Below are 56,012 nucleotides of genomic sequence, written 5' to 3' on the forward strand. Positions count from 1 at the left end.
AGGATCGCCTCCGCGCGAGCGGGGTTGTCCAGCGCCGGGCCGACCGGGGCGCCGACGGTGGTGAACATCGTCTGGGCGGAATCCTCGTCGAGCGTGGTGACGGCGACTCCCAGGGTGCGCCGCCAGTGCGCGGCAAGCACCGTGCGGGCGGTCGCGACCAGGTACGCCCGTACCTCACCGACGCTAGCCGACACCCGCAGGGGACGCAGCGCCGCCATGAACACCTCGGCCGTCAGGTCCTCGGCGTCCGGACGGTTCCCCACCTTCGCAAACATGATCCTGTACACCCGCTCCACGTTGTCGCGATAGATCTCCTCCCAGCCCGGATAGACGTCATCGGACACCACCCGCAACCGCGGCGGGTCAGGACGCGACAACACGCCGACGCCAGCGCCGCCGCCCCGGCCGGTTCCGACGCCGGCTCCGGCTCGGCCACCCTCGCCACCCAGGTCACCGCCGTCACAGCCGTCACAGCCGTCGCCCGACGCGCCGCCGCCGGTGCCGCCGACCGCCTCCTCTCCCGCCAGGGTGCGTCGTCGGATCCACGCCCGACCACCCGCCACCGGTCGCCACCGCCTCACCCGTACAGATAGACGGCAGGGTTACACCCCGGCACGACCACTGCGGATGGGCGGTTCGGCGGCGCGCACGAGCCCGAACCTCGGCCCGTGCATCCCGGCGCGGGCAGGCGCTNCCCCTCCAGGTAGGCGAGGACGGCGAGCACCCGCCGGTTGTCGTCCTCGGACGGCTGCAGTCCGAGCTTGGTGAAGATGCTGGCCGTGTGCTTGCCGACCGCCTTCTCGGTGATCACCAGGCTGGCCGCGATCGCCGCGTTCGAGCGGCCCTGGGCCATGTGGGCGAGCACCTCGCGCTCCCGCGGGCTGAGCCGGTCCAGCGGCCGGCGGCGGCTGTCGAGCAGCTTCGCCACGACGCTCGGGTCGAGCGCCGTGCCGCCGGCGGCGACGCGCCGCACCGCCGCGATGAACTGCCCGACATCCGAGACCCGGTCCTTGAGCAGGTAGCCGATGCCGCCGAGCCCGTCGGCCAGCAGCTCCCGGGCGTAGAGCTGCTCGACGTACTGGGACAGCACGAGCACCGGCAGGCCGGGAAGCTGCTGGCGGGCGGCGAGCGCCGCCCGCAGGCCCTCGTCGGTGTGACCGGGTGGCAGGCGGACGTCGACCACCGCGACGTCCGGGCGCAGCGCGACGAGATCCCGGACGAGCTGCGGACCGTTGTCGACCGCCGCGACGACCTCGAAGTCGTGCGCCTGGAACAGCCGGATGAGCCCGTCGCGCAGCAGGGTCAGATCCTCGGCGAGCACGATGCGCAGCCGGCTCACTGCAGGCGGCCCGGACCGTGGGGCACGGTGATCGTGATGACGGTGGGCCCGCCCGGCGGGCTGTCGAGGTCGAGACGGCCGTCGAACGTCTCGAGCCGACGCCTGACGCCGCGTAGCCCCAGCCCCGCCGCGGGGTCGGCGCCGCCGATCCCGTCGTCGGTGACGACGATCCGCAGAACGGCCCCGTCATGCCGCAGGCTGATCCCGCCGGCCGTGGCCTGGCTGTGCTTGACGGCGTTGGCGAGACACTCGGCGGTGGCGAAGTAGGCGGCCGACTGCACCGCCGCGGGCAACTGCGCCGGGGCGTCGCCGTCGACGGTCACCGGCAGCGCGAGGTCCAGGGCGAGGGCCCGAAGCGCGCCGGCAAGGCCGCGGTCGGCGAGCACCGCGGGGTGGATGCTGTGCATGACGGTACGCAGGTCGTCCAGGGCGCTGACCGCGGTGGACCGCGCCTCTCGCAGCAGCCGCGCGGTCGCCTCGGGGTCCGCGCGGACCAGGTCCTCCGCCATGCCGAGGCTGAGCGCGAGGGAGACCATGCGTGCCTGGGCACCGTCATGCAGATCCCGTTCGACCCTTGCGAGTTCGGCGGCCTGCCCGTCCAGCACCGCGCGCCTGGTGTGCGCCAGGACGGCGACCCTGGTGGTGAGCTCCTGCTCCCGCCTGTCCGGCAGGCGGCTGACCACCCAGACATACCCGCCGAAGAGGATCGACCACGCGGTGATGCTCCACAGCGGCCAGAAGTACCCACCCCCGGACAGCGCCCACACCGTCACGTCGACCGGCACGATGAGCGCCAACACTGCTCGCCCGGCCGCGAGTCGGCGCCGCCGGCCCGGCGGGTGGCGCCGTGTCCAACCCAGGAGGAACGCGGCGGCAGCGGTGGTGGCGACCCCGAACCAGACCCATCGAGGCCAGAAGTAGCCGCCGCCGGCCACCGCCCACGCGATCGCGACCGCCGCGCACACCACCGCGGCGACCACGGCGACAACGGCGACCACGGACACCGCGGCCACCGCCGGGGCGGTCGGGACCCGCGGGTCGGCCGTCGACCGCCTTGCCGTCCCGCTCACCTCACACCGCCCGGTGCGCGGGACGGGCGGGGCGCGCGCGGACGCCATAGGCGATGCGGCGCAGCACCGTCTCGGCCGGCCCCCGGCGGCCGCGCCGATCCATCGCCCAGGCCCACCCCACCGACCCGGTCCAGACGAGCAGGCCGGCGAGGGTGGCGACGTAGGTGGAACCGCCGAGGTCGAGCGCCCACCGGGAGAACAGTGCCAGCCACACCACCGACTGGGCCAGGTAGGACGTCAGCGACTGCCGTCCCAGGGCCGCCACGGCGTCCACGCAGCGCACGGCCCGATCCGAGCGTGGGTGCCGCGGCCGGGCCAGTCGTGCCGCCGCGAGGCCGAACAGGGCCACGTAACCGGGGCCGGCATACTCGCCCGTGACCGCGTGGAGCCACGACATGCGGTGCACTGTACCCGCGTCGACATGCGCGATACCGGCCGAAACGAAGGCGTACGGCAGCGCGCCGACGATGGCGACACCCAGGCCGGCGCAGGCGACCCGACGCAGGAGCGGCCGGTGCGCGGCCGGGTCTTCGAGGATGCGCCGCCGCGCCGCCCAGATGCCCAGCCAGACGATGACGATGAAGGGAATCACGGTCGCGGTGTGGACGGGCCACTCGGCGAGCCGGTCGAGGACCGAGCGCCCGTAGGACGACGCCGCCAGCGACGGGTCGGCCGCGTTGGTCAGCGTCGCAGGTCCCCGTCGCCACCGCAGGACGACCGCCACCGCGACGGCCGCCGCCTCCAGCGTCTGGAGCCCCCAGAGCCAGAGCACGAGCCGGTGGAAGCGGTCGCCTCGCGGGAGCAGGACGAGTGTCGCGACGATGCCGACGATGCCGTAGGCACCGAGGAAGTCGCCGAAGTAGAGCAGCGTCGCGTGCACGAAGCCGAATCCGATGAGGCAGGCGTTGCGGCGCAGCAGGACACCGCGCCCGCCGTCGGGGTCGGTTGCCCGGCGGCGGGCCAGTTGGACGAGGCTGTAGCCGAACATGACCGCGAACACCGGGTACGCCCGGCTGTTCACCAGCGTGATCATCAGGAAGTCCACGACCCGCTCCGCGCCGTGCGGCGTGCTGTCGATGCCGGGCTGGCCGGCGAAGGCGCAGTTCCCGGCGTTGGCGAGCGCGATGAACAGCAGCATCGCGCCGCGGGCCAGGTCGGGGGCCAGCGCGCGCTGCGGGGAGTGCCGGGGTCCGGGCGGGGCGGCCGTCGCGGGAGGCGTCTGCGTCATGACCCTCAGACTCATGGCGCCCGGCCACCGCCACGAGGGGCCTGGACACCCTCTTCGGCGGGGGGCCTGAACCCCCTGCGCACTCGGACAGGTCCATCCGTGATGCGCGCATCCGGCGTGACATCCGGTGCCAGGACGCTCATGATGACCTTTCGCGATGAAGCGGGGAGGTCGGGTTGTCTGCATCCGGCGACGGGCACGGCGAGTGGATAACCGGCTGGTTGGAACGTGAGGTGGGCGGGAAGGTCGTGCGCGTCGAGCGGCAGGCGCGGTGGCGCCCGGCCTGGTGGGTCGATGTCGAACCGGTGCCGGCGAGGATCCCGGCGCGGTGGGTCTGCGGCACTTCGAGGAGTCCGCCTACCGGAAGTTGAAGAAGCGTCCCGACCCCTTCCAGGAGTTCGTGCTGGGGTGGCTGTCGCGGCANCGTCCCGACTCGCGCGGCCGCGAGTCGGCCATCGTCTGGGACGCCGGGCAGCTNCTGCANTCCGGCGGNCGCATCACCGCGCTGCTCGATCTGGAGTTCGGGCACGTCGGCGACCCCCTGCAGGATCTCGGGGGAATGTGGGTCCGCAGCCCGTTCGTCGCCCTGGGCGACCTCGCCCCTCTCATGCGCCGCTATGAGGAACGCAGCGGCACCGCGGTGGACCTCCAGGCCGTNCATTACCACTACATTCTGTGGGCCCTGTCGAACCAGCTCGAGTTCCACTCCGTGCTCGCCGATCCGGTGCCCGGCACGGACTACATGCTCAACCTGCACTGGTGCATCGAGACCAACCTGATGGCGCTCGANGGAATCGCCACCGNCGTCGGGGTCGAGCTGGNGGAGGTCGCGGAACCCGAGCCGGTCGGGTCGGCGTACGGGCCGGCNCACCNGCANCTGACCCGCTCCCTCGAGGGGCAGGACCTCGGCGCCGGCGCGCAGCGGTACCACAACCGCATGTCCGTGCGGCTCGCCCGACACCTGCAGCGGATCGACGAGATCGGGGCGGCGGTCGTCGCCGCGGACCTCGACGACACCGCCGCCCTGGTGGGACGACGCCCACGGTCGTGGGCGGACGGCGAGCNCGAGCTGGAGGACTTCGTCCTCGCCGACGATGGTCGCCACGACNCCGAGCTCGTCGCGCTGTTCCACCGTCGCCTTCACCGGGCCCGCATGCTCAACGGCCCGGCGGGCTCGTGGATCACCCAGCACCGCGACGTCCCGCAGCCCAGCCTGTAGGGACCGCCACGATCGTCAAGGCCGGGTCTCCCGGAGCCGGACTCGACGTGATCGATCCTCCGGGCCGGGGCTGTGATCGGGGCCGGGGCCGGGGCTGTGGTGGGGTCGGGGTCGGGATCGGAGGGTTGCGACGGTTCGTTAGGCGGCGCGGCGGGAGCTGGACAGAACTGCGCGGATCATCGGGATCTGCAGCGGCAGGCGAGCCCACATGGCGGCGGCCCGAGCGACGTCGCGGGGCCGGCCGCCGCTGCGGCGGGCCTTGGCCGTCGCGTCGAGCGCCGAGTGCAGGTTCCCTGGCCACACCCCGACGAGCAGGGCGGCGCTGGCCGGTCCCGCCCACCGGGCCTTCGTCAGCAACCCGGCCGCGCAGACCAGTTCGGCGACGCCGCTGACGTAGACGACCGCCCGGGGACCGGGCAGCGCCCGCGGGATCAGCGGCTCGAACACGGCGGGACGCACCAGGTGCGTCACCCCGCTGACCAGAAAGGCCCCGCTCATCAGCAACGGGCCGGGCGGGGTGAATTGTGAAGATGTCACGCGTCCCATCGAACCATCGCGGGGTCCCGCAGGTCGCCGGCCACGACGAGGACCCAGCCAGCAGCCGCGCCGCAGCCACGTGCCGATCCCGGCCCTACACTCCCCCGACCCACAGCACTTCCCCGCCCGCAGCACTCCTCCCGCACCCCGAAGCACTCGCCCCGCCCGCAGCACTCCCCGCCCGCAGCACTGCCCGCCCGCAGCACTGCCCGCCCGCAACCCCGGGCCCTCCCGCCAGTCCAGGCCGACGCCGACCGCCCCTCGGCAGTCTGACCCTCGGCCGCCCGACGGACCGGCCGCAGTGGGATCATTACCGGCGGTGCCAGCCACAGGGAGGATGACCGTGTCCAGTTCCCCGACCGACCCCGGCCCCGACCAGGCCCCCGACGCCGNCTGACCCGCTCCCTCGAGGGGCAGGACCTCGGCGCCGGCGCGCAGCGGTACCACAACCGCATGTCCGTGCGGCTCGCCCGACACCTGCAGCGGATCGACGAGATCGGGGCGGCGGTCGTCGCCGCGGACCTCGACGACACCGCCGCCCTGGTGGGACGACGCCCACGGTCGTGGGCGGACGGCGAGCGCGAGCTGGAGGACTTCGTCCTCGCCGACGATGGTCGCCACGACNCCGAGCTCGTCGCGCTGTTCCACCGTCGCCTTCACCGGGCCCGCATGCTCAACGGCCCGGCGGGCTCGTGGATCACCCAGCACCGCGACGTCCCGCAGCCCAGCCTGTAGGGACCGCCACGATCGTCAAGGCCGGGTCTCCCGGAGCCGGACTCGACGTGATCGATCCTCCGGGCCGGGGCTGTGATCGGGGCCGGGGCCGGGGCTGTGGTGGGGTCGGGGTCGGGATCGGAGGGTTGCGACGGTTCGTTAGGCGGCGCGGCGGGAGCTGGACAGAACTGCGCGGATCATCGGGATCTGCAGCGGCAGGCGAGCCCACATGGCGGCGGCCCGAGCGACGTCGCGGGGCCGGCCGCCGCTGCGGCGGGCCTTGGCCGTCGCGTCGAGCGCCGAGTGCAGGTTCCCTGGCCACACCCCGACGAGCAGGGCGGCGCTGGCCGGTCCCGCCCACCGGGCCTTCGTCAGCAACCCGGCCGCGCAGACCAGTTCGGCGACGCCGCTGACGTAGACGACCGCCCGGGGACCGGGCAGCGCCCGCGGGATCAGCGGCTCGAACACGGCGGGACGCACCAGGTGCGTCACCCCGCTGACCAGAAAGGCCCCGCTCATCAGCAACGGGCCGGGCGGGGTGAATTGTGAAGATGTCACGCGTCCCATCGAACCATCGCGGGGTCCCGCAGGTCGCCGGCCACGACGAGGACCCAGCCAGCAGCCGCGCCGCAGCCACGTGCCGATCCCGGCCCTACACTCCCCCGACCCACAGCACTTCCCCGCCCGCAGCACTCCTCCCGCACCCCGAAGCACTCGCCCCGCCCGCAGCACTCCCCGCCCGCAGCACTGCCCGCCCGCAGCACTGCCCGCCCGCAACCCCGGGCCCTCCCGCCAGTCCAGGCCGACGCCGACCGCCCCTCGGCAGTCTGACCCTCGGCCGCCCGACGGACCGGCCGCAGTGGGATCATTACCGGCGGTGCCAGCCACAGGGAGGATGACCGTGTCCAGTTCCCCGACCGACCCCGGCCCCGACCAGGCCCCCGACGCCGATCGGGACGCTGTCCCGTCCCCACCGGCCGACCATGGTGGCGCCGGCCCCGAGCCGGCCGAGCCACCGCGGGGCGGTTCCGCGGAACCGCCGGATGCGTCGTCCGCGGCCCGCCCGCCGCTGCGCCCGGTCGACTGGGACGGCTCGTTCACCCGCACCTGGCAGTCCCGCGACGACAACGAGCTTGCGAATCGTCTCGCCGACGAGCACGAGTTCGAGTCGGACCAGCAAGAGCTTGACCAGATGATGCGGGAGTTTCGGGACAAGGCGAACGCGGCGGCGGACGCGCGTGCACGGGAGGAGCGGGAGCGTGCCGCCGAGCAGTCGGGGCCTGCCGATGGCGCGAGGTCGCGTCTGTTCGACAAGCTGGAGAGGTTCGGCCGGCCGTCCGACGACGCGGACGCCTCCCCGCATGAAGATGGCGGCGGGTCCCCGGACACACGTTGACGGACCACCGCGATTGGCGGAAGACAGGCCAACTCGGTTACGGGCCGAGGCGGGAATATCCGGTTTCGGAGGTCGGTGGCCGTTCGGGTGAGGGCGGTTTGTCGGCGCCCTGGTGTTGGGTGGTGTCGGTGAGAGCGCGACGGGCGCGAATGGTGTCCGGGTGGTAGGGGCCGTGGTCGCGCATCGACTCGGTGAGGATGTCGCGGTAGAGGGGTGCGGCATCTGCGTGCCGGCCGGCCTGGCGGTAGGTGTCGGCGAGGGTGGTCCGGCTGGCGCGGGTGTCGGGATGGTCCTGGCCGAGGGTGTGGGTCCGGACGGCGTGGACGCGTTCGTTGAGGTCCACGACCTGGGGTAGCCGGCCGGTGTCGCGGCACACCTCGGCAAGGCTGGTGGCGGTACGCAGGGTGCGGTCGTCGGCGACGCCGTCGGTCCGGGCTCGGGCGACGAGCTGGCGTTCAAGGTGGTGGCGGGCCGCTTCGGGTTGGCCAGCGTCGCGGTAGTGGGCCGCGAGATCGTCGCGGACCTCTACGGCCCGTGGGTGCGCCCGGCCGAGGAGGCGTTCGTGACGGTCGAGGAGGCGTTCGAGGTGAGGCACGGCCTCACCTGGCCGGCCCGCCGCGATATGGGCGGCGGCAAGTCGTTCTCGGCTCAGGGTGGTCTTGGGATGATCGGGGCCGAGAATGCGTTCGCGGCCGGTCAGGGCCTGGTCGAACAGGGGCACAGCGGATTCAGGCCGTCCGGCCTTGAGGTGCGTGCGTGCGAGAGCGTGGGCGCTGTCGAGGGTACGAGGGTGGTTAGGACCGAGGACATGTTCACGGCTGGTAAGCGCTTGGTCAAGTTCCCGGGCGGCGTCGGCGAGGCGGCCGGCTTGACGGTAGGTGACGCCGAGTTGGTGGCGGCTGTCGAGAGTCTGGGGGTGGTCCGCGCCGAGGATGCGTTCGCGGTCGGTGAAGGTGGGTTCGGCGTGGGCGATGGCGTCGCTGGTGGCGCCGATTCGGCGGTAGGTGATGGCGAGTTGGTGGCGGGTGTTGAGGGTGTCGGGGTGGTCGGGGCCGAGGATGCGTTCGCGGTCGGTGAGGGTGGGTCGCAGGAGGCGGGTTGCCTCGTCGCCGCGGCCGGCGTCGTCGAGGGCGGCGCCGAGGCGGTGGCGGCTTTCCAGGGTGGCGGGATGGTCTTCGCCGAGGACGCGGTGGCGGTCGGCGAGGTTCTGCGCGAACAGGTCGGTGGCATGGTCGAGGTGGCCGGCCTGTTGGTAGGCGCGGGCGAGGGTTTCGCGGCTGGTGAGGGTGTCGGGATGGTCGGGGCCGAGGAGGCGCTCGCGGTCGGTGGCGTTGCGTTCGGCCAGCGGGCCGGCCACGGCGAGGTGGTCGGCGTTGAGGGCGGCGCGGATGTGGGTTTCGCGGGCGGTGAGGGTGTCGGGGTGGTCGGGGCCGTCGAGGCGTTCGTGGGCGGCGACCGCGCGGGCGGCCAGCGGTTCGGCCTGCTCGGGGTGGCCCTGTTCGGTGAGGTAGGCGGCGGCGTGTTCGGCCAGCCAGGNGGTGTGCGGGGTGTCGGTGGCGGGGTCGGTGGCCTCGAGGGTGGCCAGGGTGTGCGGGAGGAGGTCGCGCCAGGGCGGCCAGGCGTCCGGGGTGGCGGCGATCTGCTCGGGCAGGGCGGCGTGGAGCATCCGGCCGAGGGTGTCGACGTGCCGGTCGGCATCCTCGGGGCTGGTGGCGGTGCGGACGGCGGTGCGGACCAGGGGGTGCAGGGCCAGGGCGGCGCCGTCGCGGTGGGCGAGGCCGGCGCGTTCCAGGGTGGCGACCGTGTCGGCCAGCTCCAGCGGATCGCCGGCCACCGCGCGTAGCTCCGCGTCGCCGATCGCCTCCGGCGCGGCCGTGAGCAGCCGCAGCGGCAGNGGGGCGGAGGCGTCGCCGTGCGCGGCGAGGTGCAGGAGCTCGCCTGCGGCCGGCGCGTCCGCGTCGAGCCGGCGGATCGGCTCGGTCCACAGGTTCGCGGCGGTGATTCCGGGCCGTCCGGGCACCTCCCCCTGGCCGAGCACGACGGCGGGCCGGTCGATCAGCGCCGTCAGGTAGGTCTCGGCGGGGACTCGGGCGTGGCCGATGCGGTGCGCCGCCTGGTCGAGGGCCAGCGGATGATTCCCGAGCTGGTGGGCGATCCGCTCCGCGACCGTCCGGTCGACCGCCGGCAGCCGCTCGCTGAGCAACGCCACCGATTCCGCCCGCGTGAACGGGCCGACGGGCACCACCATGCCGGCGCCATCCCAGTCGTCCGAGCGGGAGGTCACCAGGATCCTGCCGGCACTGGTCGACGGCCGCAGCCAGCCGGGCAGTTCACCGAGGCCGGCCGCGTCGTCGAGGACGAGCAGCCACCGGCCGTCGGCGGCATCCAGGCGGGCGAGCACCGCGGCGGGCTCCGCGTGCGCCGGCAGACCCAGCGCCGGTGCGAGTGCCCGCACCCGCTCCCCGACCAGTTCCGGACGTCCCGCCGGCACCCACCACACCGCGTCGAGGTCCATCCGCTGCTGACGGACGTACTCGATGGCCAGGCTGGTCTTCCCGATGCCCGCCAGGCCCGTCACCGCGACCAGCCGGCCGGCGGACATCGCGTCGTCGAGCTGGCCGAGCGTCGCCGTCCGGCCGACGAACCGTGCCGAGGGCCGCGGCACGTTCCACACCGCCGGCAGCTCCCCCGGAAACACCGCCCCAGGGCCACCGGACACCGTCTCCGCCCGCCGGGCGGTCCCCACTCGCCCGGCCTCGGGCCGCCCCTCCCCAGCGTCCCCAGCCTCGGGACGCCCAGCCTCGGGACGCCCAGCCTCGGGACGCCCAGCCTCGGGATGCCCGGCCCCGGGATGCCCGGCCCCGACTCGCTCTGCCTCGCCGCGCACCGCCGCGAGCAGCATCGTCCGCGCGGCCAGCGGGCTGCGGCCGACCAGGTCGATCGGGACGAGCTGGCCGAGCAGGCCGGGGATCGGCCGGTCCGTCACCCGCGCGACCAGCAGCCGGCGTTTACCGTCCATGATCCGCGGGGACCAGGCCGCGCCCCACTCCGTCGGCGCCGTCGGCGAATCCAGGTAGCCGTCCGAGACCACCGCGATGGTGTGGCGTGCCTGCCGCGTCACCCCGTCCAGCCAGGAGGCCCGATGGGTCCCGGGCACCGCGTCCCAGGCGCCGAATGCGACGTGATGCCCGGCGTCCTCCAACGTTGTCGTGATCCACTCAGCCCAGCCGAGCCCGTCCGCGGCGCAGGACACGAAGATGTCGAGAGCGCGACCATCGCCCCCGCCCGTCACCCGAACAGCATGACACAGTCACCCAAACCACTCGATCCGCTGTGGTAGCGACAGCTCGGCGCTGCGGTCGTGCTGCTTCCACCTCGAGGGGATTCGCGTCGCGCGGTTAGCCTTGGGCGATGCGGGAGGTGTGCTTCGGGTCGGCTGATCGGCCGCGGTCGGGCATGATCGCGGGATCGGCCGTCGGGAGGCCGGGCGTCGGGAGGCCGGGCGTCGGGAGGCCAGTCGTCGGGAGGTCGGTCGTCGGGAGGTCGGTCGCCGCCGGTCGTGGTGGCGCCGAGGCGGTGTCGTGCCGGCGCAGGTGAACGGTCGGTTGCCGCGGGGGTCTCTCGACGCCGAGGTGATCCTGGTGGCGGCGGAGCGGCTGGCTGCCGAGGCGGGCCTGGCCGAGGTCACCATCCGCAAGGTGGCCGCGGCCCTCGGGGTGCAGCATCCCGCGGTGCACTACCACTTCCCACGACGGCACAATCTTGTCGACGCGCTGCTGGGGCGAGCGGTGCGGCGCTTCAACGAGGCCCTGCCGGTGATCGACTCCGACGACTGGGAGACGCACCTGCGCGGCTACTGGGAGGGCTTCCGGGCGGTGCTGCGGTCCGATCCGGCGCTGTTCGAGCTGGTGGTGGGTCAGTGGGCGATCATGGGTCGTTCCCAGCAGGCGCTCGATTCCAGTTACGGGCGGATCGACGCGCAGCTCGGGGTGCTGTTGCGGGCGGGCTTCACGCCCGAGCAGGCGGGGTACGCCTACCACCTGCTCTCGACCTACACGCGTGGCTGCCTGGTGAGCGAGCACCAGTTCGCGCGGTTCCTGGGTTCGGACCGGGGCGAGGCGCTGGCGGGGTCGACCGTGAACCTGCCCGGTGACCTCGACCCGTTCCCGAGCCTGCGGGACGTCACGGCGCACGGCTGGTCCTACACGTTCGCGACCGACGCCGACTTCGACAACGGCCTCACCGTGATCATCGCGGGGCTGCGGGCCTGGTTGCCGGCGTCGGACTGACGGGCCGGGCCGGGCCGGGCGGAGCCGAGCCGGCACGGCCGTTCCCTGGACATCCTGACCATTGGTCAGTAACGTCCGCCCCGAAGATTCTGACCATTGGTCAGTACTTGGGGTGTGACGGGTCGTCTGGAGGCCGCCGTGGGCACGTTCGAGTTCACCGACGATCACGAAGCCCTGCGGTCGACGGTGCGGGCGTTCGTCGAGGAGACCTTCCCCGAGGCGCAGGTGCGTCGGCTGATGGCGGCACCGTCGGCGCTGGAGCGTCCCGGCTGGGAGCGGATGGCCCGCGAGCTGGGGCTTCAGGGGCTGGTGGTGCCCGAGGAGCACGGCGGCGCGGGGGCCGGCCCGGTCGAGCTGGCGATCGTGCTGGAGGAGCTCGGACGCCGGCTGGTGCCGGTGCCGTTCCTGTCGACGGCGCTGGCCACGATCGCGCTGGTCGGCGGCGACCGGGCGGTGACCGCGGGCTACCTCGAGGCGGTCGCCGAGGGACGGGTGGTGGCCACGGTCGCCCTCGCCGAGGACGGCGGCGGCTGGGACGCGGCCGGGGTGCACTGCGCCGCGGTCAGCGGCGACGGGGACGGGGGCGGGTGGCGGCTGACCGGGACGAAGTCCTTCGTGCCCGACGGCTTGGACGCCGATCTTCTGGTGGTGGCGGCGCGCACCCCGGCGGGTGTCGGCCTGTTCGCCGTCGACGGTGCCGCGGACGGGGTGTCGCGCAGCGCGCTGGAGGTCTTCGACCTCACCCGGCGGCTGGCCCGGGTGCGACTGGACGGCGTGGCCGCGACCCCGCTTTCGGCCCCGGCGGATGCGGCCGTGTTCGACCGCTTCCTCGACGCCGCCCGGATCGCGGTGGCCGCGGAGCAGGCCGGCGGCGCCGATTTCGCGCTCGCGATGGCCGTCGGCTACGCCAAGGAGCGGGTGCAGTTCGGCCGGGCGATCGGCAGCTTCCAGGCGGTCAAGCACCTGTGCGCCGATGCCTTCGTCGACGTCGAGTCCGCCCGGTCGGCCGCCTACTACGGGGCGTGGGCCCTCGCGCAGGACAGCCCGGAGGTCGCCACGGTCGCGCCGTTGGCCAAGGCGTTCTGCTCGGAGGCGTTCTTCTCGACGGCCCGGACGAACATGCAGGTGCACGGGGGCATCTCGTTCACCTACGAGCACCCGGCCCACCTGTACTACCGGCGCGCCCGCTCCGGCGTGCAGCTCTGGGGCAGTCCCCGCGCGAACCGTGACCTGCTGGCCACCCGAATCGGTCTGTGATCGAAATGGTGATCGACACCGCGGGTGACGCGAACGAGGAGGAGAACCCGATGACCGCGACGACAGGGCCGGGCACGCCGCCGGAGGCGTCGAAGGAGGCGTCTGAGGAGGCGTCTGAGGAGGCGTCGGTGGAGCGGGTGCGCGCGCAGGTGGCGGCGTGGCTGGCCGAGAACTGGCAGCCCGGCGGCGGGGGCCCGCGGTGGCGGGAGCGGCTCGTCGACTCGGGGTGGGCGGCCCCGACCTGGCCGGTCGAGTGGTTCGGGCGCGGCCTGCACCGCGACCTGCGCCGGGTCGTCGCCGAGGAGTTCACCCGGGTGGGCGCGAAACCGGCCGCACTGGATGTGACGCAGTTGTTCGCCAACACGATCCTGGCGCACGGCACCGACGAACAGAAGAGGTCGTTCGTGCGACCGCTGGCCCTCGGTGAGCAGCAGGGCTGCCTGCTCTACAGCGAGCCCGGCGCCGGCTCCGACCTCGCGGCGCTGCAGACCCGGGCCGACCGCGACGGCGACACCTGGGTGGTCAACGGTCAGAAGGTGTGGACGTCGGGAGCACGCGAGGCCACCCACGGCTTCCTCGTCGCGCGCACCGACTGGGACGTGCCCAAGCACCGCGGTCTGACGTTCTTCTGGCTGCCGCTGGACCAGCCGGGAGTCGACATCCGGCCGATCCACCAGGTCACGGGCGGGTCGGAGTTCAACGAGGTGTTCCTCACCGACGCCGTCGTGGCGGACACCCACCGCCTCGGCGACGTCAACGACGGTTGGCGGGTGCTGCAGACCGCGCTCGGCTTCGAGCGGCTGATCATGGGAGCCGCCGCCGGCGGCAGCTCCCGCCAGCGCCGGCGGGCCGGCGGGGGCGAGACGACCCTGGCGGACCGGCAGTCGCCGTGGACCCGGCAGATCGGCGGCGCCGACTACGTCGAGCTGGCGAAGAAGGTCGGCAAGGCCGACGACCCCGTCACCCGCCAGGAGATCGCCCGGCTGTACACGCTGGAGAAGGTCAACGCCTGGAACGGCCTGCGGGCGCGGGCGGACGCCGGGCGCGGCGCGTCGTCACCGCTGGCGTCCATCGGCAAACTCGCCATGTCCCGCATCGTGCACACCGGCGTGGACGTGACCACGAACCTGCTCGGCGCCTCGTCGGTCCTCGACGGCGACACCGACCCAGTCGCCGCGGAGGTCAACCGCTCGTCGTTCGCCGCGTTCGTCACCTCCATCGGCGGCGGCACCGACCAGATCCAGCGGAACATCATCGGCGAACGGGTCCTGGGCCTGCCCCGGGAACCCGAGGTCGACAAGAACGTCCCGTTCCGCGAGGTCCGCAAGGCCCAGGCCACCAGGCGGTTCAGTTGACCACCGCCGAGCCCGCCGCGACCGGCGAACCGCTCGATCTGCCCCTGACCGGCGTGCGGGTCGTCGACCTGACCACCGGACCGCTGGCCGCGATCGGCCGTCACCTCGCCGAATGGGGCGCCGACGTCCTGCGCGTCGAGCCTCCCGGCGGTGCCGCCGACCGCCGCACCGGCCGCCGGGTCGCCGGGGTCTCGCTGGGCTTCGCCGCCGCGAACCTCGGCAAACGCGCCGTGACGCTCGACCTCACCCGGCCCGCCGACCGCACCAGGTTCACCGCCCTGCTGGCCGGCGCCGACATCCTGCTGGAGAGCACCCCGCCCACCGCGCCGGAGGCGGCGACGCTCGACGTCGAGGAGATCCGGNGGGAGCATCCGTCCCTGGTCGTCCTGTCCGCCACGCCGTTCGGCCGGACCGGTCCCCACGCCNGCTGGCAGGCCACCGGCCCGGTGTTCCACGCGTTGTCCGGGGAGCTGTCCCGCTCGGGTATCCCCGGCCGCGCGCCGCTGCTGCCTCCCGGCGACCTGCCCTACGACTGCGCCGCGGCGCAGGCGGTGTTCGTGGTGCTCCTCGCCTACCTCGAACGCCTGCGCACCGGTCTGGGCGACCACCTCGACTTCGCCGTCCTCGACGGCGCGGTCGCCGCACTCGACCCCGGCTACGGCATCGCCGGCAGCGCCACCGCGGGAGTACCCGCCAGCAAACTTCCCCGGGGCCGACCCGAGGCCCGCCACCAGTACCCGATCATCCCCTGCGCCGACGGCTTCGTCCGCCTGTGCATCCTCGCCCCGCGGCAGTGGCGCGCCATGTTCGCGTGGATGGGAAGCCCGGCGCAGTTCGCCGACCCCTCCTACGACAAGCTGACCACCCGCTTCGCCTCCACCACCCTCCTGCCCGCGATCGCACGGTTCTTCGCCGACAGGACACGAGCGGAACTCGAACAGGCCGGGCAGCGTCACGGCGTCCCCACCGCCGCCGTCCTCGACCTCGACGAAGCACTGGAATCCGAGCAGATCCGCGCCCGAGGCGCCTTCACCCCCGTCGAACTCGCCCCGGGGATAGCGGCCCCCTTCCCGAACGGCGTGCTCGAACTGGACGGACACCGCGCCGGAATCCGAGGCCCGGCGCCCGCCCTCCCCCCGGACTCCGCAGCGCCGCCGAGCTGGGCCACCCGACCGGCCCCGGCCCAGGCACCGACCCAGGCACCGACCCAGGACCAGGCCCCGCCCCAGGCACAGGCACAGGCCCCGGCATCGGGCCCGACCCCGGGCCCGACATCGGGCCCGACCCCGGGTTCGGGGGACGCCGCCGCCGATCCGGGCGGCCGGCCGCTCGCCGGGCTGCGCGTCCTCGACCTCGGTGTCATCGTCGTCGGCGCCGAACAGGGACGCCTGCTCGCCGACCAGGGCGCCGACGTCATCAAGGTCGAGAACGACGCCTTCCCCGACGGCAGCCGCCAGGCCCGCGACGGCAACGCCATCACGGTGACCTTCGCCGCCGGCCACCGCAACAAGCGCAGCCTCGGCCTCGACCTGCGTTCTCCACAGGGCAAGGACCTGTTCCTACGGCTGGTCGCCGACACCGACGTCGTGCTCACCAACTACCGTCCCGGCACCCTGGAATCCCTCGGACTCGGCTACGACGTTCTCCGGAACACCAACCCGGCCGTCATCGTCGTGGACAGCTCCGCGTTCGGTGCCACCGGCCCCTGGAGCCGTCGGCTCGGCTACGGACCGCTGGTCCGCGCCTGCGCGGGCCTGACCGCGCAGTGGCGCTACCCCGGCGAAGCGGACGGGTTCTCCGACGCGCTGACCGTCTACCCGGACCACGTCGCCGCCCGCATCGGCATCGCCGGCGTCCTCGCGCTGCTGATCCGCCGCAGCCGCACCGGCACCGGCGGCACCGTCAGCGTCAGCCAGACCGAGGTCATGCTCGGCCACGCGGCCGCGACAGCCGCCGACAAGGCCCTCGTCCGCGCCGGCGCCGCGGTCGACGGGCCCACCGGACCCGACGCGCCCTGGGGCGTGTTTCCCACCGCCGGTGACGACGACTGGTGCGTCGTCACCGTCCGCGGGGACGACGACTGGCAGGCGCTGTGCCGCGTCCTCGACCGCCCCGACCTCGCCACCGAACCTGCCCTCGCCACCGAACCTGCCCTCACCAGCGCGAACGGACGCGCCGCGGCCCGCGATCGGATCGACGCCGCCCTCACCGGCTGGCTCGCCCAGCACGGCGCCGTCGAGGCCATGACCCTGCTGCAGGCGGCCGGCGTACCCGCCGCAGCGATGCTGCGGGTCTCCGAGCTGCCCGCGTTCCCCTATTACACCGAGCGCGGCCTGTTCCGGCTGTCCGGACACCCACACATCAGGCAGAGCTTCTACCTGGAGAACGCACCCGTCCGGTCCGAACGGCTACCCGACCCGCCCGACAACCCCGCTCCCCTGCTCGGTGAACACACCGAACAAATCCTCCGGGCGGAACTCGGCCTCACCGCCGCCGAGGTAGCCGCGCTGCTGTCCGACAACGGCCGGATCGCCGGCGCTTCCCGCTGATCCCGGCGTCTACGACCGGTTGCGGGTGCCCTGATCGATCGGCAGCGTGATGCCGGTGACGTAGCGTCCCTCGTCGCTGACCAGCCAGAGCAGGGCGTTGGTCACGTCGATCGGCTCGATCCAGGGCCGGCCCAGCGGGGAGACCTTCTTCAGCGCCACCATGGTGTCCGCCAGGTTCGGGTTGTCGAGGTCGGGCCGGAAGACGCCGTACTGGGCGCGGTTCTGGGTGACCATCGGGGTGCCGACGGTCCCGGGACACAGGGCGTTGACCCGGATGTCATGGCGGGCCAGCTCGTTGGCCAGCGTCAGCGCGAGGCCGACGACACCGTGCTTGCTCGCGTTGTAGGCGCCGAGATGCGGGATCCCGGCGAGGCCCGCCCCCGAGCTGGTGAGCACGATCGCTCCCCCACGGCCACCGGCGATCATCGGGGGCACGACCGCGCGGATCGTGGTGAACACGCCGGTCAGGTTGACGGAGATCTGCTCGTCCCACTCGGCCGGCGTGATCTCCCAGAGCTTCGCGAGCCGAGGGGAGATGCCGGCGTTGGCGGAGACGATGTCCAACCTGCCGAGTTCGCCGACCCCGCGGTCCACGAGCGCCTGGAGCGCGTCGGCGTCGCGGACGTCGGCCTGGCCCCACACGACGCGGCGGTCCAGGGCCTCGACCGCCGCCACCGTCTCGGCGAGGTCGGCGTCGGTCCCGAGCCCGTACTCGAGCGTCGGCAGGTCCTTGAGCACGTCCACGAGGATCAGGTCCGCACCCTCCTCGGCCAGCCGCACCGCATGTGACCTTCCCTGCCCGCGGGCCGCACCTGTGACCAGCGCGACCTTGCCCTCAAGACGACTCATCAGCGGCCTCCTCCTCGGCGGTGCCCGGCCTCGCGGTCAGCTCGGGACGCTACCCACCCGCGCTGGCTTGGTCAACAGACGACAAGATCTGTTGATTGAAGTCCAAGAAAGTCCTTCTCTCGCGACAGATCACACTTGTTTTCCAGCCACAAAGACGACAAACTTCGAGAACTGTCGTGTGTAGATCCCGAGTGGACTGGTGCCGCCCGGACGGAGGCAGGTGATCGGCGTGAGCGGCGCGTCGCACCGGGTGCCGAGCCCGTGGTTCGATGTCGACTCGCCGTTCGGCGGCCACAAGCAGAGCGGACTCGGCCGTGAGGTCGGACGCGAGGGCCTGGAGGACCTCATGGAGATCAAGACAGTGAGCTTCCCCGTCTAGATGGCCCGAACCCGGCCGGCGCGGTGGGGCGACCACGCCCCGACCACCGAGGACGAGGCCCGCGAACGCATCCTGCTCGCGGCGATGCGCTGCTACCTGCGGCACGGGGTCGCCCGGACGACCGTGGAGGACATCGCCCGCGAGGCGCTGATCCACCGAACCACCGTGTACGCCTACTTCAGAAGCCGCGACGAGGTGCTCGCCGGGGTGGTGCTCCTCGAGGCCCGCGGGCTCATGGCCGCCTCCGACCGGATCATGAGCGGTGACGGCCGGTTCGAGGACAGGTTGGTCGACGCGTTCCTCGCCGCCCGGCGGGCGGTCGCGCAGTCGCCGTTCCTGTCCCTGCTGTTCGACCGCGACAACGCCGCCCAGACGGTCGGTGCCGCCTACGCCTCGGGCGTGATCCAGCAGCGGACCCTGCCCACGCTCACCGGCTACATCGCCACCGCTCAGGAGAACGGCGAGCTACGCGACGATGTCGGCGCCCCCGCGATGGCCCGCTGGCTGCTGCGCGTCCAGAACATGCTCATGACCGATCCACCCGAGGACAGCGACGCCGTCGAGGCGACCCTGCGGATGTTCGTCGTCGCCTCCATCGCGCCCCGGCCGCCGCACAGATCGGCGACCTGACAGAACGGCGACACGACAGAACGGCGAATCGACAGAACGGCGACCTGGCAGAACGGTGCCGAGCAGAGGACCGAGCGGACCGGCGGCCGCGGCTATTCACGCGCTTGCTGTGCGCGGCGGAGACCACCCTGGGCGGCAGCCAGATCCAGGGCGGTGATCATCCGCTTTTCCGGGGTCGGGTGACGCAGCGGCGCGCCGAGACGGTGCAGATGCCGCAGCGCCTCGCCGTAGGAGGCCAGCGCGCCGGTCTCCCGGTAGCCGACGCCGTGCGCCTGGCAGAACGCGCGGATCAGCGGCTGGGCCCGGCGCAGGCTCGGTCGCGGCATGCTCGGGAACAGGTGGTGTTCGATCTGGTAGTTCAACCCCCCGAACACGACGTCGGTGGCCCGACCGCCCCGGATGTTGCGCGCGGTCACCACCTGCCGGCGCAGGAAGTCGGGCTCGTCGCCGGGGAGAATCGTCATTCCCTTGTGGTTCGGAGCGAACGCGCATCCCATGTACAGGCCGAACAGCGCCTGATGGACCAGCACGAAGACCACCGCCTTGACCGGCGGGAGAACCAGGGCGACGGCGGTCAGGTAGCCGGCGAGGTGAACCACCAGCAAGACCACTTCGGCGGCCGCGGTCCGGTCCCGCCGCCCGGTCCGGTCCCGCCGCCCGGTCCGGTCCCGCCGCCCGGCCAGCTCCCGCACGCTGGCAACGTGCAGGTTCAGCCCCTCCAGCAGGAGGATCGGGAAGAACAGGTACGCCTGGTGGCTCGTCAGCCAGCGCGCCCACCCGCGGCGCCGCCCGGCCTCGGCGGCGGTGAACACGAACGCGCCGGGAGCGATGTCCGGGTCGCGGCCCACCTGGTTGGGATGGCGATGGTGACGGTTGTGCTTGGCCACCCACCAGCCGTAACTCAGCCCCACCAGCACATTTCCCGATAGCAGGCCCACGAGATCGTTGCCACGGCGGCCGCTGCAGATCTGGCGGTGGCCCGCGTCGTGCCCGATGAACGCCACCTGGGTGAACATCACCGCGAGAAACGCCGCCGTGGCCACCTGCCACCACGAGTCTCCCAGCACGACGAACGCCCACCAGCCGCCGGCCAGCAGGCTCAGGTTCACCGCGATCCGCCCGGAATACCAGCCGGCCCGACGATCCAGCAACGCCGCGCCCGTGACCCGGCGCCGCAGTTCGGCGTACTCGCTGCCACGGACCGCCGCAGCCGGTCCCATCACCGGCGTCGGGGTGAGTTCTGCTGCACTGAATCCGGCCACGGCGTCCACGCCCATGGTCATCCCTCTCAGCCGAGAATGCATCAGCGAGAGGGAACCCGGAACAGGCGTACGGACCAGACCAGGACGAGAACACTGCCACGCTGAAGTGACAACGATCAGACTACCCCAGCCCTCGGGTTCTCAACTCGGCTTGCTGCGCCGCGGTCGAGATGCCCTGGTGGCGGCGTGATCGAGCAGGCGCTGCGCGGGAATCTCCCGGGCGACGACCGCGCGAGCGACATCGGTGAGTCGCAGATTGTGGTCGCGGGCATAGGTCCGCAGCCGACCGAACGCCTCGTCCATCTCGAGGTCCCCGCGCTGCGCCAGAAAGCCCTTGGCCTGTTCCAGGACGACCCTGCTGCTCAGCGCACCCTTCAACTGCTCGTTGATCACCATCTGATCCGTGGCCGCCTTGTCCTGCACGATCGCCACACTCGCCACGTGCGCGAGTGCCTGGCCGAGGCTCAGATCGTCCTCGTTGAGCGTCCCGACCTGCGTGCCGAACAGCCCGAGGGCGCCCAGGACCGTGTCCCGCAACCGCATCGGCAGGGCATGGACCGAGACGAAGCCGGCCTGCGTGGCGGCGGCGACGAACCGCGGCCAGCGCGCCGTGGCCGTGCGCAGGTCGGCGACGCTGACGGNCGCGCCCCCGCGGTAGCAGTCCAGGCACGGGCCCTGGTCACGCTGGAGCTGGAGCAGTTCCAGGTTGCGGGTGCGTTCGGAGGACGCCGCCACCATGTGCAGGGTGCCGTGCTGATCGGCCAGGAGCAGGCCCGCGGACTCGACGTCGAGCAGCCGCGCACAGTCCGCGGTCAGCCCGTCCAGGAGGTCCACCACGTCGAAGCGGTCCACCAGACTGTTCGCCAGCGACACGAAGGCCCGGGTGACCTGACGCTCCCGCTCGGCGCTCACGAGATCATCCCCGGGTCGTCGTCCGGGAAGGCCCAGGCACTGTCATCGTCGAGAGCCACCTGACGCTGCACCACCCGCCAGGCCGCCTCGCTCGCGGTCAGGTCGTGCGCGAACGCGTAGGCTCGCAGTCGTACCAGCGCCTCGGCCGGATCGACGTCACACTGAGCCATGATCATCCCAGTGGCCTGGTAGACCTCGACCCGCTCGAGGGAGGCAAACTCGCGTGTCCCCTCGCCGCTGTCACCGGCAGCCTCCCCCTCGAGATCCCCGCCCGCCAGATCCAGCAGCGGCAACGTGGCCAGCCTTGCGGCGAACAGACCACCCGCCAGGTTCTCTCCGCCGAGCGGGCCGGGAGTGTGGCGAAACAGGTCCAGGGCGCCGATGGGCGCTCCGGCGAGCACCACGGGCAGGGCGAACACCGCTCGTACTCCGACGGCCATCACCGCGCCGGCGAACACCGGCCACGGGGTCTCGGTCGTCAGCGTGAGGTCCGGGACCAGCGCCGGGCGGCCGTCGCGCACCGCGTCGAGACACGGGCCTTCCCCGAAGGTGAACTGGAGCTCGTCCAGTCGCCGACTCAGCGCGCCACTGGAACCGAACGTCCCCGTTGAGACGCCGTCACGCACCACCGAGACCGCTGCCCCGTCGACCCCGAGAAGCCGCACGCACGCCCGACACAGACCATCGGCCGCCGCCAGGCCGCTCTCGGCCGCCACCGCCGCACCGAGACCGGACCGGACACGCTCACTCGAGGCGATAGCCCCTCCCCAACGTCGGGCCGCACTGCCCACATCCATGCACCGGCGAAGGTCCGCCAACCACCCGCTGGACATTTACAGCGTACGGGGATCCACGGGCGACGGACGCACCGGTAACCGTCCGGTTCACCGCCGCGGCGGTGAACCGGACGGTCGGATCGTGGATCCACTACCTCGGCTCCCCGGGGCCGATGGTCGGCCTTGCGGTGAGACGTCCGACATGCCACAATCGCGGTGGCTTCAGAGAGCCGACGTCGCTCCAGACTCCCGGTGACGCGTTGATCTTCAGCGTGCAAGGGAGTCCACGGGCATGAGGGTCTCAGCGGATTCCCCTGAGACGACGGTGGTCAGCGGAATCCTTTTTCGGATCCCTGTGCACTGCATCTGGCGTAGACCCATCCCCTCCAGCCGCGTCGGTTTCGATCGGCACTGCGGCCCCGTCGCGCCGGCTTTCGCGGCTCCAGCCGGCCGCGGATGACATCCGGCGATTCCTCGTTACCGAGGAACACCCGGTGAAGAGGGAATCAGTCGAGGCCGACGCCGAGCCCCCTCCAATCGGATCCCGGCGGCATACCTGGGTTGCCGAGAGGCTGGCGGTGACGGTCCATCGCGGATCCGCCGAAACCAGCGTCGAGGTGAGTGGAGAGGTCGACCTGGCCAGCGTCGGGGCGTTTCGCTCGGCGCTGCTCGCGGCCGTTCGCACCGAGGCACCCACCGTCGTGGTCGACCTCGCCGAGGTCGATTTCCTCGACGCCCTGGGGCTGGGAGCCCTGGTCTCCGCCCGCAAGCGCGCAATCATGTCGGGGCAGCGCCTGGTCGTGATCGGGGCCCGCCCCCTGGCCTACCGACTGTTCGTTCTCACCGACCTCGCGGGACCCTTCGACGTCCGTCGCCGCGAAGCCCCTCCTACCGAATCCCCGCGTCTACGGCCCCGACCGCGACTGGCACCGTAACCGCGACTGGCACCGCAACCACAACTGGCACCGCAACCGCGACTGGCACCGCAACCGCGGCTCACGCGGATCCGGACCCGGACGCATCGAGTCAGGTCGGGCAGCGGGCGTCGTCGGAGTAGATGATGAACGCGTCTGGCGGGATGGTCACCCGCACCGCGGTGCCCGGTGCCAGGCCCGGCAGGCGGCCGGTCGGCAGATCCGCCATCAGCTCCGGCTCGCCGGCCAGGTGGACGCGGACGAATCCGGGGTGCGCGACGACGCGCCGGACGTGATCGGCGCGCTCGGCCTGGCCGGTGAGCCCTGTCGGGCCGCCGGTGACCTGCGCCGGGCCGCCGACGCCCGCCGCGCCGGTGATGCTCAGGTGCACCGCCGACGGGGCGATCGTGGCGAGGACCGGCCCGTCGGCGCACCCCGGGGCCGGCGCGAGCAGCGCGCCGAAGCGGGCGACGCCGCCGCCGACCTGCCCGGTCAGCAGGTTCGCGCCCACGAGCTTCGCCACGAAACGCGACCGCGGACGGGCGACCACGTCCGCGGTCGCGCCCTCGTCGACGACCCGGCCGCCGTCGAGGACGACGAGCCGGTCGGCCAGGGCGAGGGCATCGTTCGGGTCGTGGGTGACCAGCACGGTGCTGCCGGCGTAGGAACTCAGGTGGTCGGCGAGATCGTCGCGCAGGTCCAGGCGTGACTCGGCGTCCAGCGCCGCGAAGGGCTCGTCGAGCAGCAGCAGCTCCGGCCGGACAGCGAGCGCACGAGCCAGCGCCACCCGCTGCGCCTGGCCGCCCGACAGGGTCTCCGGCCGGGCGCCGGCGTGTTCGCGCAGGCCCACCCGGTCCAGCCAGCCCGCGGCGGCGACCCCGGCCGCCCGCCGGCGCACTCCCCGCGCCCGCAGGCCGAAGGCGACGTTGTCCAGGACCGACAGCCGCGGGAAGAGCCGATAATCCTGGAACATCACGCCCACGGACCGTTTCGCCGGCGGGAGGAAGGCGCCCGTGGCCGGGTCGTCGAGGACGCTGCCGTGCAGGACGATCCGGCCGGCGCGCAGGCGGGTCAGCCCGGCCAGGCAGCGCAGGGCCGTGGACTTGCCCGCCCCGTTCGGGCCGACGATGGCGAGCACCGTGCCCGGTGCGGCGGCGAGCTGGGCGTCGAGGGTGAACGCCCCTCGGCTGACGCCCAGCCGGGCCTGCAGCCCGGCGGCTGGCCCCACGGCTGGTCCGGCGGCTGGTCCGGCGGCTGGTCCGGCGGCTGGCTCGGCGGCTGGCTCGGCGGTCACGGGTTGCCGACCATCCGACGGTCCCGCAACGCCAGCAGGGCGCCGAGTGACAGCACGAACAGCACCAGGCTGAGCACCACCGCGTCCTGCGGCCTGGTCTGCAGGGCGATGAACACGGCCAGCGGCGTCGTCTGCGTCGTGCCCGACAGGTTCCCGGCGAAGGTGAGCGTAGCGCCGAGCTCGCCGAGTGCCCGGGCCCAGCACAGCGTGGCCCCCGCGCCGAGCGAGGGGGCCAGCATGGGCAGGGTGATGCGGCGCAGCACCATGAGCCGCCCGGCGCCGAGCGTCTCCGCCGCCTCCTCGTAGCGGACGCCGGTCTGGACGATGCCGGCCTCCACCGCCAGGACGAGGAACGGCATCGAGACGAACGCCGAGGCCACCATGACCCCGAGCGTGGTGTAGGGCAGCGAGATCCCGAACTCGCGGTACCCCCAGCGGCCGACCAGGCCGCCGCGGCCGAACGCGTACAGCAGGGCCACCCCGCCGACCACCGGCGGAAGGATCATCGGCAGGGTCACGAGGCCCCGCACCAGGCCGCGGCCGGGGAAACGGCCGCGGGCGAGCAGCCAGGCGAGCGGCACACCGAGCACGATCGCGATCAGAGTCGACCCGATCGGGCAGATCAGGGACAGGTACAGGGCGCTGCGCACGTCGGGGGCGCGCAACTGGACCGGGACCGCGGTCCAGGGCACGTTCACCAGCAGTCCGACCAGTGGCAGCACGAGGAACATCACACCGAGCAGCGCCGGCGGGACCGTCCACAGCGGCAGGCCGTGCCCGCCACGGTGGCCGCCGCGCTCTCGACGGCGCCACGGCAAGCGACGCGGATCCGGCGTCGTCGCATCAGGCGTCATCAGGTTCGGCGTCATCGCCTTCGGCTACAGAGGGTTCGGCGTCATCGGGTTCGGCGTCATCGGGTTCGGCGTCATCGGGTTCGGCGTCATCGGGTTCGGCGTCATCGGGTTCGGCGTCATCGCGTGCCGGCCGGCGACGCGGGGATACGGGTGCGGTGTCTCAGGGGGCTAAGGGGGCTCAGGGGGCCAGGAATCCGAACTGCCGAAACTGCTGCTGCGCCGTCGGTGACGACAGGAACGAGACGAACATTCCGGCGGCCGCCGCATGCTTGGCGTTCTTCAGCACGGCCGCGCGGTACTCCGCCGGCACCTGATCGGCGTCCGGGATGTCGATGCCGGTGACCTTGGATCCACCGGCCTTGACGTCGGTGACGAACGCGATGCCCGCGTCGGCGTTCCCGGTGGCCACCTTCTGCGCGACGTCCGGACTGCCAAGTTCTTTCGACGCCGGCTTCACCGTCACCCCGGCCTTCGCCAGGGCGCGGTCGGCGTACACGCCGGCCGGCGTCGACTCGTCCGGCAGCACCACGGTCAGACCGGGCTTGGCGAGGTCGGCCAGGGTGTGGACCCCCTTCCGGTTCCCCGCCGGAACAATGATCTCCAACCGGTTACGCCCGAACACGGTGGAGTCACCGGCGAGCAGGCCGTCCTTCTTGGCCTCCGCCATCGACTCGGCGCCCACGGTGAGCAGCACGTCGCCCGGCGAGCCCTGCTTCACCTGGATGACCTGGGCCGGTGAGTGGCCAAAACTCGGCGACACCGAGGCGGCGGGATGCGCGTGAACGAACTCCTTGTCCACCATCGGCAACACCGTGGCGAGCGTACCCGGCGCGAGCACGAGCACGGATCCGGGCGCGGTGCTGGCGGCCGCCATGCCGCCCATGCCGCTCATGCCGTGGCCGCCCATGCCGGCTATGCCCGAGGAGGCGGCCATTCCCGGGGGCGCAGCCATACCTGAGGTTGGGGTCCTGCTCGCTGATACCGAGGGGGTCGAGGCCGGCGCACTTACGCCGGAGCTTCCACTCGAACCACATGCGGTCAGGACCAAGACGAATGTTGTAGCCGCGGCGAACAGCGGCGCTGACCTGCGTAGAACCACCTGACTTGTCACGCTCATGAAATACTGCTGTCCGATGCGGGTCGCAACCCGTTCATTACTAATGGAGCGGAGCTCTCACCCAGGGGCCCACAGGCGGGCCGTTACCCCGTGACCGACCAGGTCCGCGGCACGCGCGGACGGGCAGACGGACACCACGCAACGGACGGCGGGCGACGGGCCGGCCTGGGCGGCCGCGGCGGGTGCGTGGGAGAGCGCCTCCATGGTTCTTCTATAGGGTTCCGTGTCCGATTTGTCCCTACACAAGAGCCAGATGGCGTCGTTCCCATGCACACCACCTCTTCGCGGGCACCGCGGGATCTTCGCGTCCAGCCCCGGCTTCGGTGATCACGCGGTTCCGCGGAACCGCGGAACCGCGCCCAGCGTCTCCCTGCGTTCAGGACGATCTTGCTGCGAAGCCGGATCCCACGAGCAGATCGCTCTGCGATACGCGCGCCGGAGCGCCGACCGCCGAAACGGCGCAACTATGATGACGCAAAGCTGACACCGTGGCCACGGAACGCCGTGATTCACCTAAGATCACCAAATATGACCGCGGTGGGCACGCCGTCGCCTCCCTCCNCCCCGCCTCCCTCCACCCCGCCGGCCACGACCGCGCCGTCTCCGACCGCAGCTCGCGGCGCGACGGGCACGGCCGCCGGGGGCGCAGCCGGCACCTTGGGCACGGCCGGCGGACCGAGAACGGGGGGCACCTTGGGGGCGGCCAGCGGATCGGGCACGGCTGGCGGACCGAGAACGAGCGGCACTTTGGGGGCGGCCAGCGGATCGGGATCGGCCGGCGGGCCGGGGACGAGCGGCACCTTGGGGGCGGCCAGCGGATCGGGATCGGCCGGCGGACCGGGGACGGGCGGCGGCAGGGGCGGCTCGCCCGGGCGCCGCGGGCTGCGGCGCCGCACGGCCACCCCGCCCGGCCGGCTGCGGCTGTTGTCGATCATCGTGACGGTCGGCCTGCTCGTCCTGTGGGTCGCGGCCTTCACCACCGTGCGGGCCCGCCAGCAGGCGCTGCACTCGCTGCGGACTGACAGCGGTCCGTCGCTCATCGCGGCGCAGAGCCTGCACGCCGACCTCTCGGCGGCCGACGCCGCGGCGGCGCGGGCCTTCCTCGCCGGCGGCGTCGAGCCCCCCGACCAGCGCGCGGCCTACCAGCGGGCCATCGCCGACGCGAGCGAGCGGATCGTCGACCTCGCCCGCGCGGGCGGGCCGCGGGAGCCACTGACCGTGCTCACCGAGCGGCTGCCCGTCTACACCGGCGAGGTGGAACGGGCCCGGGCGAACAACCGGCTCGGCCTCGTCGTCGGCGGCGCCTACCAGCGGGCGGCGTCCAGCCTGATGCAGGGCACGATCCTGCCGGCCGCCGACCGCCTCGCCGCCGCGGCCGCCGACCGCATCGACCGCGACTACCGGCAGGCCAGCCGCGCCTACCACCCGGTGGTGGTCGCCGTCGCCGGGCTGGCGACGCTCGCCGTGCTGATCGCCCTGCAGATCCGACTGTTCCGGCGGACCAACCGCATCCTCAACCCGGCGCTGGTGGCGGCGACGCTGCTCGCCACGATCGCCCTCGGGTGGACGATCGCCGCGTTCGGGGTGCAGCGCGCCCGCCTGCTCGACAGCCGCGACGACGGCTACGTGCCGATGACGATGACCGCGCAGGCCCGGGTACTCGCGCTGCGCGCCTGGGGCGACGAAAGCCTGTCGCTGATCTCCCGGGGCAACGGCGCGGACCTCGACGCCGACGCCGACGCCGTCAGCGCCCGGCTGGGCTACGACCCCCAGGCCCGGCCGACCCGCACCGGGCTGCTCGCGACGACCGCGGCGCTGCCCGGCCCGGACCGGCCCGCCCGCGACGCGCTCGCGCCCGCCTGGCAGGCCTACCAGGCCAGCGCGGCGCGGGTCCGCGCGCTCGTCGCCGAGGTCGGCGGGTTCCAGCAGGCCGTCGCCCTGGCTCAGGGCGGCGGCACCGACGCCTTCCGACGATTCGACACCGCGTCGACGGTGGTGTTCGACGCCAGCCGCGGTCGGTTCGAGCAGCGGCTCGCCGCCGCCGACGACGCCCTGGACACGCTGCCGCTGGCCGTCACCGCGGCCCTCCTGTTCGCCGCCGCCCTCGCCCTCGTCGGTATCCAGCTCCGCATCAACGACTATCGGTAGCCGCCGTCATGCCGAAAACCCCGATCACCCCGATCACCACGACCTCCATGACCCCTATGACCCCTATTACCCCCATGACCCCCATGATGCTGCCGCGGGTCATCGCGGTGGCCGTCGCGGTGCTGCTGGCCCTCGCCGGCGCCGGCTGCGCGACCGTCGACGCGGGGCTTCCCGCGCAGGCACGGCCGCTGGTCACGACGGCCGCCGCGTCCCCGCCGGCCACGGGCGCCCCGGCACCGGGCGCCCCGGCACCGGCGGGCGGCGCTGCAGGCTGCGACGATCCGCAGGCCAGTCTGCGGCCACCGCCCGTGCCCCCGGCGCCCGGCGCGATGCCGGCCGGCACGTTCCTCGCGACGATCCAGCACCGCGGCTACCTGCGGGCCGCGGTGCTCGCCGACGTCCCCCCGTTCGGTTCGATCAACGCGTTCACCGGGCAGTTCGAGGGCTTCGACGTGGACCTGGCGAACCGCATCGGCCGGGCGATCTTCGGCGCGGACGGGCACGTGCGGTTCCGCGCGACGACCTACGCCGAGCGCATCCCGGTGCTGCAACGTGGAGACGTCGACATCGTCGTCGCGACCATGACGACGAACTGCGAGCGACGCCGCCAGATCGACTTCTCCACCGTCTACTGGTACGAGACGCAGCGGGTGCTGGTCCCCCTCGACTCGCCCGCCCGCGGCCTCGACGACCTCGGGGGGCAGCCGGTGTGCACCGCGGCGGGGACCACCACGGTGGACACCCTGCGCCGGGCGCCGTCGCACCCGTTGGTGCGGACCGTGCCGAACATCGCCGACTGCCTCGTGCTGCTGCAGTCCGGCCAGGTCGCGGGGATCACGACGACGAGCGCGGTCCTCGCCGGCATGGCGGCGCAGGATCCCCGGGTCCACCTCGTCGGCCCGGGACTGTCCAACGAGCCGGACGCGATCGGCGTCGCCCGCGGCCATCCGGAGCTGACCCGCTTCGTCAACGGCGTGCTCGCCGACGTGCTGCGCGACGGCACCTGGGCCGCACTGGTCCGACACTGGCTGCCGGCCCTGCGCCCACCCCCGGCGGTGCCGGTCCCCCGCTACACCGACGGCGGGTGACGCGGCGGCTCGGCTCGGTGTTCCAGGCGGCGCGAGGCAGGGCCGGCCGTGCTGGTCCAGCGACGGCTGCCGGGGCTGCGCCCNCCCCCGACGGTGCCGGTCCCGCCGCGACGCCGAAGGCGGGTCGCCCTCACTACTTCTTCCCAGGCCGGCCGGATTCGCCCTGCTCCCGGGTCCGGACCGCCTAGCATGCCGGCACCGTGAGCCGGGCGAGGTGACGATAAGGCGACATCGCCCCACGGAAGGTGCTCGGCCGATTTACGATCAGCCATCCCGCGGAGTCGGACCGCCCCAGGCGCCCTGACCGCCGCGGCTCAGGGCGGTGCAGGCGCGGGCGTCCCGGCGAGGCCGGGACGGTCGCGAAACGGACGATCGGGGCGGTGGTACTCAGGGCATGGCGGGCATGCTTGATGCCGCGGGGGCGAGTCGCGCGCCACGGGCGGCCGGATCCGCGCGCCTCACCGGCGCCCGCACACCACGTTCCGCCCGGCACGCCCGACCCGCCCGGCCCTGGCCGCGGCGGGCAGCGGGATCGCTCGCGTCGACGCGGGGGGCGTGACCGGCGATGCGCACCCGTTCGGACGTCGACGCGGCCCTGACCAGGCTGCGCTCCGGCAGCGCGCAGCTCGCCGCGGAGCTGCTGGACCTCGACGCCGTCATCGACCGGCACCTCGGCGATCCGCCGCGGCTGCGCGGACGCACCGCCGAGATCGCCGCCGACGCCCGCCGCCGCCTGGTGGGCCTCTGGGAGACCCACGCCGCACTCAACGACCTGCTCACCGCCGCCGCGGCCGAACGGGGAGAGGGCCCACGGCTCGGCGCCCGGCGCACCGCCCGGCTCGCCGCGCTGCTGGACGCCGAGCCCGACGGTGACCGCCCGGCCGGCGCCGTGGACGCGGCCGCGGGGCACGACAGTCCCGCCCAGATTCCCGCCCAGCGCCGTCTCGACGAGGCGCTCGCCAACGTCCGCGCCCTACGCGCCGCCGCCGACGAGATCATCGCGGCACGGGCCACGCACCGCGAGGCGCTGGCACCGCTCGGCCGGCAACTCGGCGAGGCTCAGGCAACGGCGCACCGCCTCGGGCTCACCCTGGCCGGCGCCGGCCCGAGGAGCGCCGGCCCGGGCGGCGCCGAGGCCGACGGCGGGTCCGTGGACGACGACGTGTCCGTAGCTGACGGCGGGTCCGTGGACGGCGGCGGGTCCGTGGCCGCAAGCGGGTCCGAGGCCGACGGCTGGGTCGTGGACGACGAGGTTCCGGCGCTCGCGACGGCCCGCGCGGCGCTGGCGCTCGCCCAGGTCGCGGTGGCCGCCGACCCGCTCGACGTGCCGGCGGAGCTGCTGGCTGCGGTCGGCGACGCGCTTGCCCCGGCCCTCGACGCCGTCGCCGCGCTCGCGCGGGCACACGACCATCTCGCCGCGGACCTTGCCGCGGCCGACGCGCTGCTGGCGCAGGTCGTCGCGGCCGCGCAGGTCGGCGAGCGCCGTGCCCGGGAGGTCGTCGAGCGGGTCAGCGGCCACGCCGACGGCCTGCTGCGGCTGTCCGACGGGTGGTTCGACGCGCCGCGGCGCGGCCTGCGGCCGTGGCTGGACCGGCTGACCGCTGCCGGCGAGGCCGGCGACTGGCGGCTGGTCGCCTACGGCCTGCCGGCCTGGCGGCGCACCGCCCAGGCGACGCTGGCGACGGCGACGGCGATCGCCGAGGCGAACGCGGCGCCGGTGCGCCGCCGCGACGAGCTGCGCGGGCTGCTGCGCGCGCTGCGAGCCAAGGCCGGGCGCACCGGACTGGGTGAATCCGCCGCGGTGGAGGCCCGCTACGCCCCCGCGCTGGCCGCGCTGGGATCGGCCCCGATCGACCTGGACCGGGCCGAGAAGCTCGTCCGCGCCTACGCGGACGCCCTGCTGGCAGCCGCGCCCGCCCGATACCCCGCCCGATCCGAGGAGCATGCATGACCGAGGCGATCCGGTGTCCCGAGCCGGACTGTGAGGGCGTCATCGAGGACGGTTACTGCACGATCACCGGCCTCGCCTACCGGCCGCCCGGCCTCGCGGTTGCCGACGGCCGTCCCGCCGCGGCGACGACGGCCGGCGGCGTGACCGGTGCGACCCACCCGTCCGGCCACCCGTCCGGCGGAACCGGCGGAACCGGCAGCACCGGCGCGTCCGGCGGAACCCACGCGTCCGGCACATCCGGCGGGACCGGCGACTCGGCGTCGACGGGGGCCTCCGCCTCGCGGCGGTCCCGGCGCGGGTCGGGGAGCCACAGCGCGCCCGACCGGCTGGGCGCCGGGCTGGTGCGCGTGCCCGAGATCGAGCTGCCCGATCCGACGTCGCTGCTGCTCGCCGACCCCCAGCTGCCGCAGCGGCTACGGCTGTGCGCCCGCTGCGGTGAGCCGGTCGGCCGCTCGCGCGGGGGGCAGCCGCCGTTGGCGGAGGGATTCTGCGCGGGCTGCGGGCAGCCGTACTCGTTCCGCCCGGCGCTGCGGCCCGGCGACCGCGTCGGCCAGTACGAGATTGCCGGCGCCCTCGCCCACGGCGGGCAGGGCTGGGTCTACCTGGCCCGCGACCACGGCGTCGGCGGGGACTTCTGGGTGGTGTTCAAGGGGCTGCTCGACTCCGGCGACCGGCACGCCCAGGCCGCGGCGATAGCCGAACGCCGGTTCCTGGCCGCGGTCGACCATCCGGCGATCGTGAAGATCTACACGTTCGTCGAGCATGCCGGGACCGGCTACATCGTGATGGAGTACGTCGGCGGGACGTCGCTGCGCGAGGTGCTGCGCCGACGGCGGGCCGCCGCCGGCCGGCCCGACCCGCTGCCGGTGGCCGAGGCCGTCGCCTACCTGCTCGCGGTGCTGCCCGCGTTCGCCTACCTGCACCGCAACGGTCTGGTGTTCTGCGACTTCAAGCCGGACAACATGATGGTCGGCCGGGACGCGGTGCGGCTGATCGACCTCGGCGCGGTGCGGCGGATCGACGACCACGACGGCGCCGTCTACGGCACGCTCGGCTACCAGGCGCCGGAGGTACCCACCGAGGGCCCGTCGGTGGCCTCGGACCTGTACACGGTGGGCCGGACGCTGGCCACCCTCGTCCTCGACTTCCGCGGCAACACCTCGACCTACCGGCACACCCTGCCGCCGGCGTCCGGCCATCCGGTGCTCGCCCGGCACGAGTCGCTGTACCNCCTGCTGGTCAAGGCCACGGCGCTCGACCCGGACCAGCGTTTCGCCAGCGCCGAGGAGATGCACGGCGAACTGCTCGGCGTCCTGCGGGAGATCGTCGCCGCGCAGCGGGGCACCCCGATACCGGCCCGCAGCGCACGGTTCACCGGTGACGCCCACCCCACCGGGGAGCCGGTCGACCCGGTGCCCTCGGCGCTGCTGCCGACTCTGCTCCCGGCGTTGCTGCCCGATCCGGACGATCCCGCGGCCGCGGCGCTCGCCGCGCTGCCCGACGTCGCCCCCGGCCAGCTCGCCGAGCTGCTCGGTGCGATGGGTGCGGGCAGCGTCGGCGCCCGGCTGCGCCTGGCCGACCTGCGGACCCGGCTCGGCGAGCACGACGCGGCGCGGGCGCTGCTCGACGCGGTGGCCGCCGAGGACCCCTTCGCCTGGCGGGCGCACTGGCAACGCGGCCTGCTGCTGCTCGCCGAGGGTGACGCGGCGGGGGCGGTCGCGGCGTTCGAGCGGGTGTACGGCGAGGTGCCCGGCGAGCTCGCGCCGAAACTGGCGCTGGCCCGCGCGGCCGAGGCGGGCGGCGACCTGCCCCGGGCGCAGGAGCTCTACGACCTGGTCTCGCGCACCGACGACACGTTCACCAGCGCCGCGTTCGGGCTGGCCCGGGTCCGCCTCGCCGCCGGTGACCGCGACGGCGCCGCGCAGGCCTACCGGCGGGTGCCGCCGGCGTCGGCGGCCCACGTCGAGGCGCGGGTGCGCCTGGCCCGGGTGCTCGGCACCGTCACCGCCGCGGGTGCCCCGGACCGGGCCGGCCTGCTGGCGGCGTCGACGATCCTCGACGATCTGGACCTCGCCCCGGCCGCCCGGGCGACCCTCACCCGAGACCTGCTGGCCGGCGCGCTCGACCTGGTCACCTCCGGCGCGGTGGCGGCGGACCCCCAGGTGAACGTCGCCGGGTCGGCGCTGCGGCCCGCCGCGCTGCGGCTCGGCCTGGAACGCGCCTACCGGACGCTGGCCCGCCTGGCCGCGACGCCCGACGAACGGTACGCCCTGGTCGATCTCGCCAACGGCGTCCGTCCCCGGACGCTGGTGTGACCACGGAGCAGCGCCCGCAGCCGGGCGCCACGCCCGCCGGCGCAACGCCGGATGCCGAGGGATCGCCGGGCGCCGGAGCAATCCCGGGTGTCGAGGGAACCCCGGGCGCCGGAGCAATCCCGGGTGTCGAGGGAACCCCGGGCGCCGGAGCAATCCCGGGTGTCGAGGGGACCCCGGATGCCGGGCGGTGCCCGGCGTGTGCGGCGGTCGTCTTCCCGCACGACCGGTTCTGCGAACGCTGCGGCACCGGGCTGCGTCCGGGAGACCCGCCCGGTGACCGGGCCGATCTCGATCTCGGCAGCGCCGCGGGGGTGTCCGACCGCGGCCTGGTGCACCGGACCAACGAGGACGGTTTCGCGCTGCGTGTCCTCGCCGGGCCCGTCGACGACCGGCCGGCCGCGACGCTCGCCGTCGTCTGCGACGGGGTGTCGACGGCCCCGGGGTCGGGACCGGCGGCGGTGCGGGCGGCGCGCGACGCCGTCGACCTGCTCGCGCAGCTTGCCGGCATGCTGACGGCGCCGCCGGCCACGCCGCCCCACCCCGGCGGCACCAGCAGCGACAGCACCGGCGACAGCGGCGACAGCGGCGACACCCGCCCGCTCGGTTCTCGTCCCGGCCCGGTGCCGCCCGGCGGGGACACCGCCCGCTGGCAGGCGAGCGCCCTGCGGGCGGCCGCCGCGACCGCGCAGCGCAGCGCCGTTGCGACGATCAGCGGTCCGGACGACGCGCCCGCGTGCACCTTCGTGGCCGCCATCGTGACGCCGGGCCGGCTGACGGTCGGCTGGCTCGGCGACAGCCGGGCCTACCTGATCGACCGGTCCGGCGCGCGGCTGCTCACCGCGGACGACACGCTGGCCGCGGAGGCCGTGCGGGCCGGCCTGCTGCCGCCGGAGCGGGCCGAGACCGGCCCCGGCGCCCACACGATCACCCACTGGATCGGCACGGGCAGCGCGTCGGCGGTCCCCCGCGTCGCCGCGACGGCCCTGAACGGGCCGGGACGGGTGGTGCTGTGCAGCGACGGGCTGTGGAACTACCTCTCGGCCGCGGGTGCCCTCGCCGATCGGATCGCCGAGCTGCCGACCGACGCGCCGGCGCTCGCGGTCGCCCGCCACCTGACGACCGTGGCCCTCGCCCGCGGCGGAGGCGACAACATCACCGTGATCGTCATCGATATCCCGGGGAGCAAGGATGATCACCTTCACCTGTGAGGTCAGCCAGAACGAGTTCCTCGCGGAGGGTTCCGGCGAGGTGCACGCGGTCATCACCGTGGCCGCCCGCGACGAGGCCGCCGCCGCGCCCGGTGTCGTCGCCGGTGTCGTCGCCGATGCCGGCCCCAGCACCGGCCGGCCGGCGGCCGCGGTGGGCGCCGGCGACGCCCCCGGCGCCGCCGAGGTGATCATCTTGGACTGCTCCGGGTCCATGGAGTACCCGCAATCGAAGATCATCGAGGCGCGGCGGGCGGCGCGGGCGGCGATCGACGCGCTGCCGGACGGCGTCGCGTTCGCCGTGGTCGAGGGCACCGAGCAGGCGCAGGTGGTCTATCCGGAGCGCCGGGAGCTGGTGACGGCGAGCGCCGAGACGCGGGCGGCCGCGGGCCGGGCGGTCGCCCGGCTGCGGCCGCACGGCGGCACCGCGATGGGCCGCTGGCTGCGGCTGACCGCGCAGCTCATGGCGTCGCGCCCGGATGCCATCCACCACGCCATCCTGCTCACCGACGGGCAGAACGGCGAGAGCGCGCGGGCGCTGGAGGCGGCGCTGGCCGCGTGCGAGGGCGCCTTCCAGTGCGACTGCCGCGGGGTGGGCGCCGACTGGCGGGTCGACGAGCTGCGCCAGATCTCCACCCGGCTGCTCGGCACCGTGTCGCTGCTGCGCGAGCCCGCCGAGATGGCCGACGACTTCCGCGCCCTCGTCGCCAAGGCGCTCGCCCGCGGCGTGGCCGACGTCGCGCTGCGGGTGTGGACGCCGAAGGGTTCCACCACCCGCTTCCTGCGCCAGGTCTCCCCCGAGGTCGACGACCTGATGCTGCGCGCGGTCGAGGTGAACCCGTTCACCCGGGATCATCCGACCGGCGCGTGGGCGGCGGGCACCCGCGAGTACCACCTGTGCGTCGACGTGCCGCCGGCCGACGTCGGCGACGAGCGGCTCGCCGCGCGGGTGAGCCTGGTCGTCGGCGGCGAGGTTGTCACGCAGGCCCGCGTCCGCGCGGTGTGGACCGAGGACGCCGAGCTGTCGACCCGCATCGACGGCGTCGTCGCCCATTACACCGGGCAGGCGGAACTCGCCCGCGCGGTGCAGGACGGGCTCGCCGCGCGCCGCGCCGGGGACGAGGTCAGCGCCGTGACGCTGCTGGGCCGGGCGGCCCAGATCGCCGCCGCGGCCGACGACGGCGCGACGCTGGACCGACTCGGCAAGGTCGTCGAGATCGACGACCCGGTCACCGGCTCGGTGCGGCTGCGCCGCGACGTGGAGAAGCTCGACGAGATGGACCTCGACGCCGGTTCGACGCTGACGGTTCCCGCGAAGCGGTGAGGCGGGAGACCTGCCCGCTCTGCGGGTGCCCGCGCCGCGCAGCGGGGACGCACTGCCCGGCCTGCGACCACAACTTCGCCACGGGCACCGGCCCGCTGCCGGCGAGGGCCGTGCCCCTGCGCGTCGCGCCGCCGCCGAGTGCGAACACGCCCGGCGGCGGGGCCGGGAGCTGGAGCGCGCGGATCTCCGTCGACCGTGCGTTCTTCGAGCGGGGTGACGACGCCGGGGCGCCCGCCTTTCCCGAGCGGTCCCGTCCGGCGACCGTCGAGCTGACCGCCTCGCGGACCGTCGTCGGTCGGCGCAGCCGCAGCCAGCGCACCCCGCCGGGCATCGACCTGTCCGGCGACCCGGGGGATCCCGGGGTCTCCCGCTCCCACGCCGCGCTGGAACTCCTGGCGGACGGCTCCCTGCGCGTCACCGATCTGGGCTCGTCGAACGGCACCTGGGTCGGCCCGGACCCGGGGCACCTGGTCCGCCTGACGCCGGGCAGCGCCGTCGCGCTCGACGACGGCGACCGGGTGTACCTCGGCTCCTGGACCCGGATCACGGTCCACCACCGGTAGCGCCCCCGACCGCCGCGCCGGCCCCGGTGGCCCTGACGGTCCGAGCCGGGCGAGGCGGGCGGCACGTCCCCTCCCCCGGACCTGACCGAAGGGGTAGGAATTTGTTACGGTTTCACCCATTGCCATTCGCCGCCGCCGAGCGGCGTCACCTACGGTGTATTTCCCATCAGCCGGCTTCCGGAAAACTTCCGGCCGGGCATCGCGCGCGACGGGAATTTGTTTTTACGTCGTTGTGCCGGCCGACCCTCGGCCGCCGTAGGTCACAGCCGCGGGGGGTGAATCGCCATGTCCTTTTCTGGCAGGCTCTGTCGTCGTGCGATCTACCCGACCTTTCGCGGTCGACGCCGCCGGTACCGCCCAGCCGGGCACCGACTTATTCCTTTCGCACGCCGGTCCGGACGAGAACTGGTTCGCCTGGATCACCGACATTCTCGAGGCCGCCGGCCGCACGGTGCGGGTACAGCCTTCCGAATCGCCCGGTGGGGAGTACGCCGTTTCCGATATCGGCGCCGAGGTGGCGCGGGCGGAACGCGTCCTGGTCGTTTGTTCCCCGGCCCTGTTCGAGGCCCCCTGGTGCACGCTGGAATGGGCCGCGGTGCTGGCGACGCGGCCCCTGCTGCTGCTCCGGGTGGCCGACGGCCCGGTCCCCGAGATGCTGGCGACCGTCCATCGCGTCGACCTGTTCGGCGTCGACGAGGCCGCCGCCACCCGGCGGCTCCTGGACGCCGTCGCCCCGCCCGGCGCCCCCCGCCCGGCGCAGCCCGGTCCCGCCACACCCGTCGCCCCCTTCCCGGCGCAGCCCGGTCCCGACGCGCCCGTCGCCCCCTTCCCGCCCCTACTGCCCGCGGGGTGGAACGTGCCGCGCCGGGATCGGTGGGCCGTCGAGCGCGGGACGCTGCTGAGCCAGGTCCGCCGGGCCCTGACGGGCGGCCCGGTGCCGGCCGTCGTGCTTCGTGGCCCCGCCGGCAGCGGACGCACCCAGCTCGCGGTCGACTACGCCCACCGGCACGCCTCGGGGTACGGACTGGTCCGGTGGCTGGACGCGGGGCAGCTTCCGCTGCTCGGCCAGCAGCTCGCCGCGCTCGCCGGGCCGTTGGGACTGCCGGCCCGCGCCGGCGTCGATGCGACGATCGGTGCCGTCCTGGCCGAGCTGAACCGGCGTGACCGCTGGCTGCTGGTGTTCGACGACGCCCGCGACGCATCGGGGTTGTGGCGGTGGTTGGACCAGTCGCTGCCGGCCCGATCGGGCCACCTGCTGCTGGTCGACGCCGACGGGACGGCGCGGCGCGGCGATCCGGTGCCGGCGGTCGAGGTCGGGCCCCTGCCCCGCGAGCGGTCCGTCGCCCTGCTGACCGTCCGGCGACCCGACCTGGACCCCGGTGTCGCCGACGCCATCGCCGCCCGGCTCGCCGGCCAGCCGCTGGCGGTGGGGCTGGCCGCCCGACTGCTCGCCCAGGATGATCGCGACCCGCGGGACCTCCTCACCGGCCGGGACGGCCACGCCCCGGTCGAGCTGTGCTGGACGCTGTTCCAGCAGCGGTACGCCCAGTCGGCACCGGCGACCGTGCGGCTGCTGGAGCTGTGCGCCCTGCTCGCGCCGGCACCGGTGCCCCTGTCCCTGTTACGCGCGGGCAGGCCGCCGTCCCGCCGAGGGCGGATCGGGCCCACCCACCGCCAGCGCCGCGGCGACGGCGAGCGTGACCTGCATCGGATCGTCGCGGTCGCCGTCGACCACGGCCTGGCCCGGCGCGCCGGGGACAGCATCGCCCTGCCCGGTCTGGTGCGCGACGCGGTCGCCGCGGGACTGACCCCGCGTCGGCGCCGCGAGCTCGGCGACCTCGCCGGACGGCTGCTCGCGGCGGCGTATGCCCAGAGCCCGGCCGACCGGCCGACCTGGTCGGCCCAGGCGCCTGTCGTCCCGCACCTGCTGGCGGCGCTGGACACCCTCGACGATCCCGACGACCCGCACCAGCTCCACGCCTGGGCGGACGTCCACTGCTCCCACCTGTACGCCCGGGGCGCCTACGCCGCGGCCGAGCACCTCGCCCGCGACCTGTATCGCCGCAACCTCGGACGGTTCGGCCCGGACCATCGCGACACGTTGGCCACCGCGAACAACCTCGCCGTCGCCCTGCTCGCGGTCGGGCAGCGGGAGGCCGCGTGGGAGCTGGAGCGCGACACCCTCGCCCGACGGCTGCGCTTCCTCGGCGAGAACCACCCGGACACCCTCGCGACCGCCGCCAACCTGGCGATCGTGCTGTGGGAGCTGGGCGAGCACGAGGCCGCCCACGNCCTGCTCGCCGACACGGTCGCCCGGTCCCGGGCGGCCCTCGGCGAGGACCACGCCGACACCCTGGCCCGCGCCCACCAGCTCGCCGGGCGCCTCGGCGCCCTCGGTGACCGGTGGAACGCGCGGACCCTCCTCGACGACGTGCTCGCCCGCCGGCGCCGCCTGCTCGGCGAGGACCATCCCGAGACCCTCGACACGACCACCGACCTGGCCGGCGTCCTGCGCGGGCTCGGCCAGTTCCGGACGGCTCGCGCGCTCGACGAGGACGTGCTCGCCCGGCTGCGCCGGCTGCTCGGCGACGACCATCCCGACGTCCTCGCCTTCGCCAGCCGGCTCGCGAGCACCCTGGACGATCTCGGCGAGTTCCAGTCCGCCCGGCGGCTCACCGAGGAGGTGCTGGCCCGCCGCCGGCGCCTGCTCGGCGACGACCATCCCGACACGCTGGCCTCGACGCACAGCCTGGCCGCCAGCCTGTCGGCGAGCGGTGACTACCGCGGCGCGCAGGAGCTGTTCGAGGAGGCGTTGGGCCGCTGGCGCCGCCAGTTCGCCGCCACCCGCGCCCGGACCGACCGCGCGGTGCGCCGTCCCCGCCCGCACCCGGATGGTGGCATGGCATCCTGACGCCGGGCGGAGCGGCGCAGGAGCGGCGCGGGAGCGGGAGCGGCGAGGCGATGGCGGACACGAGCGCCCGGATGCTGCGGCTGCTGTCCCTGCTGCAGACGCACCGGTACTGGCCGGGCGGCGAGCTCGCCGAACGGCTCGCGGTCAGCCCCCGCACGCTGCGCCGCGACGTCGATCGGCTGCGTGAGCTCGGCTACCCGGTCCAGGCCACCCGCGGGGTGGCCGGCGGCTACCAGTTGCGGGCCGGCGCGGCCCTGCCGCCGCTGCTGCTCGACGACGCCGAGGCCGTCGCCGTCGCCGTGGGGCTGCGCACCGCGGCCGCGGGGGCGGTGACGGGCGTCGGCGAGACGTCGGTACGGGCCCTGGCGAAGATCGTCCAGCTCCTGCCGCCGCGGCTGCGCCGACAGGTCGACGCGGTCGCCGCCTTCACCACGCCCGCGCCGTGGGGCGGCCCGACGCTCGACGCCGGGCTGCTCACGGCGATCGCGCTGGCCTGCCGGGCCGAGGAGGAGCTGCGCTTCGACTACACCGACCGGGCCGGGGAGCGCAGCCGGCGCCGCGTCGAACCGCACCGCCTCGTCGCGCTCGGCGGGCGCTGGTACCTGGTCGCCTTCGACCTCGACCGGGACGACTGGCGCACCTTCCGGGTGGATCGGCTCGCCGAGCCCACCGCCACCGGCCGGCGAGTGCGACCGCGCCAGCCGCCCGGCGGGGACGCGGCGGCGTATGTCCAGCGCGCCGTCGCCGGCGCCGGGATCCGCCAGCAGGTCCTGGTCGATGTCGCCGCGCCGGCCGCCGAGGTCGCGCGGGTGGTCGGCGGGTGGGGCAGCGTGGCGGAGGTCGACGGCGGCTCGTGCCGGCTGCGGATGGAGGTGGACTCGCTGGCCTGGCCCGCGATGGTGCTTGGCGCCGTCGGCGCGCCGTTCACGATCGTCGAGCCGGCGGAGCTCACCGACCGCGTCCGGGCGATGGGCGAGCTGTTCCTCCGCTCGGCGCCGTCGGCGGCTCCCGCCGAGTAGGGGCGCCTGGGCCGGCGGGAGCCGTCGGGCGGGACGGGGCGTAGAGGCGTCGGTTGAGCGCGGCGACGGTGGCGCGCTGCACCGGGCCGAACGGGCCGGCCGCCCGCAGCGCGGCGCGGGCGGCGAGCGCCCCCGGGCCGCCGTGCACGCCGCCGCCCGGATGGGCCGACATCGAGCCCAGGTACAGCCCGGTGACGGGGGTCTCGGGTCGGCCGAGCCCCGGCACCGGACGGAAGACGAGTTGCTGGTGCAGCGCGGCGGTCCCGCCGTGCACGGCCCCGCCGCGCAGCACCGCGTCCGAGCCCTGCAGGTCGGCCGGCGACTGCACGTGGCGCGCCAGCACCCGCGCGGCGAACCCGGGGGCCGCCGCGGAGACGGTGCGCTCGGCCCGCTCGACGACGCGCGCCACCGCCTCGTCGTTCCACGGCCCGGCGATGCCCGCTCCCCCGGCGTCGCCCCGCGGAAGCTGGGGGACGTGCAGGTAGGCCCAGGCGCTCTCGGTGCCCGGCGGCGAGCGGGTGGGATCGGTCGTGGTCATCTGCCCGAGCACGCAGAACGGGTCGGCGGGCACCAGGCCGCGGGCGAGCTGCGCCGCGGTGCGGCTCAGATCGTCCAGGGTGCCGCCGAGATGGACGGTGCCGGCCTGGGCGCACCGCGGGTCCGCCCAGGGAATCGGCCCGGACAGCGCCCAGTTGATCTTGATGGTGGCGTGGTCCCACTGGAAGCGGGTCAGGTCGTCGAGCAGCCGGGCGGGCAGGTGCCCGGCGCCGACCAGGTTCCGGTACAGCGACACCGCGTCGACGTCGGCGATGACCGCGCGCCGCGCCGGCAGCACGCTGCCGTCGGCCAGCCGGACGCCGCGGGCCCGCCCGCCGCACACCTCGACGGCGTGCACCGCCGCTCCGGTGCGCAGCCGGCCACCGCGCTCGCGCAGGCGGTTGACCAGCGCCTCGGGGATCTGCCCGGCCCCGCCGCGCGGCGCGGGGAAGCCGACGTCCTGCCCGAGCATGGTCAGCAGCCAGCCGAGCAGCGCCGAGCCGACCGTCTCCGGACCGAGATCGGCGTGCATGGCGTTGCCGGCGAACAGCAGGGCGGCGCCCTCGCCGGTGAACTCCTCCTCGGCGAAGCGGCGCACGCCCAGCGCGGCGAACCGGGCGAAGCGCAGCCCGTCGGCGGCACCAAGGTGGCGGGCGAGGCGCAGCCCGGCGCGCAGCGGCGGGAACGGTGCGCCGAACAGGGCGTCGAGCAGGGGTTCGCGCAGCGGCGCCCACCGGTCGACCAGCGCCCGCCAGGCCGCACCGTCGCCCGCGGCGAAGTCGTCGAGCGACCGCGCGGTGTGAGCCGGGTCCATCGACAGCAGCGCGCAGCGGCCGTCGGGGGTGGGATGGGCCAGCACCTGCGGCGCCCGGCACCATTCCAGCCCGTGAGCGGGCAGGTCCAGGCGGCGCAGGGCGGGGCTCGCCGCGGCGAACGGATGGAAGGCGCTGAACAGGTCGCTGACGAAACCCGGGGCGGTGACCTGCGCGGACCGGCAGGCCCCGCCGGGGACGCCGGCCGCCTCACAGACGACGACGTCCCACCCCGCGTCGGCGAGCATGTTCGCGGCCACCAGTCCGTTCACGCCCGCGCCGACGACCACCGCGTCCGTCACGTCACCGCGTCCGTCACGTCACCGGGTCCGTCACACCGCCGCATCCGTCACACCGCCGAGTCTGCCATGCCGCCGAGGTCGTCATGGTCGGCTGCGCTCGCCCACCGGGAGCCGGGCGCCGGCGTCACGGCTGGTCTATGCGGGCGCGTTCCCCTTCCGTCAGCCCGCCCCAGACACCGAACCGCTCGCCCGTGCGCAGGGCATAGCGCAGGCATTCCCGTCGCACCCGGCACCCTGCGCAGACCGCCTTCGCGGCCGCCTCCCGCCGGGCCCGCTCGCGGCGGGGCACGCCGTCGGGCGCGAAGAACAGGTCGAGATCACCGGCTCCGCAGGCGCCCGCGCTGCGCCAGGACGCGAGCGGGGGGACGTCGGCGGTGGGTGACCAGGTGCGGTGCGTGGAGGCTGATACCGGCATGTTGCGGCCTCTCCCGGTGTGAAGCGATCCGACAGGAAGCGATCCGACAGGAAGCGATCCGACAGGTGGCGGCCGGACACGCCGGCCCCGATCCATCCGGCCCCGACCCGACCGAGACGGGGGCGATCCGGGCGAACGACGGACATGGCGCCTCGCGGCACGAAGTGCCTATTCCCCCGCGCGCCGCCGGAAACCTGCCGCAGACCTTCGTCACGAGACCGAGACCTGCCCCGCTCGCCGGCCCGGGAGGACGCCGCCGACCAGCCGTCCGGTTCCGCGGTCGGTTGCCGTGACGATCCCGACGCGCCCGGCCGGAGACGGTGCGTCAGACATCCTGACCTGGTCCGATTCGTCTGCGGCCGACGGGCGGCGGCGGGCCGCCGGCAGCCGGTTCGGGGGGCGTCGCCCAGGGCATCACCGACTTTTCTGGCATGCTTGACCTCGCCGAAGGACGCGGCGAACCACAGAAGTGAACGGCAGGCAAGGTGCCGGGCCGCGTTGCGTCAAGGGTCGCGCCATGTCAAGGGTCGCGCCGCGTCAGGGCCATCAGGGTTGGCCGGTATCTAGGGTTGGCCGCCATCAGGAGTGGTCGGTCGGACGGGAGGCCGGCGGGATGGGCAGGCACAGCGAGGTGAGCGACGCCGTCGCCACCGGGCCCGGCGAGCCCGGGTCAGGCGAGGGTGAGCCGGCCGGGGCAGCCGGGCAGAGGGGTGACCCCGAGGACGGCGTGGCGGGCGGGGATGCCGCCGTCGGCAGCGATCGTGCCACGGTGCGTCTCGACGGCCGTTCCGGCGGAGCCGACCAGGTGCGCAAGCTGGCCGTCCGGATGCTCGCCGGCACCCGGTGGGAGCCGGTCGTGGACGACGTCCGACTGGTGCTGAGCGAGCTGACGACCAACGCCCTGCTGCACGGGGCCGCCCCGATCGAGGTGCGGATCCTCACCGGCGGCGCGGCGCTGCGGGTGGAGGTCAGCGACAGCAGCCAGACGATGCCGCTTCGCCCCCCGGCCGGCGGGGACGGGCTGACCGGGCGGGGCATGGCGCTGGTCGCCGCCTCGGCCACCCGCTGGGGAGTCCAGCCGGTGGCCGCGGGCAAGATCGTATGGGCGGAGTTCGCCGGGGACGACGACGGCTCGGTCGCCGGCACCGGCGGGGGCAGCGGCGGCGGCGAGGGCAGACCGGCCGCCTCGAACACCGGCCGGACTCCCCCGCCACGGACTCCCCCCACGCGTCGGCGGCCCGCTGGTTCGGCCCAGGGCGGTAGTTCGGCGAAGGCCGGCAGTTCCGCGCAGAGCGGCGGTTCGGCGCAGAGCGGCGATTCCGCGCAGAGCGGCGATTCCGCGGACAGCGACGGGACGCACGCGGTCGGGATCAGGGGCATGAGCGGCCTGCGCGGCGTCGGCACGATCATCCTGTCCGCCGGCGGGCAGCCCACGTCGGCGCCGGGGCATCTCGTCCGTCTCGGCGACGTGCCCACCGATCTCCTGCTCGCGGCGAAGCACCACGTCGACGGACTGGTCCGCGAGTTCGCGCTGGCCGCGGGCGGCGCGGCGTCCGGGGCCAGCGCGGCCGTGCCCGAGCGGCTGGCCGAACTGCTCGGGACGGTCACGACCCGGTTCGCCGGGCCCCGCCAGGCGATCAAACGGCAGGCGCTGGCGGCCGCGTCGGCCGGGCGGCCGCGCACCCCGCTGGAGCTGGTCCTCCCGCTGAGCACGGCGGCCGACGCCGAACAGTACCTGGCGGCGCTGGAGGAGATCGAGGACTACGCCCGCGCCGCCAGGCTGCTCACCCTCGAATCCCCGCCCCAGCATGTCGCGTTCCGGCGCTGGTACATCGGCTCCCTGGTCGAACAGTTGCGCGCCGCCGAACGCGGCGAGGGCGCCGTGCAGACCCGCGGCTTCGAGCAGTACCTGCTGGACACCCTCGACGTGGTCGTGGCCGCCCAGCGCACGGCGGAACGCTCCGCCCGCCTGCAGCGGGTCACCGCCGCCCTGGCCCGGGCGACCACCCCGGAGCAGGTCGCGGCCGCCGTCGTCTCGCAGGGCGCGAAGGCGCTCGGCGCCAGCGGCGGGGTACTGATGATCCCGCAGGGCGCCGGCCGGCTGGCCATCCCCGGGTCGGTCGGCTACGGGGAGAGCATGATCGCGGCGCTGCGGGCAGAGCGGCTCGACGACCGGCTGCCGGCCACGGACGCGCTGCGCAGCGGCGAGCCGATCTGGCTGGAGTCACGTCGGGAGCGCGACGCCCGCTACCCCGACCTCGCCGAGCTTGAGCCCACGGCGGTGGCGATGTGCGTGCTGCCCCTGTTCGTCGGCGACCGCACCCTCGGCGCGCTGCGATTCTCCTTCGACCACTCCCGCCTGTTCGACGACGACGAGCGGGCCTTCGTCCAGGCGCTGGCGACGCAGACGGCGCTGGCGCTGGAACGCGCCCGGCTGTTCACCGTGGAGCGGGAGGCCCGGGAACGCACCGCCCTGTTCGCCGCCGCGACGGACCTGTTCACCTCCACTCTGGACACCCGACGCATCCTGGAGCACCTCGTCTCCCTGCTCGTGCCGTGGCATGCGGGGCGGGCGGCGGCGTGCCGGTTCGACGAGGAGGGCGGCGTCGAGATCGTCGCCGTCGCCGACCGCGCCGACCCGCTGCCGACCACCGGCAACCGCCCGACCGCCGGCAACCGCCCGACCGCGGTCTCGGTTCAGGACCCGACCGCGGCCCCGATCCGCGGCCGGCTGGGCGGCCGGGGCGTCCCGGACGGCGGGGGTATGACACAGGCGCTGCGCACCGGCCGGCCGGCCCGTTCCCCGGATGGCACGCGGCTGGCCCTGCCGATGGTGCTCGGCGGTCGGCCGGTGGCGGCGGTCGGCTTGGCCGCCGCCGAGGGCCGCGCCTACGCCGACGACGAGCAACGCGTGGTCGCCGAGCTCGTCGACCGAGCGACGGTCGCGATCGGCAACGCCCGCCAGTACGAGCAGGAACGCCGGACCGCGGTCACGCTGCAACGCAGCCTGCTGCCCCAGCGCCTGCCGGAGATCCCCGGACTCGCCTTCGCCTGGCGTTACCTGCCCGGCAGCGCCGGAGCCCTGGTCGGCGGCGACTGGTACGACGTCCTGCCCCTCGACGACGGCCGGATCGCGCTGGTCATCGGCGACGTGATGGGCCACGGGATCCACGCGGCGGCGACGATGGGCCAGTTGCGTGCCGCGGTGCGCGCCCACGCCGTCGCCCAGACCAGCCCCGGGGCCGTGCTCACCCTGCTCGACGCGGCCGCCAACCGCCTCGAGCAGGGCCGGATCGCGACGGCGGCGTTCGCGCTGCTCGACCCCGGCGACGGCCGGCTCGTCCTCGCCTCCGCCGGGCACCTGCCGCCGCTGCTGATCCCCCCGCACCAGCCGGCCCGCTACCTGCACCTCGAACCCGGGCCACCGCTGAGCGCCGGCCTGCCCGACTACCCCGAGACGGAGCTGACGGTGGAGCCGGGCAGCACCCTGCTGTTCTTCACCGACGGCCTGGTCGAGGACCGCCGCCGACCGGTCGACGAGGGGATGGAGCTGCTCCGGGCGGGAGCCACGGCGCTCGGCACCCCCGAGGAGGTCTGCGATCGGGCGCTGGCCGCGCTCGGCCGCGACGCCGACACCGAGGACGACACCGCCCTGCTCGCCGTCCGCCTGGGCTGACCGTCCCCGGGCCGATCACGGGGTGGGCGGACCATGTCTCGGCGGTTTCGGCGGTTTCGGCGGTTTCGGCGGTTTCGGGGTTTCGGCGGTCAGCGGCGGGCGGCGGCGGTCAGCGGCGGGCCGCGTAGATCCGGCGGACGACGTCCTCGATGTCGGGCTCCTCGACGGTGAAGTCGAGGACCTCGACCCGTTCCGCGACCGCCGCGAACACGCGGGCGGCGGTGGTGGTCTCCGCGTCGAACGCGAGGCGCTGGCGCAGGCCGTGCGCCTCGCTGGACAGGTGGCGGGCCGCGGGGATCCCGACCAGGTCCGGGGACGGCGCGGCGAGGTGGACGACGAGGATCCGCTCGGCGCCGGTGGTCCGCCCGAGGCCGGGCAGGTCGCCGTCGTAGGCCAGCCGGCCGTGGTCGATGACCAGGACGCGGTCGCACAGACGTTCGATATCACCCATGTCGTGGGTGGTCAGCAGCAGCGTCGTGCCGTCGCTACGACGCTCGGCGGTGAGGAACTCCCGCAGCCGCTGCTTGGACAGGACGTCGAGGCCGATCGTGGGCTCGTCGAGGATCACCAGCCGGGGGGCGTGCAGCAGCGCGGCCGCGACCTCGGCGCGCATCCGTTGGCCCAGGGACAGCTGACGGACCGGGGTGGCCAGGAAGTCGGCCATCTCGAGCCGCTCGACCAGTTCATCGGTGCGGGCACGCTCGACGGCGGCGGGCAGGGCGTGGATCGCGGCCAGAATCCGGAACGACTCGCGCACCGGCAGGTCCCACCACAGCTGGGAGCGCTGCCCGAACACGACCCCGACCCGGCGGGCGAGCCGGCGCCGATCCTTGACCGGGCGCAGCCCGCAGGTGGTCACCGTGCCGCTGGTGGGCACCAGGATGCCCGTCAGCATCTTGATCGTGGTGGACTTACCGGCCCCGTTGGCACCGATGTAGCCGACCGCCTCGCCGGGTTCGATCCGTACGGTCAGGTCGTCGACGGCGGTCAGCCGCCGCCGGCGCGGCCCGTCGCGCACGGTGAACTCCCGGGTCAGCCCCGCGGTCTCGACGATCGCGCTCATCCGCCGTCTCCTCCATCCGCTGTCTGCCTCAGCCGTCTGCCGCAGCCGTCTGCCTCATCCGCCGCCGCCGCGGTAGTGCCGCACACCCCAGTGCCAGCACAGCAGCGCCAGCGCCCACGCCCAGAGCGCGGCGAGCGGTCCGCACCAGCCCAGCCACGTCGGCAGCCACGCGGGTGCCGGCAGGTCGAGCAGCCGCAGCGTCGGCAGGAAACCGGTGAAGGCCATCGGGAAGAAGAATCCGAACACCACCTGGAGAGGTCGCGACCACACCGACGCCGGCTGGGTGGCGGCGTAGCGGCCGCCGTAGACGAACGCACTGGTCATCTCCGCCCCGTCGACGAGGAAGAACTGCATGCCTCCCGCCAGGACGAACATCGCCGCGAACGTCGCGCAGCCGCTGACCAGGGCCACCACCAGCAGCGCCACGTCGCCCACGCCCCAGGCGACGTCGTTGACGGCCAGCCCGGCGCCGAGCGCCGCCAGACCGACGGCCGCGCGCGCCAGCCGCCGCAGGCTGATGTCGCTGGTGACCAGCTGCAGCAGCAGCGGTTGCGGCCGCAGGTAGAACACGTCGAGGGTGCCGGCCCGCAGGTACGTGGGCAGGTTGTCGCAGTGCCCGAAGGCCAGGCTGGCGAGGGAGAAGGCCAGGTCGGCGAGGCCGAACACCAGCAGGATCTGGTGGAACTCCAGCCCGCCGAGCCGGGTCACCGCGTGAAACAGCACCCAGACCTCAGCCAGCTCGACGATCGCGGACAGCAGCGAGCTGACCAGGTCGAGGACGAAGTTCGCCCGGTAGGAGGTCTGCGAACTAGCCCGCGCGGCGAGCACCACCCGGTAGGGACGCAGCCGGACTCGCAGAGTGAGCCCCTCAGCCACCCTGCACCTCAACCACCCTGCACCTCAAGGTGGCGCCGGCCGGCGCGGGTCAGCGCCTGGCCGAGCCCGCCGACGCCGGCCAGCCAGGCGAGCTGCGCCGCGAGCAGGGCGAGCGCGCCGGCGAGGCCGACGCGGCCGGCGAGGATGTCGATGGGGTACGTCATCATCGACGGGAACGGCGTCGCCTGGGCAGCGAGCCACAACCAGCGCGGGAACAGCCGGATGGGCACGAACAGCCCGGCCAGGAACCCCGAGGCCACCAGGTAGAAGACCTGCAGGCCGCGGGTCTCCACCAGCCAGAAGCCGGCGATCCCGACCAGATAGGCGGTCGCGACGGAGATCACGATGCCGAGCAGCAGGCTCACCGCGCCGAGCGGGTACGCCGCGACCGATCCGGGCTGTGCCATCCCGACGAACAGGCCGATCACGAGCATCGGGATCCCCCGCGGGATCAGCGCGAACAGTGCCCGCCCGACCTCGGTCGTGATCTCGGCGGCCTGGACGTCCAGCGGGCGCAGGAAGTCGACGGCGACCCGGCCGTCCTTGATCCTCTCAGCGATGTCGGTCCGGCCGGTGAGGTTGACCGAGCCGAGCAGCGCCTGGGACAGCCAGATGTAGGTGCTCATCCGCCCGACGTCGTATCCGGCCAGCTCGCCGCCCGCCGCGCGCACCGTCGCGAACAGCACCTCCACCTTGAGCAGCCCGAATGTCGCGTTCGCGGCCACCCCGCCGAACGCCGCCAGCCGGTAGGCCGACTGGCGACGAATCCCCGCCCGCAACAGCCGCCAGTACACCCGGGCCGTCGCGCGCATCGAAGGCCACGCCTCCCACGCCTCCCAGTCCGCCGCACCACGCCCCACGCGACCCGGCGCACCCCGCCCGGGCCAGGCGGCGCCGCCCGCGCCGCGCGGCCTCGCCCCGGTCAGTGTGCGCAGGCCGCCGGCGACGTGGAAGCCCGAGCCGGCATCGCGCCAGGGCCACCGGTTCGCGCGCGGTGAGCTGGTCGAAGACCGGTGGCTGCCCTCGCAGGCATGGTCGTCATGAAAGTCCGAGCAGGTGGAGGTCGTAGGAGGCGACGCTTCGGCCGAGTTCCGCGCCGGTGATGTCGGTGCCGCGGAAGTGGATGCCTTCCCAGACCCGGGCGTTGATGTTGTCGTCGGTCGCTTGCCGCCACGAGGTGTAGGTCCTGCTGACGCCCGGTGCGGTTGCGCTGTTCACCGTGATCGGCTGGCGGGGCCCGGGGCCGGTGAACGCTTCGAGCACGCGTTGCGCGGCGCCGGCGTAGGTGGTGTGCCCGCTGGGGTATTCGGGGTGTGCCGGCGTGGTGGTCAGCGACGTCCACGTGGGATCGGGCGCGGTGGTGGGGTCGCCGTCGGTGTCCGCCGCGCGGATGGCGGTGACGGGGCGCCAGCGAACGTAGACGTATTTCGCGTCGTAGACGGCGATCTGGGCGTCGATGGTGGCCTCGTGGAACGTGGCCACCAGGTGGACCTGCCACCCGAGCGACCGTCCGCCGGTCTGTGCGAGCAGGCCGCGCAGGAGGGGGGTGTAGCCGGCGAGGGAGGCCTGGGCCCNGAACTTCGCGACGTCGGTCTGGGCGGGAGTGCGCACGGTGCTGTCGGCGGCTCCGATCGCGCGGATCTCGGCGAGGTCGCGGCGGTACTGCGCCGATCCGAGGGGAGGCGGTGGCCCGGGACGGAACCGGTTGGCCGGTCCGAGCAGGAACGTTCGTCCCCGGCCCTGCCCGGACTGCACCGCCGGGGCGTACGCGGGGGGTGTGGGCCGCCAGACGCCCGGAGCCGGCGGCGGTGGGCTGTAGGGGGCGTTGACCGAGGCGACGTCGAGTCCGTCCCCGGCACGTTCGGCGACCAGCGCGCGGGCGGAGCGTTGACCGGCGTCGATGCCGGCGTACCTGTCGTGGTTGTCGGGGAGCTGGCGCAGCGTGGCAGCCAGGGCGGCGTCGAGGTCGGCGGCGCGGGCGGGGACGAGCGCGGCGAGGCTGTCGTGCAGTGCGGTCGCGAACGCGGAGGTGGCGAAGGTGCGGCCAGGCGACTCTGGACGGCCAGGCGACCCTGGGCGGACGGTGAGGGCACGGTCGGCGGCGAGCCAGCTGACCGCCCAGATCCGGCTGTTGGTGACCTGGGTGGGCAGGGCCGCGGCGGCGACGGTGTCCGCCGTGACGTCGTACCAGGTGAGGACGACGTCGGAGCCTGTTGCCGCGCCCGAGCCCACCACCGCGTCCGAGCCCACCACCGCGTCCGAGCCTGTTGCCGCGTCCGCCGCGCCCGCCGCCGTTCCGGCCGGGCCCAGGACCGTGATCGTCGCAGCGGCCAGCGTGACGGCGACGGTGACGGCGACCGAGCGCACGCGCCCCCGAACTGCCGCACGTATTACCACACGTGAAGAGAACACCATCGTCTCCGCGAAAGCGAGTGAAGGAGGCGGCGACGCCTATGGGCGTCGGCCGTACGCCGGCCCGGGGGTGTTCAGATCCGGCGACAGGCCGCGCTCGTCACCCGCTGGAGGTCGACATGAGGCCAACCCACGAGAAGATAACCCTGCACCCGTGCACTCTCGCACGGATGACGTCGGCCGTGCGGCGAAACCGAGATGTTCTCGACACGGCCGATCCAAACGCTCACCTCGGCCCGGGTCTGGACGGGAGAATCGTCGGGTGAGGATTCGCACCGGCCGGGACGGCGACGTCGAGCTCCTCCTTGCGTTCTGGCAGTCGGCCGCGCACGGGACGAGCGTGAGCGACGATGCCGCCGGGGTCGCGGCGCTGCTCGCGCACGACCCGCAGGCGGTGCTGGTCGCGGAGGTCGACGGGACCGTCGTCGGCACGCTCATCGCCGGCTGGGACGGCTGGCGTTGTCACCTGTACCGGCTCGCCGTCGCCCCCGAGCACCGGCGCGCCGGAGTCGCCCGGGCGTTGCTGGCCGCCGCGCGGGAACGGTTCCTCGCCCTCGGCGGCCGTCGGATCGACGCCATGGTCGACGACACCAACACCCGGGCACACGCGCTCTACCGCGCGGCCGACTACCGGTCGCAGTCGTCCTGGACGCGCTGGGTCCACCCCCTGGGCTGACCGGCCGGCTCAGGGATGGCCGACGACGAGTCGGAGCGCTCCCACGAACTCGGGTTGGGTCCGCAGGTGCCCGTGCCGCCGATCCCAGCTCCCGGACTCGAGATCGTGTCGAAGCCGGTCAACCGCTCGGGTCTCGTCGGCGTCGCTGATGAAGCCCCACACCGACTGTGCCCGGCGTACCGCCGGATCGAGGAACCGCTCCGGACGGGCGTAGAAAGCCTCGATGAACCCGTCGACGCAGTCCCCGGGTATCGGCACCGGCTCGACGGTCACGCGCGTACCGATCAGCGCGCAGATCAGGTCGATGCCGGGAAACCGGCGGCGGTCGGCCTCGATCAGTTCCGGCGCCCGCCCCCACGTTGAGCACGGTGCGCGCGTCCCCGAGGGCGGCATGTAGCTGGGCCTCGATCCGGGGGTCGGCTCGCCGCCGCGTCGCATAGCCGCCGCCGTGCTGTTCGTAGTCGAAATCCCCGGCTCTGATCACGTCAGGACTTCCGGGCCACGCCGCAGTAGCCGTCGACGGCGGGGAAGGAGGCACAGGCGAGCTCGGCGATGCCAGGGAAGATCGTAGGATGCTCGTCGCCGGCCTCCCGGTCCACCGGGTAGGAGTCCTTGCCGCCCAGCCAGTAGTTCCAGATCCGGGCCGCGTGCGGCACGGAGGTGTCGATCCGAGGGCCCGGGTCCTGCTGGGGCGACGCGTCGGCTGTCATGAGCGCTCTGCGGAGGTCCGCAGGCCCGCGGTGTTGACCGGTGGCACGGCACCCCGAAATCCATCAGGATCCATCGCCACGCCCTCACGCCGCGTCACCCCCGCGCCCAGGGCGGCTCCGAACAGATGGCGGGAAAACTCAGTGGAGGTCTCGAAAAGCAGGAGTTTTCCGTGACCCTTCATCTCCTTCCAGACGGTCACACCGAACTCGACTCCATTCTCTTCTCGACCCCCCTCGATGAGCTGCAAGATTTCGGCAGCCCGACCGCGGGAAATAGACTCAATCTTTCTGCTGTAGCCGTCGAGGAGTGTCATCGCGCCGTCCTCAAGGAATATGTACGCACGCGCCGGGGAGGCATAGTAGGCGTCAGCTGTCCGATCCCTTTCCCATTCCTCCCCTGCCATATCCCAAAGACGATCGTTCAACCTTCTTAGAATATTTCTGTTTCGCCCGGATCCCCCACTACCCTTACTCGTTCTCTTCGCCACCACCAACGGATCGTATGCCGCACCCGACCACGCCCATCAGTAAGTCGCAACGATGGTGATCGGCACTCTTGCACGGTCCCCGGTAGGCCCGGGGCGCGCCCCTCGTAGCCGGTGCCGTTCGTCAACAGACCCGGGCCGCGCCGCAGTAGCCGTCGACGGCCGAGGGAAGGCTGCNGTCCGGGGTGGGGAAACCCCGCTCTGGCGCGTGCCGCCGCGGCGGGAGCGCCGCGGTCGCGGGCCGCCCGAGGTGGTGACGGTAACGGTTGAGCGCCGACCGGTCGCGGCATATACAACGTAAGGGCGTGACTCGGATCACCGCGGGCCCGCGGTGCTGACCGGCGGCACGGCACCCCGGCACCCCGGATCCATCGGGATCTGTCCCGACGCGAAGGAGCACACCCGTGGCCGACGAGCACCGCATCTCCACCACCCGCCGGATCTCCGCCCCGGCCGGGCGGATCTTCGAGCTTGTCACCGACCCCGACGGCCACGTCCGCATCGACGGGTCGGGCATGCTCGTGGCCGCCGGCGACGCCCGGCGCGTGACGAGCGCCGGCGACGCGTTCGAGATGGACATGGACCGCGAGCCGCTCGGCGACCTGCCGATGGGCAAGTACCGGGTGCGCAACGTCGTCACCCGCATCGAGCCCGACGCCCTGGTCGAGTGGACGGTCGGCGGCGTCGACCACCCCCCGATCGGCCACGTCTACGGCTACGCCCTCGCGCCGGTCGACGACCACACCACCGACGTGACCTCCTACTGCGACTGGAGCGCCGTGTCGGAGAAGTGGAAGGCCCGCGTGAGCTGGCCGGTGGTGCCGCTGACGATGCTGGAGAAGTCGCTGGCGAACCTCGACCGCCTGGTCAGCCTGACCGCCTGACCGCCGTCCAGCGTTGCCGGCCGCATGCGTCCGCCCGGCGGCCCGACGCGGCCCTGTTCCGCGGAACACCACGATCATCCAGATTCAGGCTCGGCCTGAACATGTCCGCGCCCAATCAACCACGCACAGATATGAGAATCGGTCCGTGGCGGTCCCGGCCACAGGGCGATCAACAGATGCTGGAGCTTCATGCTCGCTCACCCGGCCCCAACCGTCATCACCCTCCAGCAATTTCCGCCACCGGCGGCAGGCACCGGCCCTCACAGCACTTCCGCACACCACCCGGTGAATGTCCGCTGGCACCCGTGACGGCGGCAGGACCGTGGCGCGCCGCCCGGCGCATCATGGGGTAATGGTGGGTGTACGGATGATCAGCGGTGCCGACGACGTGCGGGCCTGGCTCGGCGGCCACGTCCTGCAGCGGGTCGCCGGCCCGGAGGGCCCGCGCCGACGGGAACAGATCTTCGACGCCGAGGGCGAACGCTGGTTCGCCGAGGACCGGCCGATCCGCCGCGTGCACGCCGACGCGGCGATGTTCGTCGGTGGTCTGCGCGCGCTGCTGCTGCAGTCGCTGCACCCGCTGGCCATGGCCGGGGTGGCGGGACACTCCGACTTCCGCCACGACCCGTGGGGCCGGCTACAACGGACCAGCTTCTTCCTCGCCGCGACGACCTTCGGCCCGGCCGAGGAGGCCGAGCGGGCCGTCGCCCGGGTCCGCGGCGTCCACCGCCGCGTCCGCGGAGTAGCCCCCGACGGTCGTCCCTACGCCGCCGGCGACCCGCACCTGCTGCGCTGGGTACACATCGCCGAAGTCGACAGCTTCCTCGCCGCATATCAGCGCTACGGCACCGGCGGCCCGCTGAACGCCGCCGAACGCGACGCCTACATCGCCGACGCCGCGACCGTCGCCGACAAGCTCGGCGCCGCCGACCCGCCGCGCACCGAAGCGGAACTGGCACGAGCCCTGCGCGCGTTCCGTCCCGAACTCGCTGGCACCCCCGAGGCTCGAGCCGCGGCCCGCTACCTGCTGCTCCAGGCACCCCTCCCACTCCTGGCCCGACCCCCCTACGGCGTGCTGGCGTCGGCGGCCGTGGGCCTGATGCCCGCCTGGACCCGCTGGCCGTTGCGCCTGCCGTACCTGCCCGCGGCCGAGGCGACCATCGGCCGCCTGGCCGGCCACGGCATCGTCTCGACCATCCGCTGGGCCACCCGCCCGNCACCGGCAGCGCCCGGAACCGACCCCGACCGACCCGCCGCCTGACTACTCCAGCCACCGATAGTGCCCAACATCGCCAACGCCGCTCGACGTCGACCCCGGTGGGTCGGGCGAGGGTCGACCCGATCGCGGGAGGTGGAAGGACTGCCCGCGGTGGTCAACGGGTAGAAGGCGCGCCGGATACCCACGGCGTCCGCAGAGCCCCTGCCTCGCGTCGAGCCGAAGCGCCTCCGGGCGGGCGGATGCCGGCAGAGTGGCGCACACGGTCAACGTCCCCCATCCTGAGCTTACGGCGATTTAGTGCACACTCTGAGTGACATCGCCGTGGAGGGTGGCCACCGTCCTGTGCCCGATGGCGCCGTCAGGCGCCATAACCATCGACGGGAGCGGAACATGATGAAACGGAGACTTCTGTATGTGATCGCCCTGGCCTTCGCCGTGGCAGCGGTGTTCGTGGCCCCGTCGGCCAGCGCCGACACTGGCGGCGTCAACACCAGCAGCACCGGCAACCCCACCGGCATCGGCGGCAACACCGGCATCGGCGGCTACCCCAGCAGCGGCATCACCACCACCGGCGGCGGCAACCCCAGCAGCGGCGGCACCACCGGCGGTGGCTACCCCAGCGGGGGCGGCTACCCCAGCGGGGGCGGCTACCCCAGCGGCAAACCCGGCGGCGGCATCAACACCGGTGGCGGCTACCCCGGCGGCGGCAAACCCGGCGGCGGCATCAACACCGGCGGCGGCTACCCCGGCGGCGGCAAACTCGGTGGCGGCAACACCGGCGGCGGCCTGAAGAAAGGTGGCTCTACCGGAGGTGTCACGATCATTGTCATCAACGGCGGGGGTAATCAGGGACACCACCGCCACCGTCACCACCACCACCACCATCACTGACCTTCTGCACGCTTCTAGCTGGGGTGGGCGCTACGGGTCGGCTTCAGAAGCGGACCTCCGATCACCGTGATCCCCAGTCGAGGACGCGCGTTTTCCACGCTCGGCCCGGCACGTCCCCTGCGGGACGTGCCGGCCTTTCTCTGGTGGAGGGTCGGGCGTTGCGCGCTGACTTCGGTGAGGCTCGCCCCGCGGAGGTCTGCCCCGGTCAGGTCCGCCCCCGTAGCCGACGCCGGCCGGGCAGCCGCCGACGCCGGGCCGAGGGTCGCAACGGCTAGCCCCGTGTTTCGCACTTCGGATTCTGCTGCGCCGACCGGCCCCTGTGATCTTGTTTTCGGGTCATGGGGGTTAGGTGGGGTCGATGCCGAGGAGGTCGAGCAGGTGCTGTTGGAGTGGTCCGGGTCTGGGGATGTAGGCGGGCTGGCCGGCGGCGGTGGGGACCAGGCGCAGGGGGGCGAGGGCTTCGAGGATGAGTCGGCCGGTGGGCCGGGCGGGGCGGCCGGCGTAGAGGCCGGGCAGCTTCTCGGCGGGGGCGATCGCCTGGCGGACGGCGCGTTCGATCAGGGTGAACACGAGCAGGGCCAGGCAGATGA

General features: G+C 74.0%; 43 protein-coding genes and 10 pseudogenes. 26 read left to right on the forward strand and 27 right to left on the reverse strand.

Annotation, left to right across the window (positions count from 1 at the left end):
- From UK82_RS27055 to UK82_RS27090, 6 genes and pseudogenes are all read right to left on the reverse strand, one after another.
- The coding region (locus tag UK82_RS27055; protein WP_055410171.1) for a sigma factor at positions 1–347 on the reverse strand (347 nt) is incomplete at its 3' end.
- 347 nt (positions 348–694) lie between these two features.
- Positions 695–1,330 (reverse strand): annotated as a pseudogene (locus UK82_RS27060) (LuxR C-terminal-related transcriptional regulator); the annotation flags it as partial.
- A 5-nt stretch (positions 1,331–1,335) separates the two neighbouring features.
- The gene (locus tag UK82_RS27065; RefSeq protein WP_052681124.1) at positions 1,336–2,409 is read right to left on the reverse strand and encodes a sensor histidine kinase; all 1,074 of its coding nucleotides are present in this window, start codon (positions 2,407–2,409) and stop codon (positions 1,336–1,338) included.
- A 1-nt stretch (position 2,410) separates the two neighbouring features.
- A complete protein-coding gene (locus UK82_RS27070) occupies positions 2,411–3,637 on the reverse strand; it encodes a DUF418 domain-containing protein (RefSeq protein WP_044885503.1) in 1,227 nt (408 codons plus the stop codon).
- A gap of 1,357 nt (positions 3,638–4,994) precedes the next feature.
- Entirely contained in the window at positions 4,995–5,402 is a 408-nt protein-coding gene (locus UK82_RS27080; RefSeq protein ID WP_044885505.1) for a hypothetical protein, read from the reverse strand.
- Between the two features lie 864 nt (positions 5,403–6,266).
- A complete protein-coding gene (locus UK82_RS27090) occupies positions 6,267–6,674 on the reverse strand; it encodes a hypothetical protein (protein WP_044885505.1) in 408 nt (135 codons plus the stop codon).
- A 334-nt stretch (positions 6,675–7,008) separates the two neighbouring features.
- Here UK82_RS27090 and UK82_RS27095 point away from each other — a divergent pair, with 334 nt between their 5' ends.
- Entirely contained in the window at positions 7,009–7,503 is a 495-nt protein-coding gene (locus UK82_RS27095; protein WP_152990033.1) for a hypothetical protein, read from the forward strand.
- A 37-nt stretch (positions 7,504–7,540) separates the two neighbouring features.
- Here UK82_RS27095 and UK82_RS40450 read toward each other — a convergent pair.
- The 3 genes and pseudogenes from UK82_RS40450 to UK82_RS40460 all read right to left on the reverse strand — a co-directional run.
- On the reverse strand, positions 7,541–9,039 hold a 1,499-nt coding region (locus tag UK82_RS40450), incomplete at its 5' end, for a tetratricopeptide repeat-containing protein (protein ID WP_236706498.1).
- A gap of 1 nt (position 9,040) precedes the next feature.
- A pseudogene (locus UK82_RS40455) lies at positions 9,041–9,397 on the reverse strand (hypothetical protein); the annotation flags it as partial.
- 1 nt (position 9,398) lies between these two features.
- A pseudogene (locus UK82_RS40460) lies at positions 9,399–10,795 on the reverse strand (TIR domain-containing protein); the annotation flags it as partial.
- Positions 10,796–11,084: 289 nt separating this feature from the next.
- On the opposite strand from UK82_RS40460, the gene UK82_RS27105 reads away from it, so the two are divergent.
- The 6 genes and pseudogenes from UK82_RS27105 to UK82_RS27120 form a co-directional block, all read left to right on the forward strand.
- Positions 11,085–11,792 (forward strand): TetR/AcrR family transcriptional regulator, encoded by a 708-nt coding sequence (locus tag UK82_RS27105; RefSeq protein WP_055410135.1) that lies wholly within the window; start codon positions 11,085–11,087, stop codon positions 11,790–11,792.
- 114 nt (positions 11,793–11,906) lie between these two features.
- The gene (locus UK82_RS27110) at positions 11,907–13,049 is read left to right on the forward strand and encodes an acyl-CoA dehydrogenase family protein (RefSeq protein ID WP_236706499.1); all 1,143 of its coding nucleotides are present in this window, start codon (positions 11,907–11,909) and stop codon (positions 13,047–13,049) included.
- 50 nt (positions 13,050–13,099) lie between these two features.
- Positions 13,100–14,404, forward strand: coding sequence for an acyl-CoA dehydrogenase family protein (locus UK82_RS27115; protein ID WP_055410176.1), 1,305 nt, complete (start codon positions 13,100–13,102; stop codon positions 14,402–14,404).
- A partial coding sequence (locus tag UK82_RS40465; protein ID WP_236706500.1) for a CoA transferase occupies positions 14,401–14,766 on the forward strand: 366 nt, incomplete at its 3' end. The genes UK82_RS27115 and UK82_RS40465, both read left to right, overlap by 4 nt.
- Before the next feature lies 1 nt (position 14,767).
- Positions 14,768–14,829: pseudogene (locus UK82_RS40470) on the forward strand (hypothetical protein); the annotation flags it as partial.
- Between the two features lies 1 nt (position 14,830).
- Positions 14,831–16,953 (forward strand): annotated as a pseudogene (locus tag UK82_RS27120) (CoA transferase); the annotation flags it as partial.
- Positions 16,954–16,962: 9 nt separating this feature from the next.
- On the opposite strand, the gene UK82_RS27125 reads toward UK82_RS27120, so the two are convergent.
- Complete coding sequence (locus UK82_RS27125) at positions 16,963–17,802, reverse strand: mycofactocin-coupled SDR family oxidoreductase (RefSeq protein WP_044885510.1); 840 nt, start codon at positions 17,800–17,802, stop codon at positions 16,963–16,965.
- 229 nt (positions 17,803–18,031) lie between these two features.
- On the opposite strand from UK82_RS27125, the gene UK82_RS40475 reads away from it, so the two are divergent.
- The gene (locus UK82_RS40475) at positions 18,032–18,181 is read left to right on the forward strand and encodes an aldehyde dehydrogenase family protein (RefSeq protein WP_255649208.1); all 150 of its coding nucleotides are present in this window, start codon (positions 18,032–18,034) and stop codon (positions 18,179–18,181) included.
- The gene (locus UK82_RS27130) at positions 18,182–18,811 is read left to right on the forward strand and encodes a TetR/AcrR family transcriptional regulator (protein ID WP_052681106.1); all 630 of its coding nucleotides are present in this window, start codon (positions 18,182–18,184) and stop codon (positions 18,809–18,811) included.
- Positions 18,812–18,903: 92 nt separating this feature from the next.
- Here the strand turns inward: UK82_RS27130 and UK82_RS27135 are convergent, their stop codons facing one another.
- From UK82_RS27135 to UK82_RS27145, 4 genes and pseudogenes are all read right to left on the reverse strand, one after another.
- Positions 18,904–20,031 (reverse strand): acyl-CoA desaturase, encoded by a 1,128-nt coding sequence (locus tag UK82_RS27135; protein ID WP_044885574.1) that lies wholly within the window; start codon positions 20,029–20,031, stop codon positions 18,904–18,906.
- A 183-nt stretch (positions 20,032–20,214) separates the two neighbouring features.
- On the reverse strand, positions 20,215–20,714 hold a 500-nt coding region (locus UK82_RS40480), incomplete at its 5' end, for a GAF and ANTAR domain-containing protein (protein WP_236706501.1).
- Position 20,715: 1 nt separating this feature from the next.
- Positions 20,716–20,985 (reverse strand): annotated as a pseudogene (locus UK82_RS40485) (transcriptional regulator); the annotation flags it as partial.
- Positions 20,982–21,701, reverse strand: coding sequence for a GAF and ANTAR domain-containing protein (locus UK82_RS27145; RefSeq protein WP_044885512.1), 720 nt, complete (start codon positions 21,699–21,701; stop codon positions 20,982–20,984). The pseudogene UK82_RS40485 and the gene UK82_RS27145, both read right to left, overlap by 4 nt.
- Before the next feature lie 638 nt (positions 21,702–22,339).
- Between UK82_RS27145 and UK82_RS33820 the strand changes: the two genes are divergently transcribed.
- The gene (locus tag UK82_RS33820) at positions 22,340–22,696 is read left to right on the forward strand and encodes an STAS domain-containing protein (RefSeq protein WP_052681108.1); all 357 of its coding nucleotides are present in this window, start codon (positions 22,340–22,342) and stop codon (positions 22,694–22,696) included.
- 91 nt (positions 22,697–22,787) lie between these two features.
- On the opposite strand, the gene UK82_RS27155 is transcribed toward UK82_RS33820, so the two are convergent.
- The 3 genes from UK82_RS27155 to modA all read right to left on the reverse strand — a co-directional run bounded on the left by UK82_RS27155 (position 22,788) and on the right by modA (position 25,775).
- Positions 22,788–23,969: an ABC transporter ATP-binding protein gene (locus tag UK82_RS27155; RefSeq protein WP_055410141.1), complete on the reverse strand. Its 1,182-nt coding sequence runs from the start codon at positions 23,967–23,969 to the stop codon at positions 22,788–22,790.
- Positions 23,966–24,823, reverse strand: coding sequence for an ABC transporter permease (locus tag UK82_RS27160; protein ID WP_173667361.1), 858 nt, complete (start codon positions 24,821–24,823; stop codon positions 23,966–23,968). The genes UK82_RS27155 and UK82_RS27160 overlap by 4 nt, the downstream gene beginning before the upstream one ends.
- A gap of 178 nt (positions 24,824–25,001) precedes the next feature.
- Positions 25,002–25,775, reverse strand: coding sequence for a molybdate ABC transporter substrate-binding protein (gene modA / locus UK82_RS27165; RefSeq protein WP_236706503.1), 774 nt, complete (start codon positions 25,773–25,775; stop codon positions 25,002–25,004).
- A gap of 1,089 nt (positions 25,776–26,864) precedes the next feature.
- Here modA and UK82_RS27175 point away from each other — a divergent pair.
- The 11 genes and pseudogenes from UK82_RS27175 (at position 26,865) to UK82_RS27215 (ending at position 40,464) form a co-directional block, all read left to right on the forward strand.
- Entirely contained in the window at positions 26,865–28,088 is a 1,224-nt protein-coding gene (locus UK82_RS27175) for a hypothetical protein (RefSeq protein WP_236706504.1), read from the forward strand.
- Between the two features lie 74 nt (positions 28,089–28,162).
- On the forward strand, positions 28,163–29,176 hold the full coding sequence (locus tag UK82_RS27180; protein ID WP_236706505.1) for a glutamate ABC transporter substrate-binding protein: 1,014 nt from the start codon (positions 28,163–28,165) through the stop codon (positions 29,174–29,176).
- A gap of 565 nt (positions 29,177–29,741) precedes the next feature.
- Positions 29,742–31,127 (forward strand): hypothetical protein, encoded by a 1,386-nt coding sequence (locus UK82_RS27185; RefSeq protein ID WP_055410149.1) that lies wholly within the window; start codon positions 29,742–29,744, stop codon positions 31,125–31,127.
- The coding region (locus UK82_RS40490; protein WP_236706506.1) for a protein kinase domain-containing protein at positions 31,124–32,357 on the forward strand (1,234 nt) is incomplete at its 3' end. The genes UK82_RS27185 and UK82_RS40490, both read left to right, overlap by 4 nt.
- Before the next feature lies 1 nt (position 32,358).
- Positions 32,359–33,442 (forward strand): annotated as a pseudogene (locus UK82_RS40495) (tetratricopeptide repeat protein); the annotation flags it as partial.
- Positions 33,439–34,650: a protein phosphatase 2C domain-containing protein gene (locus UK82_RS27195; protein WP_236706507.1), complete on the forward strand. Its 1,212-nt coding sequence runs from the start codon at positions 33,439–33,441 to the stop codon at positions 34,648–34,650. The pseudogene UK82_RS40495 and the gene UK82_RS27195, both read left to right, overlap by 4 nt.
- Entirely contained in the window at positions 34,631–35,971 is a 1,341-nt protein-coding gene (locus UK82_RS27200; RefSeq protein ID WP_055410153.1) for a VWA domain-containing protein, read from the forward strand. The genes UK82_RS27195 and UK82_RS27200 overlap by 20 nt, the downstream gene beginning before the upstream one ends.
- A complete protein-coding gene (locus UK82_RS27205) occupies positions 35,968–36,534 on the forward strand; it encodes an FHA domain-containing protein (RefSeq protein ID WP_044885518.1) in 567 nt (188 codons plus the stop codon). The genes UK82_RS27200 and UK82_RS27205 overlap by 4 nt, the downstream gene beginning before the upstream one ends.
- Before the next feature lie 313 nt (positions 36,535–36,847).
- Positions 36,848–38,825, forward strand: a 1,978-nt coding sequence (locus UK82_RS43450) for a TIR domain-containing protein (RefSeq protein WP_396230657.1), incomplete at its 3' end; no start/stop codon positions are given.
- Between the two features lies 1 nt (position 38,826).
- Positions 38,827–39,445: pseudogene (locus UK82_RS43455) on the forward strand (tetratricopeptide repeat protein); the annotation flags it as partial.
- A 50-nt stretch (positions 39,446–39,495) separates the two neighbouring features.
- The gene (locus tag UK82_RS27215; protein ID WP_044885519.1) at positions 39,496–40,464 is read left to right on the forward strand and encodes a YafY family protein; all 969 of its coding nucleotides are present in this window, start codon (positions 39,496–39,498) and stop codon (positions 40,462–40,464) included.
- On the opposite strand, the gene UK82_RS27220 is transcribed toward UK82_RS27215, so the two are convergent.
- Together UK82_RS27220 and UK82_RS27225 are read right to left on the reverse strand one after the other, a co-directional pair.
- Positions 40,394–42,115: an NAD(P)/FAD-dependent oxidoreductase gene (locus UK82_RS27220; protein WP_055410156.1), complete on the reverse strand. Its 1,722-nt coding sequence runs from the start codon at positions 42,113–42,115 to the stop codon at positions 40,394–40,396. The two genes, UK82_RS27215 and UK82_RS27220, sit on opposite strands and share 71 nt — an antisense overlap.
- Before the next feature lie 124 nt (positions 42,116–42,239).
- On the reverse strand, positions 42,240–42,530 hold the full coding sequence (locus UK82_RS27225) for a WhiB family transcriptional regulator (protein ID WP_044885521.1): 291 nt from the start codon (positions 42,528–42,530) through the stop codon (positions 42,240–42,242).
- Between the two features lie 613 nt (positions 42,531–43,143).
- Here UK82_RS27225 and UK82_RS27230 point away from each other — a divergent pair.
- The gene (locus tag UK82_RS27230) at positions 43,144–46,206 is read left to right on the forward strand and encodes a SpoIIE family protein phosphatase (RefSeq protein ID WP_236706508.1); all 3,063 of its coding nucleotides are present in this window, start codon (positions 43,144–43,146) and stop codon (positions 46,204–46,206) included.
- Positions 46,207–46,315: 109 nt separating this feature from the next.
- On the opposite strand, the gene UK82_RS27235 is transcribed toward UK82_RS27230, so the two are convergent.
- The 3 genes from UK82_RS27235 to UK82_RS27245 are packed head-to-tail and all read right to left on the reverse strand — an operon-like array spanning position 46,316 to position 48,957.
- A complete protein-coding gene (locus tag UK82_RS27235; protein ID WP_055410158.1) occupies positions 46,316–47,269 on the reverse strand; it encodes an ATP-binding cassette domain-containing protein in 954 nt (317 codons plus the stop codon).
- A gap of 54 nt (positions 47,270–47,323) precedes the next feature.
- Positions 47,324–48,145, reverse strand: coding sequence for an ABC transporter permease (locus tag UK82_RS27240; protein WP_055410160.1), 822 nt, complete (start codon positions 48,143–48,145; stop codon positions 47,324–47,326).
- A gap of 8 nt (positions 48,146–48,153) precedes the next feature.
- The gene (locus tag UK82_RS27245) at positions 48,154–48,957 is read right to left on the reverse strand and encodes an ABC-2 family transporter protein (RefSeq protein ID WP_055410163.1); all 804 of its coding nucleotides are present in this window, start codon (positions 48,955–48,957) and stop codon (positions 48,154–48,156) included.
- A gap of 1,862 nt (positions 48,958–50,819) precedes the next feature.
- On the opposite strand from UK82_RS27245, the gene UK82_RS43460 reads away from it, so the two are divergent.
- On the forward strand, positions 50,820–51,233 hold the full coding sequence (locus tag UK82_RS43460) for a GNAT family N-acetyltransferase (RefSeq protein WP_044885526.1): 414 nt from the start codon (positions 50,820–50,822) through the stop codon (positions 51,231–51,233).
- Between the two features lie 9 nt (positions 51,234–51,242).
- On the opposite strand, the gene UK82_RS40505 is transcribed toward UK82_RS43460, so the two are convergent.
- From UK82_RS40505 to UK82_RS27270, 3 genes and pseudogenes are all read right to left on the reverse strand, one after another.
- A complete protein-coding gene (locus tag UK82_RS40505; RefSeq protein ID WP_236706509.1) occupies positions 51,243–51,506 on the reverse strand; it encodes a hypothetical protein in 264 nt (87 codons plus the stop codon).
- A gap of 257 nt (positions 51,507–51,763) precedes the next feature.
- Positions 51,764–51,943: pseudogene (locus UK82_RS27265) on the reverse strand (SAM-dependent methyltransferase); the annotation flags it as partial.
- The gene (locus UK82_RS27270; RefSeq protein WP_128423313.1) at positions 51,940–52,434 is read right to left on the reverse strand and encodes a hypothetical protein; all 495 of its coding nucleotides are present in this window, start codon (positions 52,432–52,434) and stop codon (positions 51,940–51,942) included. The gene UK82_RS27270 and the pseudogene UK82_RS27265, both read right to left, overlap by 4 nt.
- A gap of 398 nt (positions 52,435–52,832) precedes the next feature.
- Between UK82_RS27270 and UK82_RS27275 the strand changes: the two genes are divergently transcribed.
- The 3 genes from UK82_RS27275 (at position 52,833) to UK82_RS33285 (ending at position 55,422) form a co-directional block, all read left to right on the forward strand.
- Positions 52,833–53,312, forward strand: a complete 480-nt coding sequence (locus UK82_RS27275) for an SRPBCC family protein (RefSeq protein ID WP_044885529.1) — start codon at positions 52,833–52,835, stop codon at positions 53,310–53,312.
- A gap of 367 nt (positions 53,313–53,679) precedes the next feature.
- Positions 53,680–54,528 (forward strand): oxygenase MpaB family protein (locus UK82_RS27280; RefSeq protein WP_236706510.1); only part of this gene is annotated, 849 nt, incomplete at its 3' end.
- A 417-nt stretch (positions 54,529–54,945) separates the two neighbouring features.
- Positions 54,946–55,422, forward strand: coding sequence for a hypothetical protein (locus UK82_RS33285; RefSeq protein WP_055410169.1), 477 nt, complete (start codon positions 54,946–54,948; stop codon positions 55,420–55,422).
- 14 nt (positions 55,423–55,436) lie between these two features.
- Here UK82_RS33285 and UK82_RS43465 read toward each other — a convergent pair whose 3' ends face one another.
- Entirely contained in the window at positions 55,437–55,712 is a 276-nt protein-coding gene (locus UK82_RS43465; RefSeq protein ID WP_152990035.1) for a pentapeptide repeat-containing protein, read from the reverse strand.
- A 55-nt stretch (positions 55,713–55,767) separates the two neighbouring features.
- A pseudogene (locus UK82_RS27290) lies at positions 55,768–56,012 on the reverse strand (transposase); the annotation flags it as partial.

This window comes from Frankia sp. ACN1ag (genome assembly GCF_001414035.1).
Taxonomy (GTDB): Bacteria; Actinomycetota; Actinomycetes; order Frankiales; family Frankiaceae; genus Frankia; species Frankia torreyi.

Bases quoted from the DNA above. Each gene is read 5' to 3' on its own strand.
- UK82_RS27070 (WP_044885503.1), bottom strand. From the start codon at position 3,637: ATGACGCAGACGCCTCCCGCGACGGCCGCCCCGCCCGGACCCCGGCAC.
- UK82_RS27080 (WP_044885505.1), bottom strand. From the start codon at position 5,402: ATGGGACGCGTGACATCTTCACAATTCACCCCGCCCGGCCCGTTGCTG.
- UK82_RS27090 (WP_044885505.1), bottom strand. From the start codon at position 6,674: ATGGGACGCGTGACATCTTCACAATTCACCCCGCCCGGCCCGTTGCTG.
- UK82_RS27115 (WP_055410176.1), top strand. From the start codon at position 13,100: ATGACCGCGACGACAGGGCCGGGCACGCCGCCGGAGGCGTCGAAGGAG.
- UK82_RS27125 (WP_044885510.1), bottom strand. From the start codon at position 17,802: ATGAGTCGTCTTGAGGGCAAGGTCGCGCTGGTCACAGGTGCGGCCCGC.
- UK82_RS27130 (WP_052681106.1), top strand. From the start codon at position 18,182: ATGGCCCGAACCCGGCCGGCGCGGTGGGGCGACCACGCCCCGACCACC.
- UK82_RS27135 (WP_044885574.1), bottom strand. From the start codon at position 20,031: ATGGGACCGGCTGCGGCGGTCCGTGGCAGCGAGTACGCCGAACTGCGG.
- UK82_RS27160 (WP_173667361.1), bottom strand. From the start codon at position 24,823: ATGACGCCTGATGCGACGACGCCGGATCCGCGTCGCTTGCCGTGGCGC.
- modA (WP_236706503.1), bottom strand. From the start codon at position 25,775: ATGGCTGCGCCCCCGGGAATGGCCGCCTCCTCGGGCATAGCCGGCATG.
- UK82_RS27180 (WP_236706505.1), top strand. From the start codon at position 28,163: ATGACCCCCATGATGCTGCCGCGGGTCATCGCGGTGGCCGTCGCGGTG.
- UK82_RS27185 (WP_055410149.1), top strand. From the start codon at position 29,742: ATGCGCACCCGTTCGGACGTCGACGCGGCCCTGACCAGGCTGCGCTCC.
- UK82_RS27200 (WP_055410153.1), top strand. From the start codon at position 34,631: ATGATCACCTTCACCTGTGAGGTCAGCCAGAACGAGTTCCTCGCGGAG.
- UK82_RS27215 (WP_044885519.1), top strand. From the start codon at position 39,496: ATGGCGGACACGAGCGCCCGGATGCTGCGGCTGCTGTCCCTGCTGCAG.
- UK82_RS27225 (WP_044885521.1), bottom strand. From the start codon at position 42,530: ATGCCGGTATCAGCCTCCACGCACCGCACCTGGTCACCCACCGCCGAC.
- UK82_RS27230 (WP_236706508.1), top strand. From the start codon at position 43,144: ATGGGCAGGCACAGCGAGGTGAGCGACGCCGTCGCCACCGGGCCCGGC.
- UK82_RS27235 (WP_055410158.1), bottom strand. From the start codon at position 47,269: ATGAGCGCGATCGTCGAGACCGCGGGGCTGACCCGGGAGTTCACCGTG.
- UK82_RS27245 (WP_055410163.1), bottom strand. From the start codon at position 48,957: ATGCGCGCGACGGCCCGGGTGTACTGGCGGCTGTTGCGGGCGGGGATT.